The following is a 55,683-nucleotide window of genomic DNA, read 5'->3' as shown; positions in this document are numbered from 1 at the left end:
TTGACGCGAAAGGATGGCTGCAGATTGGCTTGTGTGGCCATCAGCCCAGCCTGGGCGAGCGGTACATTTCCACCGGCAGCCTCTACCTCTGCACCACGGCCTTTCTGCCCCTAGGGCTGCCCGCCACGGCGGCGTTCTGGGCCAGCCCGCCCCAGGACTGGACGGCCCGTCAGATCTGGTCGGGTCAGGATGTAAAACCCGACCACGCCCTGTAGCCAAGGGCCGCCGCCCGGCTAGCCTAGCCGAGAGCTGTTTTCTTTTGTTTGCCTATCCCTTCTTCTAAATGCACCAGCGAAATGTCTAGCGCATGTGGTTAGGGGTTGCCCTAGTTTTGAAAAGGAGTCGCGTAGTCGCTTTTTCTCCAGAGCTCCTTGCCTTCTTAAAACGCTGGCTCGCTTACGGCCGCACGTGGCCGGTGCCCCGCACTTGCCATTTGTAGGTGGTTAGCTCGCCCAAGCCCATGGGCCCCCGGGCGTGCAGCTTTTGGGTGCTGATGCCTATTTCGGCGCCCAGCCCAAACTGAGCCCCGTCGGTAAAGGCGGTGGAGGCGTTGACGTACACGGCGGCGGCATCCACGGCCTGCAAAAAGTGCTCGATAGCGGCCGGATCTTCCGACACGATGGCTTCGCTGTGCCGGGAGCCGAACGCGGCGATATGCTCCAGCGCCTGGGTTAAGCCACCCACCGTTTTGATGGCCAGCTGCAGGGAGAGAAACTCCGTCCCGAAGTGCTCGGGCTGCGCCCGCTGCAGCAGGGCGGCGGGATAAGACTGGTGCAGGGCGGCGTACGCGGGCTCATCGGCGTGGAGCAGCACGCCGGCCGCCGCCAGGGGGGCAACCAGGCTGGGTAGCTCCCGCAGGCGGGCTTCGTGGACCAGCAAGCAGTCGAGGGCATTGCACACGCTCACGCGCCGCGTCTTGGCATTGGCAATGATAGCCTGCCCTTTGGTCAGATCGGCCGTAGCGTCGAAGTAGGTATGCACAATGCCGGCCCCGGTTTCGATGACGGGAACCCGGGCGTGGTCGCGCACAAAGCTGATCAGGGTCTGACTACCGCGCGGGATGAGCACATCCACGTAGCCGACCGCCCGCAGCAAGGCGTCGGTGGCGGCCCGGTCGGGGGGCAGCAGGGTGGCCACGGCGGGATCCAGGCCCTGCCGGTCCAGGACTGCTTGGAGCACGCTGACGATGGCTTTATTCGAGTACTCCGCCTCGCTGCTGCCCTTCAGCACGCAGGCGTTCCCCGCTTTCAAACACAGCCCCACCACGTCGAAGGTGACGTTGGGACGGGCTTCGTAGATGATACCGACCACGCCCAACGGGACGCTCACCTTGCGCAGGTGTAAGCCATTGGGGAGGGTCTTGTCCGCGAGCACGGCCCCCAGCGGGGAAGGCAGGTCCGCCACAGTGCGCAGATCAGCGGCAATGCCGCGCAGGCGCTCGGTCGTGAGCAGGAGCCGGTCGTACTTGGGGTCGGTGGCGGGGAGGCGAGCGAGGTCCCGCGCGTTTTCCTGGAGCAGGAAACCAGTGTGTTGCACGGCGGCCGCCGCCAGGTCTTCCAGCACCGCGTTGATCGTCGCGACGGGTACCTGGTTGAGCTGGCGGCTGGCTTGCTGGGCGGCTTTGAAAAGAGGCGTGCAGTCCATGCTGGAGCGGAGAAAAGAGTACTAGAGTAAGCGGCCGCGAACGGGCAGGTAGGGCTAGCTGTCAGCCGACAAAAACAGGTAGTCATAGTGTACCAGGGGGCGCTGGCCCGGCTGACCCAGCCGTTCGCGGGCTTTCGAGGCGGCATACTCGGCTTTGCCCAAGCCCATAGGCTGGCCCTCTGCGGTAAGCAGGCAGATGATGTCGCCCTGGGCAAACTCTCCCTCCACGGCCACGATGCCAATGGGCAGCAAGCTAGTTGCCTTCCCCGGAGCGGTTAGCGCCGCCTGGGCGCCGGCGTTGAGCCGCACGGCCCCCTTGGCGGCCGGTTGGGCGTGCGCGAGCCACTTCTTGCGACCCGAAGCGCTGCGGCTGGGCTGAAAACGGGTATTGACGACCTGCTCGGCTAAAAGGCGGGGTAGCACGTTTTCGGTCTTGCCATTGGCGATGTGTACGGCAACCCCCAGCTGAGCTACTTTCTGGGCCATGCGGCACTTTGTAATCATGCCCCCGCGGCCGAACTGGGAACGACTTGTTCTTATAAAGCCCGCAAAGTCAAGCGGGTCGAGGCCAATTTCGCGCAGCACCGTGGTGTGCGGGTCCTTGGGGTCGCCGTTGAAGATGCCATCCACGTTGCTCAGAATCAGCAGGGCATCGGCATCGAGCATGGCGGCCAGCAGCCCCGCTAACTCGTCGTTGTCGGTGAACATAAGCTCCGTGACGGCAATCACGTCATTCTCATTCACGATGGGAATGATGTGATGCTGGAGCAAGGCCCTCAGGCAGTTTTGCATGTTGCGGTAGTGCTGCCGGTCCCGGAAGTCTTCCTTGGTCACCAGGACCTGGGCGCAGGTTAGCTGCTGGCGGGCAAACAGCTCGGCATACGTGGTCAGCAGCTTGACCTGGCCGACGGCGGCGAGCAGCTGGCGGCTGCTAACGGCGTCGGCTTTGGGGGCTATGGGTACCAGGCTGCGCCCCGCCGCCACGGCCCCCGACGAGACGACAATCACTTCCCGCCCCGCCTGCTTGAGGGCCGTGATCTGCTCCACCAAGTGAGCCATCCGGGCCAGGTCGGGGGTGCCATCGGCCAGGGTGAGGACGTTGGAGCCGATCTTGACGATCAGGCGGTGATAAGAGAGGGCCATGGAGGAGAGCTGTTGGCGCCCTTAAGATACGCACCCTTCCCCAGACGGAGAACTATGGGTCGGTCCCCGCTGGCGGGCAGGACGGCTGACCCGGGTGCGCTTTGCCGCCTCGAGAGTCACGGCACCCAACAGAAGGTAAAGGCGGGAATCCAGGAGATAGCGGGCGCAGCGGCATGGACCGGCGCCCGGGGAAAAGGTGTAGGCCGCCTTGATAAAGAATACCAAGTAGCCCCTTTGGCTAGGGCACCGGAGCCCTTAGCCGGCAAAAGGTCGGCGGCAATGACCTCCTGGGTTAAGGCGCGCACTTATAAGCTTCCCGTACGGCCCCCATCCACGGGCAGGCTGGTGCCGGTAATGTAGCCCGCCGCGGGCGAGGCGAGGAAGACTACGGCGGCGGCCAGCTCGCGGGCTTGCCCAAAGCGGCGCGCGGGAATCTGCTGCAGCAGGGCGGCCTCGACCTGCTCCTGGCTTTGACCGGTTTCCTGCATTTTCTGTGCTATGAGCGCCGCGTGGCGCTGGGTGACCGTCGCCCCGGGCAAGATATTGTTTACCGTAATGCCCTGGCCGGCCACCTCGTTCGCGAGCGTTTTGGCCCAGCTGGCCACGGCCCCCCGGATGGTGTTGCTCACCCCCAGTCCCGGCAAGGGAATCTTCACGGAGGTGCTGATGATGTTGATAATGCGCCCGTAGCCCCCCGTCGCCATGCCCGGCACCAGGGCCTGGGCCAGGAGGTGGTTGCAGAGCACGTGCTGGGCGAAGGCCGCCTCGAACGCGGCGGGCGGAGCCGCCAGCAGGGGCCCCGGCGGCGGCCCACCGGTGTTGTTGACTAGGATCTGGAAGCCGGTCGGGTGCGCGGCCAAGTAATCCGCCACGACCCGGGCCACCTGCGCCGGGTGGGCAAAGTCAGCGACCAGAAAATTGTGCTGTTGCCCGGCCGGCGTGGGCAGGGCAGCAGCCACCTCCCGCAGCTTGGCCTCGTGGCGGGCAATCAGCGTGACGGTAGCGCCGGCCTCGGCCAGCGCCTCCGCGCAGGCCCGGCCGATGCCCTGGGTGCTGCCGCCCACCAGGGCGTGGTAGGGAAGAAGAGTCATGAGCAGGCCAGGGTTAGGCATAGCCGAAGGCCTCGGTTTTTTTCACCACTTCTTTCTCCCGCTCCAGCACCACCAGCACCTGCAAGCCCGGCTTAGCCGTAGCCCCCATAACGGCCGCCGCGGCGGCCAGGTGGACGACGCGGTAGCCCTGCTGCAGGTAGGGAGTCAACAGCTCGTATTCCTCGGCGGGAACATCTTTCGCAGTTTTCGGCAGGGGGACGAAGAGGTTCAGAATTTTCTGTTCCAGCATAATAAGTGGGTTTAGTGGCCCTAAAGCTAAGTGCCAGCAATTTAGGGGAAGGCCGGGTAAGTGTACGAAACCTGTTTGCCTTTCCAAGTTTACGGAATGGCCCGCAAGGATGTCTTTTGTAGACACTAGGCTAGGCACTTTCACGGGCCTAGGTAAACAGAACTTTTAGAGGCAGGGAAAAAGGCCCTTTCTCCCTCGGCCGAGTTCGGGGGCTTTAACTTATTCACCGATCCGGGCGGCCTCATCAGACCTAAGCTTGGTGCTGATAGGTGCTCCTTTCTGTCTTCCGCCCCCGAAAATTCACCCGTAGCCCCTAGGGTCCCAGCCTGCCGCTTCCAGCCAGCGGTGAGGCTCCCCGTAGAATGCGAACAGGCTTGCGGCGGGCGCGGAACTGCCGGGAGCAACGAACGTTGCCGGTAACTATTCTCCCCCGCTTTGTTGTAGGGCTAGGTGATTGGGCGCCTACGGCCCCTGCCTAATTTACCTTTCCGCTCAGCAACCCCCGACTTATGGCCCGTATTTTCATCACCGGCTCGGCTGACGGGCTGGGCCAGTTGGCTGCCCGCCAGCTCGCCGAGCAGGGCCACCAGCTTGTGCTGCACGCCCGCAGTCCCGAACGCGCCCGCCAGGCCCGCGCCGCCGTGCCGCAGGCCGCCGCGGCCGTGTACGGGGACCTGTCCACCCTGGCCGGCATGCAGCAGGTGGCCGCCCAGGTCAATGCCCTCGGACCCGTCGAGGCCGTCATTCACAACGCGGGCGTCTACCAGGTTCCCCGCCTGGAGCGCACCGTGGACGGCCTACCCCCGGTGCTGGCCGTCAATTCCCTGGCCCCCTACGTGCTCACGTGTCTGATTGAGCGCCCCCGCCGGTTGGTGTATCTGAGTTCCAGTATGCACCGGCAAGGGGACGCCAGCCTGCGCGACCTGACGTGGCAGGCGCGGCCGTGGAACCCGACCCAAGCCTACTGCGACTCGAAGCTGCACGATTTGCTCTTGTCCAACGCCGTGGCCCGCCTCTGGCCTGCAGTGCGGGCTAATGCCGTCGACCCGGGCTGGGTACCAACCAAGATGGGCGGGGCCGGCGCGCCGGACAGCCTGGCGGAAGGCGCCCGCACCCAAGCCTGGCTGGCCGCCGGCAACGGCCCGGCGGCGCAGCTGACGGGCCAGTACCTGTACCACCAACGGTCGAGCCCGGCTCATCCCCAGGCCGCCGCTGGGGCCGTGCAGGAGCGGTGGCTGGCCGAGTGCGCCCGCCTGACGGGAATCCCCTTGCCGGCCGGAGCCTAACCGCGTGCTAAGCAGGGGGCCGCTGCCCTTGAACGGCGCAAGTGAGACTGACGGCTCGGCAGCCTTGCCCTCTGATACTCCGGCAGTCCTCCCGCAAGGGCCGGGGCAAATTATTTCGGTTATTAAGTAAGTGGTTATCAATTTAAGGTCAGCGCCCTGGTGGGTACGCAGCAAGTGCAGGGAGTAGAGAGAAGGCTCTGCGGTCCCCTGGCCCTTATAGATGGAAGACCTAGAGGGCCAGAGTTGCTCCTTCTAGGCCGCTCTGCTACCCTCCCATGCTCTTTCGAGCAAGCCGGCGCAAGCCCGTCGCCTTAGACCGCTGTCCATCCCTCGAGTGGCCTTTCTAGCGACCCATCCCGGCCGCGCTGCCCGGACCTGTTTTCGGCGTGCGGGCTTCCGGCAGCCGAACCATCCCCTCTATCGCTAGCAGGTGCCGGGCCGGCTTATTCCGGTCCGGCGGTCTCGCTGGAGATACGAGAGCTAGGTAGCAGTAGCCGCCGGGGAAAAATAATTAAGGGCTACCGCGCCTGCTTGTCCAGAGGGAGACGTTTCAGGCGTTTACGCTGTGGGCTCCGAAAGATGTAGGATCTAGAACCCTGCTCCTGCTCGGTCGCCTGCTACCAAAACACCCTCTACATATGGGTCAGCAAGTACGGGCTAGAAACAGACCGTACTTGCTGACCCACCTATAAGACAAATTAGGTTTCCTTGCTTCGCAGAAACCATCCTCCGGATTCTAAAGAGATATTGACCATTCGCCTACTGGGTAGCGTCCATAAAGTGCTTCGCGGGCTGCAAACAAGGAACCGCGCGTAATTCTCAGGGGAATAGTGCTTTTTAGCCTATCTAATTAAGGTATAAACCAAGCTATAAAAACTCCTCCAACTGGCTGCAGAAGTACATTTTAGCACAAATGCTTATATCTTTTTTATGCTAAAATGTACTCTTAAAGACGTCCCGTTTTTTGCCGACGCTGGGCAAACTTTAATTTTTTTGGCGAGTACAAGACGTTGAAAAATTATATACTAATGTATCTCTTATGCTTACTTTCTTAGCCCCTACTTAGGCTCGTATCCAGTTCCTCCTCTTACCGAGCCAATGATCAAAAGCCCGAAGTCCGGCGCTTAGCTAACCTATTCGGGTTGATTCTAGTGGCCCTTTACTTCAGGCTTTTGGTGATAGACGCTACCCCACCCATTGGCTATGGACATCTCTTAATATAGTGACTTGCTAATCAATATGTAATCACAAGTTGATCCATTAGAGTCATTACCAAAAGCACGAAGTAGGCGCCGCGTCCCCGCCGAATGACCCTTCGAGTAATGGGCTAAGCAGCAGGAGATAACTTGCTCGTTCCAAGCCAGCTACTCGAAAAATACCCCCGTCCCCTCTAAACTATCCTCTTCTATTACTTCGTATTACGGGTGGCTTAACTTACTACCTGGTAGCAGGTTAAGAGCAAAAGCTATTACCCAAAGCACATACTGCTTATTACCAGGAGGACGAAACCGCGCCGCTTGGCTATGGTAGCTGACTTCTCGCAGCGGCCCGGAGCCCCGCCCGCGGGCTTACTTAAGCGTGGGGTAAAGGCCCGGAAACTCGGTCTTGAGCAGGTTGGTGGCCACCCCGCCCAGGTTATCGAATACCTTGTTGCCGGCCTCAAAGTCGCGCAGCAGCGGGTGGCTTACTTTCATGAGCCGGGCAATGCGGGCCTCGTCGTCGCCCATGAAGTCGAGCACGTGCTGAATTTGGGCGGCCGTCATTTTCAGCTTCTGCAGGCGGGTGACAATGCGCTGCTGCAGGGTGGGCAGCTCGGCGGCCAGGGCCAGGCTCATCTGCTTTTCCGCGGGGCGGGCCTTGCTGCTGGTCCGAACGGGGGGCTCGGGCAAGCCGTCTTCCCCGAGCTGGGCCAGGGGCTTGGGGATGGTAAAGCGCACGCCCTTGACTTTCTTGCCTTCCTTGACGGGCTGGTAGCTGACTACCCAGCCCAGGGAATGGAGCTCGCGCAGGGCGGGCTCGAGCACGTAACGTTTGAAGTCGTAGAACAAGGTGTAGGTCACGTCGTTGTCATCCCCCAGCACCTGCTTGCGCAGGGTCTCGAAGTCCACCTCCCACAAACCCACGTCATCCCAGGACTTAAGCAGCCAGTACAGGCGGTGGGCGTGGGCGGACTTGAGCGTGAGCAGGGTCTCGATCTCCACGTGGGTGTACTGCTCGGCGAGCTGGAGCAGGAAGGGTTTGATCTCGGGGGCGAAGTTGCCCGTCAGAAAGCCCGTGCCCTCGTTCAGGTCAATGTAGCTGATGATGGAGTAGGCCGTAAAGCGCTTCTTGTTGCCGGTCTGGGACTCAATGCTGACCACCTTGGACATCAAACTCTTGCAGGCGTCACGGATGGTCTCGTACACGCTGCCCCCCTTCTTCTGGGTCATTACCCGGCTCAGGGGGATGGAGATGCCGGGCAGCTCGGTCTGGTCCTGGTGAATGCAGCCCAAAGCCAGGGCGAAGATGCGGGCCTCCACGTGGGTCAGCTTCAGCGGGGCCCGCACTAAGGCGTTGGCCTGGTAGGCGCGCGGGTAGAGGGCGGGGGGCGGCGGCGAAGGGGGCAGCATAGGCAAAGCGTAACAGGATGGGGCGGCGGTGAAGATAAGCGGAAAAGCGTGAAATCAAAATCAGTTCACGCAGCAGCCGCAGCCCCGGTGCCATTTTTCACGCAGATGCCACCGGCAAGCTCGACGGGTGCCATTTTTCACGCAATTGGGCCGCGGGAGCCCTGGAGTGCCGTTTTTCACGTAGATGGTGCCATTCTTCACGTAGGGGTGCCACTTTTCACGCTGCAGGGTGCCACTTTTCACGCAGATGGTGCCATTCTTCACGCTGCAGGGTGCCACTTTTCACGCTGCAGAGTGCCGTTTTTCACGTAGATATCGGGCTTTACTGTTTGACTGTCAATTAGTTATAGCGCCCTGAATATAGAATAGTAAAGAATAGCTTAAGAAGACAGAAGAGGTTCGGCTTTTTTTTTGAAAAAGTTAAGTCCGGTAAGTACTAGTCAGGCCAAGGGAATCCCGGCAAAAAAGGCTGTCAGGGCCGTTCTGGCAACCGGGGAGGAGAAACGGGCGCCCCGGGCGAACCGCCTGGCGTGGAGGGTATTATCTCCCCGAGCAATTGCGTGAAAAATGGCACTCCGCCCCCGGCCCGGCGGCCCGGCGAGGGGTAGGCCCGCATCTACGTGAAAAATGGCACCAGTCCGGGGCAAACGGGCGAGCAGCGCCCCCGGCTTCGCCACCCAGGTAATAATCAACCGGTACGGGGCGGGGCGGGACGCAGCTAGCCACGTCCCAGCCCCCGGGCCCAGCGGGAAGTAAGCCGCCCGGGTGGGCCGGTGAACGCGGGCCCGGCTGGCCTTGTGAGTGGTTTTGCTTACTTGAGCTGGATGCCTTGGGCCGCCATTTGCTTTTCCTGCTCGGCATGGTTGGCTTGGAACTGCGCGTGCTGGGCCGCCGTGCGCTCGGGGCCCAGCTCCGTCAGGAGCTGCTGCAGCTGCGCGGCGGGCAGATCGGCCCCGTAGGCCGGGGTGCCGGGCTGCTGGCGCCACGAGTCGGCCAGGCGGCCCGCGTCCACGGCGTCGAAGCCCAGCTCCTCGACCAGGGCCATCACCTGCTGCTTGGCCGCGGCCTCGTCGCCGGCGACGGGCAGGGCGATGCGGCCCGGGGTGCCGGCCGGTTGCCCCTTGCCTTCGAGGTGGGCGGCGTAGATGTTATTGAACACCTTCACCACCGGCCGGCCCAGGTGCTGCTGCACCCATTCGCTCTCGGTGAGCGCGCCGCTTTCCAGCTCGGGTAGGTGGCCATCGCGCAGCAGCGGGTAGTAGTTGCTCGTGTCAATCACGGGCACCGGGGCTGGGACGCCCTCGAACAGGTCCTTGGGCAAGTCGGGAATGTTGATGAGGGGGATGGTCACGACAATCAGCTCACCGTGGCGGGCGGCTTCCCGGGCCGTGGCGGGGGTGGCGCCGGTTTTCTGGGCCACGTCCCCGAGGGTTTCGGGCCCCCGGGAGTTAGCGATCAGCACTGAGTGGCCGAGGCGGGTAAGCCGCAGGGCGAGGGCACTGCCGATGTGGCCGGCCCCAATGATTCCAATCTTCATAGCGGATAAGCGTAGGGAGTAGGGAAGTAATCCCCTGCTTTACGCAGGGGCCCGAACGAAGACCACCCGGCCGATCAATTGTTTTCCCGCAAACCAGGGAGTGGCCTGGGCCAGCTGGCCCCGCGGGAGGTGGTAAGGAAACGCCTCCTCCCCTCCCCCACCGCCCGGGCGGCGCCCGGCGGCGACTGCTTAAGCGGTGGGGCGGGCTAGGACCAGATCAGGTGCCGCCTTAGCGCAGCTTTTTGCTGCTGCGCAGCAGCTTCTCCAGCGCCGCCGGGGGTAAGGGCTTCTCGGCGTTAGGGTAGTTTTGGAGCTCCTTGGTCAGGGCCGCCTCCGTCACTTCCTTGAACAGAAAGGCCGGCTCCCAGTATTCCGCCTGTTTGAGCTTCAGGTACGTTTCGCGGGTGACGGCCGTGGTAAAGGAGACCCAGACCGTCTCCTCCTCGACCGCGGGGGGGGCGGGCATGGGCGCTTCGGGGGCCGGGGGCTCAATGCGCTCGGTAATGGAGGCCAGGACCTTGTTGCCGAAGCGGGGCTTGCTTTTGCTGCTGTCGCTCATAGTCGGGAAAGAATTTCGCTGGTGAGAGCCTGGTAGTCCTGGGCCCCGGCCGACTGGGGCGCCCAGGCGTAAATGTTTTCCTTTTCGATCTGGGCTTCCACCAGACTCACGTTGGGCCGAATCGTGGTGTGCATGACCAGGGGGCCAAACACGGGGTGGGATTCGAGCAGGTTGACCATATCGCGCTGGGCCCGGCGTCGATCACTGCGGTTGTACTGGGTGAAAAAAAGGCCCCCCACTTTCAGGCTTTTGTTCAGGCGCTTCTGCACCTGCTGGCAGACCTCGAGCAGGCCCACCAGGCCTTCAATGCCGTAGTACTCGGGCTGGGCGGGAATGAAGACCGCGTCGGCGGCGGTAAGGGCCGCGTAGGTGAGCTTGCCCAGGCCCCCGGGCGTATCGACCAGGCAGAAGTCAATCTGCTCGACTTCTTCCAGCACCTCGCGCAGGGCGTACTCCGCGCCGGGCTTCTTGCTGATGCGTTCCTCGACCTCGGACAGGTCCGAGGAGCTTGGCACCAGGTAAAGCCCCTCCCCTACTTCCTGCACCACGTCGGATAAGCTAGCCTGGCCCAGCAGGATGGCCCCGATGGTTTTGCCCTCGGGGGCCCGGTAGGAAAAGCTCTGGGAAAGGTTGCACTGGCTGTCGCAGTCCACGAGCAGGACAGTTTTGCCCGCCTGGGTTAGGGCGTAGGCTACGTTCAGGCAGGAGGTGGTCTTGCCCGTGCCACCCTTATGGTTGGAGAATATAATTGTCTGCATGGCGGCAATGTAGACAATTGTCACCAGCAAAACAATTACGTTAATTATTTCCACGCTCACAATTGTCACTATTAATACAATTTTAATAATTGTGAGCGTAGCAGATCAGCGGACCACTTATTGACCCCGCCTACGGCGGGACGCGGCCCGCGAATAGATCGTCAGGTTGATCGATTGCTCGAGACTAAATTGCGATAATTTTTAAAATGTTAACAATAGCAAAAATTATTACAATAGGAACAATTGTTAAAATGGTAAGACCCCGGCGGGTAGGCTAGCACGTGGTGCCTGCTGCGGACCAGGCGGTGGCCGGCACCCAGAGGCGGGCACAGATATGAGCGGCCGGAGTGACTTAGTCGGGACAAATGAGAAAGTTACCCTGGGCCCGCAAGCGAGCGCTCGCTTGCGGGCCCAGGGTAGAAGCCTCCCCGCGGGGCCACGGCGTCAGGCCCCAGTATCCTCCGCCGGGCTTGGCTTAGGGAAGAGATGCCCCAGCCGCGGAGCACGCATGGGGAGCCAACCTGACACTCGGGGCTGAACCGCCGCTGGGAGCCCCGCGGAATTCGCGGCGGGGTGGCGCCCTTGCCTCGGGTCGAAGGGAGAATGAGTTAAACAAACTGTCCACGGTTGCCGAAGAAAGTAGCTTAACGCTGAAAAAAAGCTAGTATTATTGCAATAGTAAGAATAGTAAAAATAGTAAAAATAGTAAGAATAGTAAGAATAGTAAGAATAGTAAGAATAGTAAGAATAGTAAGAATAGTAAGAATAGTAAGAATAGTAAGAATAGTAAGAATAGTAAGAATAGTAAGAATAGTAAGAATAGTAAAGTTAAATGCCCAGTAGCAACGGCTTAGGTAAGCCACCGGTTTAGCGCCGGGCTACGCTAGCCCGCTTATCAAGGGGCGGCCTCCAACCGCCCAAGCCGGACCTTGCTGGCTACCCGGCCTAGGGATAGGATAGGGGAGGGGATGAGCCGGGCCCGCCGGCGGCGCCGGTCAGTGGCCCCCGTGGCAGCTAGCGCGCCGCTACGCTTGTCGTCGGGAACGGCAGTAAGGGCCGCGCCCGCAGAATAGCCTGATTCGTGATCTTCAGCGCTAAGTGACGTCAACCGCCCTTCTCAAAGACCTCCACCACTAAGACCTTATCATCAGGGTCACCTGCAGATTGAATATGGGCAATATCCTGGTTGAGCATCATGACCTGAATCTTGGCGATAATGGCCCCGAAGATGTTGGCCACCGGCAACCACAAAAACGTGTTGATGTAGCGGGAAAACCAATTGGTCAGTGTGCCCTCAAAGCCGGGCCAGATGGCGAAGCCAAAGCTAATCGGGCCGATAATCGAAAGAATAATGAGAAAGAAGGTGCGGATGGAGTTGATGACCAGCGCTGCTGATTGGTAGAGAAGTTCCAGCGCATTGCGCAGCCACTCGCGGAAATTCTGCTGCACATCGTAGGAGATGCGGTTAAAATAAAGTGCTGTCTTGCAGCTGATGTCTAGGATATCTTTGGCTCCCAGTTCTTTCTCGAAGGCCTCATCGGAGGCATACGCCGCGTTCTCGGGGCGCGCGGCCAGCAACGCTTCTTTGCGCTCCTGCAACTGGATGATGCTGTGGTTCTGCCCCCGCACGACCGCGCTGGTAGCCCCCGTAATGCCGCCCAGCACCCCGTTGAGCACAGCCGTCGCCCTGTTCAATTTTATCTACGCGTATCAGCTAGTGCAGGGCCCTTCCCTTTCAGGGGCTGTGCAGCACGACCAACTGCTGCAGTTGGTAAACGCCCGGCGCTTCGGGATGCATATCGCCTATATTATCTTCGAGCTTTACCTGCTGCTGAAGGGGGTACTGATTTACAAAGCCTCCTATATCCCGACCGTGTTGGGCGTGTTGCTCATGTAGGCCGGAGCCGCCTGGATTCTGCTGAGTGTCCAGCCCTACTTCTTTCGGGGAATTAACCTGTCTTGGCTGCTGGTTTTTTCCACGGGCGAGCTGTTTTTTGGGATCTGGCTACTGGTGAAAGGCACCAAGCTGAACGAAGCCGACGTCTACACATAACCGGCAAATTTGACCTTGAACAGCGGGAAAAGCGGGCACCCCTGCACCCGGTCCCAGACCACGACCGGTGGAGCGAATAGACAGTTGACCAGCTTAGGTATCATGATGAACAAGTATGATACCTAAAGTATCAGCAATCGAATCGGGTATGCCAGAACTCAAGTGGTCAAACAACGAAGCTTTAGTCGAGCATCATTAACTCGTACTGGAGGAGTATACTTGCCCACATCACCCGACCGATTGCCGGCTCTTGTACCTCCGCCGGAACTCGCCAACACGTGTGCTCGGGGCGGCCTACCTTCGCCCCGCTCCTTGGCTAAAATGTCGTAGGTTACCACTACTTTCTACCCTATAACGGCTCTGTATGCACCTAGGTCCCCTTTCGCTCGTCGGGCTGCTGGCCCTCACAGCTTGTACTTCTAGTAAACCTTCGCCGGAAAAGGCGGCCTGGATAAAGCTCTTCAACGGCCGGGATCTAAAGGATTGGGTGGTGAAAATCCACCACCACGAGGTCGGGGAGAATGTGGGCAACACGTTCCGGGCCGAAGAGGGGATGATCAAGGTGCGCTATGATCAGTACGGGGCGTTCAACGAGCAGTTTGGCCATTTGTATTATAAAGTGCCCTTTGCCGCATACCATCTCAAACTGGAGTATCACTTTGTGGGTGAGCAGCACCAAGGGGCCCCTAGCTACACGCTGCGCAACAGTGGGGTCATGTTTCATGCGCAGGATCCACGCACGATGCCTAAAGAACAGGACTGGCCGATCTCGGTCGAGTTTCAGTTTCTCGGTGGGCTGGGCGATGGTAAGCCCCGGCCCACGGGTAATATGTGTTCGCCCGGCACCCACGTCGTCTACCAGGGCCAGCTCGACGAGCGCCATTGCATTGAGTCTAGCTCTAAAACCTACGACGGGGACCAGTGGGTCAAAGCCGAGCTCATCGTGCGGGGCGATGCGCGCATTCTACATATCATCAATGGCGATACCGTTCTACGCTACGCCCAGCCACAGATCGGGGGAGGGGTCGTAAACCGGTTCGATCCAGCGATGAAGCAGGATGGCAAAAGGTTAACGAAGGGGTTTATTGCGCTGCAAAGCGAAGGCCAGCCGGTGGATTTTAGAAACATAGAACTGCGGGAGTTGTCCCCCCAGTAGTAGCCAGCCGAGGGCAACCGGTGGGGGCACGGAGTACGCGCTAAAGGGTACATGCTGGACTCAGCCCGGGGCAGTACTAAGCTAGAAACAGGCCTGCTGGTGCGAATAAGCGCCATTTGTGCGGCCGAAGCTGGCCAGCTGAATGAGCTCACCAAGGACTCACAAGCGAGCTGCTACGGGATCGCATGATGCCCCAAAAGGTGGTGAAGGGTGGCCTTAAGGGGCAAGTTATGATAAGTAAATGTTATTGGGACCTATGGGCTACACTGGCTGGCGTGACAGGAAGCACCGCTTTGGGCGGTGACCAGCTGGGAGCCCCAGGGTTAGGGCGTAAGGACGAAAGCTGTCAACTCGGCAAGTTTACCCTCTCGAAAATGCCAAACATCGCCATACAGATGTTCCCCTGCTTTTCCTGCTTCCGTGAGCAGGGTAATCGTGCTCAGGGCCGTCACGAACTCGTCCTCGGCGATCAAGCGCTGGACGTGAAAGGTGGGTGGGTGTACGTGGTTCGCATCCAGTGCCGCACCGCTTCCTTGCTAGGGAGCGTCAGGTCGCCTACAAAGGTCCACGGCGTGTCCTCGGTGCACCTAGAGAGAAACCACTCGTAGTCGCCGGCCCGAATAGCCGCATGGGCCTTTTCTAGAATGGTCTTGTTGGTATCAGGCCGCGCAGCATCCATAAGGCAGGGAAGTTCAGGAACTGGGTGAAAATAGGGTAACTTCTACGCTTCCCCGCCGCCGGTGCTAGCCTGGTCAGTAATTGCCCAAGAGCGGCCCTTGGTAAAGAGAAGGCCAAGGCCACGTCTTTTAAGCTCTCATTTCTAGTCTATCTCCGTGAACTAAGCCGCTGCTAGCAGGAGCAGATCCCAGGGTCTTATACTTCCAAGTATAACAAGGCAAATAGAAGAAAGACACTTAAAACGACGCCATGGGCCAGAAAATAATGCCGCAAAAACTTGAGAGCTTGCGTCATTTGAGCTTCTACCGTCTTAACGGAAATATCTAATTCCTGCGCAATCTTAGCGTTTGATAGCCCTTGTTGCCGACTCATGGCAAAGATCCGCCGTCGTTTGGCGGGCAATTGGGTAAGTGCCTGGACGTATAAGCTATTTAAATCCTCGTACTCTAGCGCGCTGGTTTGCGGTTCGTGTTCAACAATCAGGTCGTCGGAACAGTCCTCGTACACCCAATAATGCTGGTGACGCACTTGGTTCAGGATGGCGTGGTAGGCGCAGGTATAGAGATAGCCTTTAGCATCAGTTGCCGCCGCGCCAATCTCGTGGCGTTTTTCCCAAAACTTGAGAAAGCATTCCTGCACAATCTCCTGGGCCTCTATTCGCGATCGTAAATGGCGAAAAGCTAAGCGGTACAAACCAGAAGCGTGTTGCTGGAAGAGCACCACCACCTCTTGCCGTTCCGGCGGCGCGCCGGCTGAGCCTTCACCCGAATAGTTCCTGCTAAGCTTCACCGTAAGAGGACAAGTAAGGTAGCATACATCGTCTGGCGATACCTGCCAGGGTTTAAGCACCCTGGTTAGGTAAACGCCAATAGAAGTTTAACCGGAAAATCCCGCTTCACTCTCCTGTACTCTCATGACTGTCAAGGTCTCAGTGGGCCCTTACCCCGCTATGCGTAACGTACGCTCTCCTCCATCCCTCGCGACCAGCTCAGAACGCCAGTGGTTGGAACAGCAGTCCAGTATGGAACCGCGGCCGGGCTCTTATATGGCAGATCGCTAAAAATAAATTAAAGCAATAACTGCTTGTAATTCATGATGATAAAATTTATGAAGCCTGCTTATCAAAAATATTTCTCCTGCTGACTAGGGGTAAGCCTACCCTCGGGTGTCGTCTAGTATAAGGACAATACCTGGAGATGATGTTGATTTTGGTGGATTTTTACGTCTATGTACGTTACCTCGAGGGCCAGTCCTTGCCGGCGGAAACGCGGGCAGTGCGAGCTTGGCTTGCTGAGCCGGCCAATGCGCAATTGGCCCAGCAGTGGATGCAGGACTACACGCAGTTGCTAGAGCATGAACAGGACGGCGTTTCCGAGATGCCGGATTTTGAACAAGTGCAGCACTCTCTGTTGGTACGGCTAGGGTTAGAGTCGGCGCCGGTGCATACCGTTCAACCTAGCTGGCGCCGCTGGGCGGCCGCGGCCGCTATGTTGTTGGGAATAGCGGCCGGGGGGGGCTGGTTATGGCAGCGTGAAGACGCCAGCCTTCCCCTAACGCAAGTGACTACGGCTTACGGCCAGACGCGCACCGTGCACCTACCCGATGGCTCAACCGTGACGCTTAACGGCCACTCTACGCTCCGGTACGCACAGGATCTAGGCCAAGCAGACGCGCGGGAGGTATGGCTGGATGGCGAGGCCTATTTCTCCGTCAAGCATATGCCTGACCACCGACGCTTTGTCGTGCGGACCACGGCGGCTTTCAAGGTGGAGGTGCTGGGCACCACCTTCACCGTGTACCGGCGGCGCCAGCAAGCCCGCGTCGTATTGCTCTCGGGCAAAGTGCGGGCCGATTTCGATGGCCGGGCGGGGGGTAAGGACGTGATGCTCCGGCCAGGGGAACTGCTGGAAACGCGCGACACCCACCCCCAGCAAGTAGTGCACAAAGCCGTGAACGTAGGCCCCTACACGGCGTGGAAAAACCAAAGGCACGTGTTCGATGAGACCCCCCTAGCGGAGGTTATTACCCAACTCAATGACACCTACGGCACGGCCATTACCCTGGAAAATCCCGCGCTCAATCAGCGGCAGATAACCGGTTCTTTTCCCGTGGGCGACTTAGAGGTAATGCTGGAAGTGTTGGAAAAAAGCTTTCAGCTCAGGGCGCGGCGTCAGCAAAACCATATCCTTCTTTCCGAGAAACCTTCTTCCCCTGCACCATGAAACACTCTTTTACTTCCTGTTCTAGCGGCGGCTGGCTACGCGCGGCTGCTTTCACCGCCTGCCTGCTCAGCTTGCCCGCCCTGACTTTCCCGGCCAAAGCACAGTTGCTTGCCTCCGCTACCCAGAAGGTGCAAGCCACGCGGGTACCTCTCAAACAGCTGCTGGCCCAGTGGGAAGAGCAATACGGCACCTCTATCGGCTACGATAGTCGCTTGGTCACCCACAAGTACGTAGAAGCCCAGGCGGCGGAAGGTAGCCTTGAGGATAAACTCACGGCCGCCTTGGCACAGGTAGGATTACGCTTTGATAAGACACGTCCAAACATGTATGTGATCCTAACGGCCGCCTCGCCTGAGGCGACGAATGTATCCTTGAGGCCTGCATCACCCGTAATCGTTTACGCGCAAGTGGACTTCCCCGTTTCGGGCCGGGTACTACAGCCAGATGGACAGCCACTGCCCGGGGTTACCATCGTCGTGAAAGGCACCGCCGTCGGCACAAGTACGGATGCGGATGGGCGGTTTACGTTGACCGTCCCCCCGGGTACGACATTGGTTATCAGTTCCGTAGGTTTCGTGCGCCAGGAAGTGGCCGTTTCGGAGGCCAGCCCAGCCCTCACTATCACGCTGGCGGAAGACAACCAGGTCCTCAGGGAAGTGGTAGTGGTCGGCTACGGCACGCAAAGCAAGCGTACCGTTACCACGGCCATTTCCAGTGTGAAGGGGGAACAGATCGCCAACTTGCCCGTCACCAACCCCACCCAAGCCTTGGTTGGTCAGGTGTCGGGCGTGCAGCTGCAGCAAACCAGCGGCGCCCCCGGCGAGGCGCCAGCGGTGCGCATTCGAGGGGCGGGCTCTATCACCAGTGGCAATAGCCCCCTGTACGTGATTGACGGCTATCCCACCAACGATGGGACCTTATTCAATGCCTTATCACCCCAGGACATTGAAAGCATCGACATTCTCAAGGATGCCGCCTCGGCCGCCATATACGGTTCACGGGCCGGCAACGGCGTCATCATCGTAACCACGAAGCGGGGCCGGGCGGGCAAAACCACTTTTTCCCTGAACGTAACCGGCGGGGTCGAGACGGTCATGCACCGCTACGACTTGCTTAGCGGGCAGGAATTTGTCGACATGGCCAAGGAAGGGCTTACCTACCAAAACCGGCCAATCCCGGCTTTCCTGAACCAGCCCGAGCGCTGGGCCAACACCGACTGGCAGGACGTAATTTTTCGCGCCGCGCCCTTCCAGAACTATCAGCTCAGCGCCACGGGCGGCACGGATAAAGTGCGCTTCTCAGTTTCCGGCGCCTACATTGATCAGCAGGGAACCTTGAAGAATACCTTCCTCAAGCGCTATAACCTGCGAGCGAGCCTCGATGCCGACCTAACCGATAAAATTCGGGTGGGCGTAAACCTACAGCCTTCTTATAGTCAGCGCCGGGTGCAGCAGACCACCGGTGGCAACACCTCAACTGGCGTCGACGGCATCCTGGCAGAGGCGCTGACCATGCCCCCAATTCTACCCGTATGGCGGTCCAATGGGGACTACTTTGTGATTACCCAAGACCCGGAGATGAAAACCATCTTCAATGATGAGCTGTCCAACCCACTGGTGAAGCTCGACGCCAACAAGGACTTCTTCTACTCGTTTCGGCAGACGGGCAACGCCTACGTGGAGTACGAGCCCCTGCCGGGGCTTAAGCTGAACTCCCGCATGAACGTGGGGCTGGTGGCCGAGCGCGAAGAATGGTTTGTGGAGCCCTTCCTGGCTCGCGGCAACGGCAACACTGGCAACATCTCTACGCCCAATTTGGCCCAGATCCGCGCCCGCCGGACCAATATGACGAATATCAACTGGTATTTGTCGAACACGGCGACCTACGACTTTACCCTTCGCCAGGACCATAACTTCACGGCCCTGCTGGGCTACGACGTGTCGCGCCAGAACGACTTCTACGTCACGCTGGAGCCCCGCACCGACCGCGACAACCCGGTGGCCTTCGTGAATTCCAGCGTTAAGAACGTGCAGGGAGCGGTGCTGACCAAGGGCACCTCGGAGCGCCGGGAATACGTCTTTGACGCCGTGTTTGGCCGCGTAAACTACAACTACAAAAGTCGTTACCTGTTCTCGGCCTCGCTGCGGCGCGACCGGTCGAGCCGGTTCGGCCCCAGTAACCGCGCTGGTATCTTCCCATCGGTTTCGGCCGGCTGGAATGTAAGTGAGGAAAGCTTTCTGGGGGGCATTAAGTCGCTTTCCATGTTGAAAATCAGGGCCAGCTACGGCGAAACCGGCAACGACCAGCTCCCGGGTTACTACCCCTGGCTGGCTACTATGCAGCGCGAAGCCTACAACTTCGGCACGACCGACGCCCAGGTGGTGGCCTTCCGGCCCAGTGGATTTTCCAACCTCGACCTGGGCTGGGAAAAGAATAAGCAGTTTGATGTCGGGCTGGATATCGGGGTGCTGAATGACCGTATTGGGCTGGCAGTGGACTTCTACAACCGCAACAGCAACATCATCCTCGCCACCGACATCCCCAGCCTCAACGGCAAGGCTGCCACCGTGATTCAGAACGTGGGCAACGTGCGCAACCGCGGCCTGGAGCTGACCTTAAACACGGTTAACCTCGACGCCAAGCTGAAGTGGAACACCAACTTTAACATCTCCTTTAACCGCAACCAGATCATGAGCCTGGCCAGCGGGCAGACCCAGTTGGCCAACCAGGGCGTGGTCCGCAATTACGTGGGTCGCCCCATGGGCGATTTTTATCTGTACCTGGTAGAAGGCACTTTCAACAACCAGAGCGACGTCGATACCTACCCCAAGCTCGGCTCCCAGGGCATCGGGGATTTACGCTACCGCGACGTCAGCGGTCCCGACGGCGTACCCGATGGCCGCATTACGGCGGATGATCAGGTGAGGGCGGGCAACTACCAGCCTGATTTTGTGTACGGCTTCGGTAATACCTTCACCTACGGCAGCTTTGACCTGAACGTACTGCTGGACGGCTCCTACGGGGCGGAAATCTATCGCAGCCAGGAACTAGCCCTGGCCTTGGGGCGGTGGTTGGAAAACGGGTCCCAGCAGTCCCTGGAGCGGTGGCGCTCCGAGGCAGAGCCCGGCAACGGCAAGTTTCACCGGGCTGGCACCACCAACCTTTCCTCCAACATTGCTGCCAGCACCCGCTACCTCTACGACGCCAGCTTTTTACGCCTGCGCAACATCACCCTGGGCTACACCCTGCCCGCGGCCCTGTCGCAGAAGCTGCGGGTGCAGCGCCTACGCCTCTACGCCACCGGCCAGAACATTTACACCTTCACGAAGGCCGGGGGCTTCCGCAACCCGCAGGCGAACGGCGCCACCACCAACGGCGCTACCGATAACCCCACCAACAGCGGCGTGGACAATGGTACGTATCCGATTTCCCGCAACCTCTCCTTGGGCTTAAACTTAACTTTCTAAGGCAATGAAAACGGTTAACTTTTTTTCTATCCTCACGCTTGCCGTATGCCTGGCTGCCTGTAAGGATGAGTTCTTCGACCGGACTCCGCTGGATCAGCCCGCCGAGAGCACCTTTTACACCGACGAAACCAGTATCCGGCAGGTGCTGAATGATGCGTATTTCGCCCTGCGGGGTGCCTACGAGTTCAAGTTTGTCTTCGGCGACCTGGCCGCCGATGATGTCTACAACAGCAAGTTCAACAACTCTGCTAACCACATCACCATCAATGAATCCAACGTGGTGGCCGATAACGGCATTGTGAATGACATGTGGGGCCGCTCCTACGCCACCATCTCGCGCTGTAACCTGGTGCTCGACAACATCGACCGCATTCCGATGAATGACGAGACCAAGCTGCGCTACATCAACGAAGCCAAGTTTTTGCGGGCCCTGATGTACTTCAACCTCGTGCGCATCTACGGCGACGTGCCCTTGGTCGTGACCGACATTAAAACCAGTCAGGAGGCCTACAGCTACGAGCGCACGCCGATGGCGCAGGTATACGAGCAGATTATTGCCGACCTGACCGCGGCCGAGCAGCTGCCCGCCAGCTACGCGCAGAATGCGGACATTGGCCGGGCAACCCGCGGCGCGGCCAAGGGCCTGCTGGCCAAAGTGTATCTCACCCTCAGGCGCTACAGCGAGGCGAGCCCCAAGCTGCTGGACGTCATTAACTCCGGCACCTATCAATTACTCGGCAATTACGCCGACGTGTTTGACGCGGCCCGGCCCAACAACGCCGAAGTCATCTTCGCGGTGCAGTACGCCCGCGGCTTCGATCCCGTGCAGGGCAATCCCTTCGTGCAGGGGGCTTTTGCCAATGAAGACATTGGCACCGGCGTGCTGCGGCGCGGCACGGGTACCTTTCTGATCACCGACGAGCTGTATAACCTCTTCCCCGCCGCCGATACGCGGAAGGCGACTATCACGCGCCTGACGGGCTCACGCCGTACCTACAACTTCACCACCAAGTACTTCGACCGCGGCATGACCTCGACCGTGGACTCGGGCAACGACTGGATCGAGCTGCGCTACGCCGACGTGCTACTGATGCAGGCCGAAGTGCAGAATGAGCTGGGTAATACCGCTGCGGCCTTTCCCTACCTGCAACAAGTGCGCACCCGCGCCGGCCTCTCGACGGCAGAAAACCTAAGGGCCAACCAGAGCGCTATGCGCCTGGCCCTAGAAACGGAGCGCCGCCTCGAGCTCTACAACGAAGGGCACCGCTGGTTTGATCTGGCGCGCACCGGGCGGTTGCTGCCCGTCATGAATGCCCACTTCGCCAGCGGCCTGTCCAACGACGAGATCGGCAGCGGCAACTCCATTCAGCCCTACGAGCAGTTGTTTCCCGTGCCGCGCTTCCAAGTGAATTTAAACCCCGATAAGATCACCCAAAATCCGGGCTACTAAGCCGCCTTTCGATTGTCGTCCCGAGCTGACTGCAGCCAGGTAGGAAGGAGCGCTACGAGTAACCTTCTCCGGCACTTGCTGCTCGCCCAATTTACCCCCCAATGCAAAGCGTATGACTGATTTCCGTGGCGGGCTCCGGCCCACAGTGCTGGCTTGCTTGGCCCTGACGGCCCTTCCGCTACCCACTCGGGCCCAGCAGGCCCAGATTTCTCTTGAGCAAGGGTTCAAGGAGCCACCGGAGGCAGCCTGGCCCCGTACGTGGTGGCACTGGACCAAAAGTAACGTCACCAAGGAGGGCATCACCAAGGATCTGGAATGGATGAAACGGGCCGGCATTGCGGGTTTCCAGCTCGCGGATGTAGCCGCCGGAAGTGGGCAGACGGTAAGCGAACCAGTAGTGTTCGGCACGCCCGCGTGGCTGGATGCGGTAAAACACACTGCCGCCGAAGCAGAACGCTTAGGACTGGAAATGGCGATGTTCACCTCCCCCGGCTGGAGCCTCACCGGGGCGCCCTGGGTGAAGCCCGCCCAGGCCATGAAAAAGCTGGTTTGGAGTGAGGTAAGTGTGGATGGTGGTAAATCATTTAATAGTAAGCTGCCACCACCGCCCGCCAATGAAGGTGCCATCCGCAACCTGGCCCGAGGTGGACCCAAAAATGCTAGTGACACTGGTTTTTACGGGGACTGCGCCGTCATCGCTTACCGCACGCCCGCGCCGGAAGCTCGGCTGCGGCCAAGCGCCACCACCAACGCCGGCCGCCTCGACGCCCAAGCGTTGCTGGATGACGATTTGAATACGGCCTTGGTGGTGAAGCCCACCGAAAAGCGGGGACCGGCCTGGGTACAGTACAGCTTCCCGCAACCCACGAAAGTACAGGCCTTCACGGTGGCGGGTACCCGTGGTATTCCCTACGGCCGGCTGCTGGCTAGCATGGATGGTCAGCAGTTTACGACGTTGGCCGCGCTGCCCGGCAAGCAGGGCTACCGGGGCGGCACCGTGCGCACCTTCGCCGTGCCCCCGACTACGGCCCGCCATTTTCGGTTGGAGTTGACCGGGGCGCCCATGAAGCCGGCCGAGGTAATTTCGGAAGCGCCCGCGCAGCCCGACAGCAGCTACGCCCTCAACGAGTTTCAGCTGCACGCCGGTGCGCGCGTGCACCGCTGGGAAGACAAGGCGGGCTTCAACTTCTTATTTGAGTACGAATCGACCGGGACCCCGCCCGTTGCCGCCCCGGCTACCATCAGCCCGACGAACGTGGTGGTGCTGACCTCGAAGATGCAGCCCGATGGTACGCTGAACTGGCAGGTACCGCCGGGCCGGTGGACTATTCTGCGCATGGGCTACTCGCTGACCGGCGCCAAAAACCGACCCGCCGTCCCGGCCGCCTCTGGCTACGAGGTCGACAAGCTGAGCCGCCAACACACGGAGTCCTACTTGCAAGGCTACACTGGTCCCCTAGCCCAGGCTTTGGGGCCGCTTTATGGTAAAAGTTTGCGCTATATGCTGCTGGATAGTTGGGAAGCCGGCATCCAGAACTGGACCGATGAGATGCTGCCCGAGTTTCAGAAGCGCCGCGGCTACGACCTGACGCCCTTCCTGCCAGTGCTGGCCGGGCGAGTGGTGGGCAGCGCCGACATCAGCGACCGAGTACTGTGGGACTTCCGCCGCACCCTCGTGGATATGTTTGCCGAAAACCACTACGGCACCGTGACCGACTTTCTGCATAAGCAAGGCATCCAAACCTACGGCGAAGCGGGCGGGGTGTCCTTGGAAACCATAGAAGACGCCCTGCTCTTTAAGAAGTACGTGGATATTCCCATGGGCGAGTTCTGGGTAAAGGATTTACACCCTTCCTCCATGTACTACGAAGACGTGCGCGGGGCCGCCTCGGCCGGGCACGTGTACGGAAAAAACGTGGTAGCCGCGGAAGCCTTCACCGGCGGCAACTACGAGTCGGCCTACACGCTCAAGAAAATCAGCGACTACTGGTTTACGCAAGGCCTGAACCGGCTGGTGTTTCACACTTCGGCTCACCAGCCGCTGGATACCAAGCCCGGCAATACGATGGTGGGCACGCACCTGAACCGCAACATCACTTGGGCAGAGCAGGCCCGGCCCCTGATGACGTATCTGGCGCGCACTGCCTTCATGCTCCAGCAGGGCCAGTACGTGGCCGATGTGGCCTATCTGCTCAACGAAGGCGCGCCGTCTACCATGCCGTTCTGGGGAGCGGGCCTGCAGCCAGTTTTGCCCCCCGGCTACGCTTTCGATTACATTAACGCCGACGCCCTGCTGAGCCGCATGAGCGTTAATGCGAATGGACGCCTGGTGCTGCCGGACGGCATGAGCTACGCCATGCTGGTACTGCCCGAAACCAAGGACATGACGTTGCCCGTGCTGCGTAAGGTGCAGGAACTAGTGCGGGGCGGCGCTACCGTAGTCGGCCCCAAGCCGGAGCAGACGCCGAACTACACGGCTTACGTGGAAAACGGGACCCAGCTACAGGCCATAGCCAGCGAGGTGTGGGGCGACTTGGACGGCCGCAGCCGCACCCGCCGCCGCTACGGCAAAGGACAGGTAGTGTGGGGGTTGCCTCTAACACAAATAATGCCCCTGGTTGGGCTAACGCCGGACGTGGACTGCAGCCAGCCCCTGGATGGGGAGGTTCCCTGGATTCACCGCCGGGTGGGCGACGCGGACGTATACTTCGTGGTCAACCGCTCGGATAGCGCCCAGGACCTGACGGCCCGGTTCCGGGTGAGTGGCAAAGACGTGACGCTGTGGCGGGCCGCTACTGGTGAAACGGAGCTGGCCTCCTACGCCATCAGCGGGGAGCATACCACCGTGCCCCTGCGCTTGCAGGAACGCGAATCGGTGTTCGTCGTCTTCCGCCACGCGGCCCCCACTCTCACCCGGACCGTGGCCGCCGCGCGCACCACTCCCCTCCTTACGGTAGCGGGGCCGTGGCGCGTAGAATTTGCCCCCCAGCTCGGGGCCCCGCGGGAAACGACCCTGGCCCACCTCGCCTCCTGGACCGATAGCCCGGAGGAAGGCATCAAGTATTTCTCGGGCACAGCCACCTATCACCAAACGCTGCAGATCAAGAAAAGCTGGCTGAACGACCAGCACAAGCTGCTACTCGACCTAGGTCGTGTCGGCGACCTAGCTGAAGTCACCCTCAACGGCCAGAAGCTGGACTTGGTCTGGCAGGCCCCCTATCAGGCGGAGGTGACGCGCGCCCTCAAGCCCGGCAAAAACCAGCTGGAAATCCGGGTAACCAACCAGTGGACTAACCGCCTGATTGGTGATAAGCTGGCGGGTCCGGAGAAGAAAGTACTCGATACGTATATGGCCCCCTTCGGCAAGCCATACGAGCTAGGCGAGTCGGGGCTGCTGGGCCCGGTCCGACTGGTGCGGGTCGAGCCGGCGGCACACTCCAGCGGCAAACCCCAAGCCATGATCCTGCAGCCTAAACTATGAAAGCTCCCTCCTTTTTTGCCCTGTTGACTGCCGCCAGTGCGGCCTTGCTCCCGGATTTGGGGTGGGCTCAAGCCCAGGAAGCTAATAAGCCCCCCGACGTAGTGGCCGGCATTGCGGTGAACTACAACGAGGAATTGGTCGGCACCTACTCCCTGCCCAACCCGCTGGTGCTGGCCAGCGGCCAACCAGTAAAGGACGCGGCTACCTGGAATAAGCAGCGGCGACCGGAAATCAGAACTTGGTTCGAGCAACACGTGTACGGCCGGGCCCCCGAGCGGCCCCGCAAGCTGCGCTTTGAGGTGTTCGATAAAGGAACACCGGCCTTCAACGGCAAAGCCACGCGCAAGCAAATCACCGTGTATTTCTCGGAGCGCAACGACGGCCCGAAGATGGACCTGCTGGTGTATCTGCCCGCGGCGGCCACCAAACCCGTACCCCTGCTGCTCAACATCAATTTCCTGGCAAACTCCTCCTTGGTGGATGATCCGGGCGTCCGGCTCGGGCAGGTCTGGAACAAAGAGCAGCAGAAAGTGGCTGCGCCCGCCTTTAACCCCAAAGGGCCCTGGAAGCTTACCGTGGAGCCGTTTCTGGCTCAGGGCATCGCCGTGGCTTCGGTGTACTACGGCGACATTGAGCCCGATTTTGAGGGCGGCATACAGCACGGCGTGCGTAGTCTTTACCTTAAGCCCGGCCAAACCCAAGTTGGCCCGGACGAGTGGGGGGCAATTGGGGCCTGGAGCTGGGGCCTGAGCCGGGCCCTGGACTATTTTGAGCAGGATAAGGCCGTGGACAGCAGGCGGGTAGCGCTGCTGGGCGCTTCGCGGCTGGGCAAAACGGTGCTCTGGGCCGGGGCCAACGACCCCCGCTTCGCGCTGGTCATTGCCAGCGTTTCCGGCGAAGGCGGCGCGGCGCTCAGTCGGCGCAACTACGGGGAAACCATTGCGCACTTGGTGGCCCCGGCCCGCTATCCGTACCAGTTCTGCCAGAATTATCAGCAGCTCGCTAATCGGCCGGATGTCCCCATGGATGCGCACATGCTCATAGCCCTGCTGGCGCCCCGGCCCCTGCTGCTGCAAACCGGCAGCACCGACTACTGGAGCGACCCTAAGGGAGAATTCCTGGCGGCCGTGGCCGCCACCCCGGTTTACCGTCTGCTAGGCCAGCAGGGCGTAGAAACCAGCACTATGCCGGCGGCTGGGCAGAAAATAGGCGGGACCCTGAGCTACTATATGCACGAGGGTGGTCACGGCATCATCCCCGCCGATTACCCCGTATTTGTCGAATTTATGCGTTCCCACCTGCTGCCCAGCAAGTAAAGGTTGGGGCAGCGCGCGGCTGTACCTTCTCAGCACTCGACCTGCTACTTCGTAGCTGTTTTGTTAACCGATCTATCATAAGACACTTGGCTGCGCTCCTTGATCTGCAATCTAGCTTCTAGAGTGGATTTTGTACGGCTTAGTCGCCGCGAGTCGAGCGAGGTATTAGCGGTTCGAGAACTTACTGGCCGGCATCCAATAGAGATAAATCTTATCAGTTCTTAAGGCGGGTAGATAATAGGGTCCGTCTGTTGAAAGTTATCGGAACCTATCTACTAGAGTGTGTGGACAGTATGGGCAAAATTACTGTCCACACTCTAGCTAGTTAAAAAAAGCGCCAACCGGGTTTCGGATGGCGCTTTTTACTTGCTTTACCCGAGCGGGCTTATGCCGTCTGCGCCAGGCGCTCGGTGATAAAGTCCACCTCGTGCTGCCCCAGCTCCATTTCCGTCGTGCGGGCGTTCTGCACGGCCTGCTCGGCATTGCGGGCGCCGACCAGCGCCACCGATATCCCCGGCTGCGCCAGCGTCCAGCGCAAGACCAGCTGACCCAGCGTCACGTTTTTGCTGTGCGCCAGGGGCTTGATCTGGTCGAGAAACGCGTTGACGCGGGTGACGCTTTCTGGCGTGAACAAGCGGTTAGTCGCGCGCAGGTCACTTCCGTCGAAGTGCTGACCGGGCTTGATTTTGCCGGTCAGCAACCCGAGCTGCAGGGGGCTATAGGCCAAAATAGCTTTGTTGTGCACCAAGCAATACGGCACCACGTCTTGCTCAATATCGCGGCGCAACATGCTGTAGGGCACTTGGTTGGACACGATAGGCAGCGTTTGCTCGGCTTCCTGCATTTGCGCTACCGAGTAGTTGCTGACCCCGGCGGCCCGAATTTTACCCTGCTCCAGCAGCCGGGTCAGGGCTTCCATCGTTTCGCTGATAGGGGTGGTCACATCGGGCCAGTGCTGCTGGTAGAGGTCGATGTAGTCGGTGCCGAGGCGGCGCAGGCTGTCTTCGCACTCCTGGATGATGCTCTCGCGGCGGGCGTACTTGTACACGTCGATGGGCTGCCCGTCGTTGTCCTGGGTTTTCATGGCGAAATCGCCCTGAGCTACATCCCAACGCATGCCGAACTTGGTCAGAAGCTGCACTTTGTCGCGGGGCAGCGTTTTGATGGCCTCGCCCACAATTTCCTCGCTCAGCCCCATCCCGTAGATGGGAGCCGTATCGATGCTGGTCACGCCCAACTCGTAGGAGGCGTGAATGGCACCCACGGCGTCGTTCTGTTCGGTGCCGCCCCACATCCAGCCGCCGGCCGCCCAGCTGCCAAAGGTGATGCGCGACACAGTAAGGTCTGAATGTCCTAGGCTTATGTATTCCATGCGGGTGGGTACGGTGCGGTAGTGGCCGGCTTTCCTGCCGGCATTGGTTTGCCGATAGATACCCGGTTGCCCGCGCGAAGGTTGCGGGGCCGCTTGCGGCAAAGCGTACTTACAGCTGCGGGCTACTAGTGTTAGGCTGTATGGACCTGTCGCGCTTAACGGGGGACCGCCTGCTAAAACGATGCAAACGAAAAACCCTTCTTGGCATAACCGGAGCAACGGTCTTTCGTTTGCGTGAACAGCTGATGTACAAGGAGTTATTACAGCATCATGCCGCCCGTGGCCTCCAGGCGCTGGCCATTGAGCCACCGGCCGGCCTCGGTGCAAAGGAAGGCGACGATGCCCCCGATGTCGTCGGGCTCGGCCACACGGCCCAAAGCCGTAATCTGGGCCACGTAGGCGCGGATTTCCGGCGTATCCGTCATGGCGCCCCCCCCGAATACGGCCCCCGGCGCGACCACATTGGCGGCAATGCAGCGGGGGCCCAGCTCCAAGGCCAGGTAGCGCGTGAATACTTCCACCGCCCCTTTCATACTGGCGTAGGCCGAGCTCCCGGCGAACGCCACCCGCGTGGTCCCGGAGGAAATATTGATGATGCGGCCGCCGTCGCGTAGGAGCGGCAAGGCCTGTTGCGTGAGAAAGAACACGCCCTTGAAGTGAAGGTTGAGCATCTCGTCAAACTGCGTCTCGGTCAGCTCGGCAATGGGGGCGGTGAGGCTGGTGCCGGCATTGTTAATGAGGAAGTCAAACCGGCCGGTGCCGAAGGTATCGGCTAGAGCCGTGGTGACCTGGGCGAAGAAAGCAGCAAACGTGCTCAGGTCGGCCGCGTTCAGCGGCAGGGCCACGGCGCGGCGGCCAAGGGCTTCGATGTCAGCCACCACCGCGGCAGCTTCCGCCTGCTGGGTGCGGTAGGTCAGGACAACGTCGATGCCCTGCTGGGCTATCTTCAGGGCCATGTCCTTGCCCAGGCCCCGGCTGCCGCCAGTAACGAGAACGATTTTGGAAGTATTCATGCGAGGTTTAGTTGCAGTGTTAAAAGAACACGACAAAGGTCCCCTACACCGGAGCCAGCGGCGTTGTAACCACCAATCAGCTTCTTGTATAAATCAATCCGGCACCGTGTCCAGCGTGCGAAACGCGCCGGGGCTCACGGGGGCGTAGCGGCGGAAAAAGTGGGAGAAGTGGGCCACGTCCACGAAGCCGAGGCTATCGGCAATTTCCCAGAGCGTCCAGTCCGTCTGGCGCAGCAGGGCTTTGGCTTCCTGGGCCACTCGCTCGCCGATCAGGTCGGTGGTAGTGCGGCCGGTGCTATCCTTGAGCACCTTGTTAAGGTGGTTGACGTGCACGGCCAGGTGGTCGGCAAAGGCCTTGGCCGTGCGCAGCGCTACGCGCTGCTGGGGCGTGGTGAGGGGGAACTGCCGCTCCAGCAGCTCCACAAAGCGCGAGGCGAGCCGGGCGGTGGCCGAGTGGGCGGGATGCAGCGTCGTGGCGGGCTGCCGCTTTTGGCCCAGGTGCAGCAATTCCAGCACGTATGCCCTCAGTAGGTCGTACTTGTGGGCGTAATCGAAGGCCAGTTCCGCGTGCATCTGGGCGAAAATAGCCATAGCCCGCGCCGCTTCGTCGGGCGTTAGCTGAAACACGGGGTAGCCGTCGGCCCGGAACAAGGGCAACTCGTCGGGGGTCAAGCCGCCGAGGACCGGCAGCAGAAACTCGGCCGTGAAGAGGCAGAACTGCCCCCGCTGCGGCTCCTCCGGTCGCCAGTGGAACGACACCTTGGGGGTCGTAAACACCAACGCATCGGGCGCAAAGGCGATGCTGTGGTTGACAAACTCGGCCCGACTGCGGCTGCGCAAGAGGCTGATTTTGTAAAAGGAACGGCAGGGATAGGACGTGCCGGGCCGCAACCCTGTGGCCGCCGAAAGATGGTCCAGATCAAACACGTTGAAGTGGCCGACCTCGCGCTGAATGTCTCCGGGCAGCAGCGTGCTCAGCAAGTCGGTACCGGTACAGGGAGCCAGCTCCTGGTAAAGGGCCGTCAGTGCAGTCGTTGTCATGGCAGCAGGTAGCTTGTAAGATTCAAAGCTACTGAAATCGCTGCTGCCCCATGCTGGTGGTCAACCCAGCAGACAAGGAATGGGTAGCAAAAGTAAAGAAGGTAGTAGCGGAAAAGACGTCAGCCAGAGCTGATAGTTAAAGGAAGCCATAGCAATACAGTACCAAGGTAGGCCCAGTGATTATGCCGCCCGAAAACTATACCTTCCTTTATGAAAGCATTCCTCTGTCTGGCCCTGCTGAGCCTTCCCCTAACGACCGCCTTCGGACAAAGCCCACAGAAGCTGATCATTTATAAGAAGTTCGTCCCGGCGGGCACGACGATGCGCTTACTCGGGGCCTTCCGGCAGCCGAGCCAAGGAGTGGACACGACCAATACTAACAGAGCTCGCCTGATCAGTCTCCAGGAATGGGATGGGTTGTTAGCGCGGGCCCGGGTCAGGAAGCACCGCCAGATGAAGATTAGCGGGGTAGAGTGGGCCGGCGAAATGCTGGTGCAACAGCAACGCCATTTCTTCCTGGTGTGCTCACCGAATCTCATTATAGACCTCACGGCCCGCGTGAACTATTGGCTCGCCGCACCCGATCACCAGACCTTGGATGCTAGGCTATCTTTATTGACCCATCATGCCCGATAAACTATGGGCAGGCCTGCGGCAGCTCACCTAGCCCCGCAAGCACCAACAAAGGGCTTTAGTTGCCGTCTTTAGCCATGAGTGAAATTCCTTTTGTGCCCTGGATTAGAGTGGCGCCGGCGGCCCCTTATTTTCTGACGGAAGAGGGCCAGCCCTGGACGCCTATTGGGCAGAACGATGCGATCACGTGGCCGGACCTTGCGGGTTTGTTTCAACGCCGCAACCTGGCGGCCGTCGAGGGGCACTTCGCCTGGCTGGCGGCCCACGGCGTTACCTGCCTGCGCCTGATGCTGGAGTACTGCCAAACCGAGCACCGCTACCTGGAACGACCCGTCGGCCGGTTTCAGCCTCATATGGTACAGGTATGGGATGACCTGTTTGCCCTGTGCGCGAAGTATGGCTTGCGGGTGCTGCTCACGCCTTTCGACACCTATTGGATGGGGCGGCGCTGGCGCCACCATCCCTACCATCAGGCGCACGGGGGGCCGGGTACCAGCCGGACGCAGTGGCTGCGCTGCCCGCGCATGCGGGCCGCGATTAAAAACCGCCTCTCCTTCGCCGCCGAACGCTGGGGCGGCAGTGGCGTTCTCTTTGCCTGGGACCTGTGGAACGAGCTGCCGCCGGCCCGAGCCACCCACCACGCGGCCGGCTTGGCCGACTTTATTCACGAGGTGAGTCAGCACCTGCGGGCGGTGGAGACCCGCTGCTTTGGGCGGGCGCACCTGCAAACTGTTTCCGTATTCGGACCCCTGCTGGGGGCGCACCCCGGCCTGGGCGACCTCGTGTTTCGCCATCCCGACCTGGATTTTGCGACTTCCCATTTCTACGATGCGGCTACCATCAGCCGGCCCAAAAACGCGCTGGACCCCGCCCTGCGGACCGCAGCGCTCGTGCACCAGGCCCGCGCGCAGCTGCCCGCTAACCGCCCTTTCCTCGACAGCGAGCACGGGCCCCTGGACACGTTTAAAAGCGGCCGGCAGCTGCCCGAGGCCTTCGACGACGAGTATTTCCGCTGCATGCAGTGGGCCCACCTAGCGGCCGGGGGGGTAGGGGGCGGGCTGCGCTGGCCCTACCGCTCCCCGCACGTGCTCACCCATGGCATGCGGGCGGCCCAGCGGAGCCTGACCGGCTTCATCGGGCTGCTAGACTGGGCGCATTTTCAGCCAAGCCGCTTCCCCCGGGCCGTGCAGCTGTCGACCACGGCGGTCCAATGCATCGCCAGTAGTGATGCGCACCAAGCCGTGGTCTGGCTCGTGCGTCCCGAAGCCCTGACGACGCGGGCCGGCCGCCGGCGGCCGCTGGCCCCGCTGGCCCTCCAGCTTACCCTATCGGGGCTGGAGCCGGGGGCTTACCAGGTATATTGCTGGGATACCCAGGCGGGGTTTGTCAGCGGCCAGCTACTCGCGCAAGCGGATAAGCAGCAGCTAACTATCTGCTTGCCGGCGCTCCAGTCGGATGTGGCATTAGCTATTGTCCCAGCCAGGTAAGCGGAAGAGCTAGACCGAAAGACTACAACTTTCCCATTGCGTTTTCAGCGAATCTGCGTGTACCTTTTGCAAAAAGATGTTGCCTCTCCTTCTTTTCTCTATCCCAACTACTGGTGCAGCGATTTGCGCTCGGAAAGCATGACTACGTGATCAACCTAACGAAACAATACAACCACGACGACGAGGTGCAAGCGATCTTGTTGGTCGGCACCTCGGCTACGACCAACAAGCAGCTATGTAGTTCTTTTAAGCTGGCAGAGCGCGACGGCAAGGTAGTTACGCACGGGACGTATGGTATTAACCGGAGCAATCTTCAGTTCAGCGAGCATTACTTTCACCCCCGCCACGAGCAAGCCTCCAACTCGATGGTAAAGACGTTCATTCCCACGCCCAATGGCACGTTAGTGTTGCGTAAAGTCATCTCCTACAAGCAGGGACAGGCTACTACTACAACCTCTTGATACTAGGTGAGTTTTCGAGTTATGAGACGAACTTCACCGTGCTACAAAGTGAATGATAGATGGTGTAAAGCATAGCACAAACTAAGGCACCATATCGGAATTAACGCTAAACATAATGGGGCTTATCAGTAGGAGCAACCCACCTACGGTACGCTTCATTACCTTCGCTCATGTACTCCTTACTAGACATTCTACAGCTGGAAGATCAGCAGCCGCTAGAGCATGCCTTTTACGCGTACCAAGAGCTGTATGGACAGTGCCCGGACGACTACCAGGTCTGGCGACACTTCTATTTTTTCCTCTGGGTCGCGCCCGAGGAAGCTCCCGTAGAGATACTAGAGCGTCTTGGCGTGACTGCTCGCTTGCGCGTTCTGTTGACAGAAGGAGAATCGCGTTTCGCCACGCAGGCGGACTTTCACTTTCTAGCAGGCTATACCATCGCGGTTCTGCCGTACGAGTTTGGCCCGTTTGCCGAATGGGAACAGAAGGGGAATGAAATGCTGCTACAGGCCACCTTATTAGCCCCGGAAAACCCCATCTATCGACTCGCCTATTTGGGCAGCTTCCCTGATTCACCGGCTTATCGGCAAGCGATGCTGGAAGCGGCTCCCGTGGTTGTCAGTGCCTTTCAGGGCAAAGGACTACTCAACCACTACTTCCGTCACGTTTTATACCGGGTAGATGCGCTGGAAGGGAGCGGCTCCACAAGCAAATAAAGCGCTACTATCTTGTCACTTTGCTCAATAGCTCGGAGGAATGCTTATCGCAAACGCGGATCTAAGTGTTGCTCGACGAAAGCAGCCATCGATACCGGACCCTGCTCGAACCAGTCCTCGGGCAAGTAGCCCATTAGGCGCACCAGGCCCCGCTGCACGGCGCAGCCCAGGCGGTTGCCGTCGCGGCGCTGACGCTGAACAAGCGCCCGGTCCGCGACCGTCAGATAAAAGTGCTGGCGCAGTTCGGGTTCGCTAAGCTTAGCCGGCACCTGCTGGTATCCTTGGCAATCGGGCGCGGTCCAAAAAGGGGGAATCATAAAATCACCAATGGCTGCCTTTAGCCGGGAGCTTTAGGTACCCGCCACGAAATAGGTGGCCGAAAGCATCCTACCTCCAGCCGAAGGCGGCCAAAACGGTGCGTGCTTCGTTACCGATGCGAGCGAGGGAAATGACCGTCAGCGGCATTTAGCCTGAGGTTTTACGGTAGCGCCACACGGCCAGCAGGTTCACGGCGAGGGCCATGCCCAGCAGAGTGAGCACGGGCGTGAGCACGTCGCGTAGGGTGCTGCCCTTGAGCAGGATGCGCCGGGCGATGTCGATGATGTAAACCAGCGGGTTGAGGCGGTTGAAGGCGCGGGCCCAGGCCGGCATGTACTCGATGGGCGTGAACAGCCCGCACAGCAGGATGAAGATGATGAGAAAGAAAAAAGCTACGAACAAGGCCTGCTGCTGCGTCTGGCTCACCGAGGAAATGAGCAGCCCCAACCCCAGCGGCACCACCAGAAACACAGACATGATGCCGTAGAGCAGCGGCACACTCCCCACCATAGGCACGTGAAAAACGAACCGCGCCAGTAGCAGCCCGATGGTGAACTGGTAGAGACCCGCCACCCAGAAGGGCAGTAGCTTGCCCAAGATAAACTGCCACTTGCGGATGGGCGTTACGTTGAGCTGCTCGATGGTGCCGATTTCCTTTTCGCGCACGATGTTGAGCGTAGCTACCATCATTACAATCAAACTGATGATTTCCACCAGGATGCCCGGCACCATGAACGTTTTGTAGTTGAGCAGCGGGTTGTACCAGTAGGCCGGCACTACTTCCAAGCCGCGCACTTCGCTCACGGCGGCCGCTACCGTGGCCGGGCGACCCTCCCCCTCGTAAGCCTGCACGATGCTGCTGGCGTAGGAGCTGGCCAGGCCGGCCTTCACGTTGTCGAGGGCGTTGACTAGCAGCTGCACCTGCGCCCGGCCGCCGCGCACCAGGTCGCGCTCAAACCGCGGGGGAATGACCAGCACTAAGTCGGCGCGGCCATCGAGCAGGTCCTGCTCGGCGGCTCGGCTGGTGGGACGTGTCTGCACCAGGCGGAAGTAGGGCGTGTACTGAAACTGGTTGAGCAGGCGGCGGGCCGCGGGGCTGTGGTCCTGGTCTACTACGGCCAGGTTCAGGTTCTTTATCTCGTAGTTAGCCGCGAACGAGAGCAGCATCAGTTGCATGATGGGCGCCACCAGCAGCAACCCCAGCAGGGTGCGGTTGCGCCGCAGTTGCCGAACTTCTTTTTCAAGCAAAAACCAGACGGTGCGCATCTTCTTCAATTATCAATGAACAGTGAACAATGAGCAGTTCTCAATGAAGCTGAAACAGGTAAGCCCAATTGCTCATTGTTCAGTGCTCATTGATAATTGCCCCTACGCCAGTCGGTTCTTCAACGAGCCCAGCGCCAGCAGCAGCAGGCCCCCGGCCATGCCCGCGAGCACGGCCGTTTCGCGCCACAGCTCGCGCAGGCCCATGCCCTTTATCATGATGCCCTTGAGAATGACGATGTAATAGCGCGCCGGTATCAGCCGCGAAACCGTTTGCAGAGGCAACGGCATGCTCTCAATCGGAAACAGAAAGCCGCTAAGAATGAGCGTGGGCAGTAACAGACTCAGCATTGAGGTGAGCATGGCCGTTTGCTGGGAGGCCGCGCGGGTTGAAATCAGTACGCCCAGCGTGAGGGCCACCAGAATGTAGAGCAGGGTTTCGGCCAGCAGCAGGAGCAGGCTGCCCCGCTGTGGAATATCGAGCACCCACACGCCTAGCGCCAGGATAACGAGCCCATTGATGAACGAAAGCAGGAAGTAGGGCAAAATCTTGCCGACGATGATGGGCAGCTGCCGCATGGGCGAGACGAGCAGCACTTCCATGGTGCCCGTCTCCTTTTCGCGGGCAATGGTGATGCTCGTGAGCATGGCCGAGACGAGCAGCAGAATCAGGGCCATCGTACCCGGCACGAAGGTGTAGGCTGCCTTCAGGCCGGGGTTGAAGTAGAGCCGGGCGACGGCCTCCACGCGCGGGCCCGCGCCGGCCCGCCGCGGGGTGTGTTCCTGCTCGTAGGTTTTGATGATGGCCGTGGCGTAGTTCACCAGGCTAACCGCCGTGTTCTGGTCCGAGGCATCAGCCACGAGCTGCACCTGAGCGTGGCCCAGGTGGTCGAGGTCCTGGGAAAAGCCGGCCGGAAATACCACGGCCAGCTTCACGTGGCCCCGCCGGAAGGCGGCCGCTACGCCGGGGTAGCCGGTGGCGTTTTCGCGCCGGCCGAAGTAGCCCGACGAAAATAGCTGGTCCTGCACCTGCCGGGCGTGTACGCCCTTGTCGAAATCCAGCACCGCCACGTCGGCGTTCTTGATTTCGTTGGTCAGCGCGAAGCCAAACAGCGTGACTAGGGCTACTGGCATGCCGAAGAGAATGAGCAGGGTGCGCGGGTCGCGGAAGATGTGGTAAAACTCTTTCCGCACGAACATCAGAAATGCTTTCATGGCCGCTTAGTCATGGTTTTTGGCGCCCCGTGCCAGGTGCAGAAATACCTCGTCCATTGTCTCCACGCCAAACTGCCGCTTGAGGCTGGCGGGCGTATCCAGCGCTTCGATTTTACCATCGACCATGATGCTCACCCGGTCGCAGTACTCGGCTTCGTCCATGTAGTGGGTGGTAATGAAGACGGTGGTACCCCGGGCGGCGGCCTCGTAAATCAGGTCCCAGAACTGGCGCCGGGTGATGGGGTCCACTCCGCCGGTGGGCTCGTCGAGAAACACCACGGCCGGCTCGTGGAGCAGCGCCACCGAAAAGGCCAACTTCTGCTTCCAGCCCAGGGGCAGGCTGCCCACCAGCGTGTCGCGCTCAGCGGTAAGGCCCAGGCGCTGCAGCAGGGCGTCGGTTTTCAGGCGAATAACGCTGGTTTTTAAGCCGTACACGCCCCCGTAGAACCGAATATTTTCGCGCACGGTCAGGTCTTCGTAGAGCGAGAACTTCTGGCTCATGTAGCCGATGTGCTGCTTGATTAGCTCGGGCTGCTGAAACACATCGAAGCCCGCCACCGTGGCCGCCCCGTCGGTGGGCGCGAGCAGGCCGCAGAGCATGCGCATGGCCGTGGTCTTGCCGGCGCCGTTGGCCCCGAGAAAACCAAAAATCTCGCCCGGCGCCACCGCGAAGCTTATGGCATCCACGGCCGTGAACGGGCCGAAGCGCTTGGTCAGCCGCTCGCAGCGGATGACGGGGCCAGCAGTCGAAACGGGGGCGGTGCTCATGCGGTGGGGGTGGAAGGGTGGGCGTGCAGCAGGTCCATGAAGGTGTCTTCGATGGTGGCCGCCATCGGCGCCACGGCCACCTCGCGGTGGCCTTTGGCGGTCAGGTAGGCGGTGAGGTGCGCGGCGGCCTCGGCATCGGGCCGGACCAGGCTCAGGTGGGCCATTTCCCCGAAGGCGTAGCAGCTATGCGTTGCCGGGTAGGCCCGCAAATCCTGCAGCAGCGGGTGCATGCGCGCGGCCCGCACGGTGTAGAGCGGCCAGGGGTAAGCGGCCCGCAGCGCGGCGGGGGTGTCCACGCGCAGCACCCGGCCTTCTTGCAGCAGCGCCACCCGCTCGCAGCGCGCGGCCTCGTCCATATAGGGCGTGGACACGACGATGGTGATGCCCCGGGCTTTAAGCGTGCCCAGCATGTGCCAGAACTCCTGCCGCGACACGGCGTCCACGCCCGTGGTGGGCTCATCGAGCAGCAGCACTTCGGGCCGGTGAATGAGGGCGCAGCATAAGGCCAGCTTCTGCTTCATGCCCCCGGACAAGGCGCCCGCGCGCCGGTTTTTGAACGGCGCCAGCTGCTCGTAGATGTCGGCCACCAACTCGTAGTTGGCTTGCACGCTGGTGCGAAACACGGCTGCGAAGAACTCCAGGTTTTCCTGCACCGTCAGGTCGGGGTAGAGCGAGAACTTACCCGGCATGTAGCCCACCAAGTTGCGGATTGCGCGGAAGTCGCGGACCACGTCGTACCCGGCCACGGTGGCCGTACCGGCATCCGCGAGTAGCAGCGTGGCCAGGATGCGGAAGAGCGTGGTTTTGCCCGCCCCGTCCGGCCCGATGAGGCCGAACAACTCGCCGGCCCCGACGGCCAGGCTCACGTCGCCCACGGCCTGGGTGGGGCCGTAGGCTTTGCTAATGTGGTGGAGTTCAACGGCGCTGGCCATACGCTAAGGAATGAAAGGACCTTTAGAACAAGACATCGGCCGGCATCCCAATTTTGAGGCTGCCGTCGTTGGGCACGACGATTTTCAGGGCGTACACCAGGTTCACGCGGTCTTCTTTGGTTTGAATGACCTTGGGCGTAAACTCCGCCTTGGCCGAAATCCACTGCACCCGGCCGGGGTACGCGCGCTGCTGGTTGTTCGGCGCGTCCACCAGCACCTTCACCGGCTGGCGCAGCTTGACCTGGGTGAGTTGGTCGCCGGCCACGTAAGCGCGCAGAATCAGGGTTTTCGTGTTGCCGATTTTGTAGAGCGGCTGGCCGTAGTTCACGACTTCGCTGGGCTCCACATACACGGTGAGCACGGTGCCGGCCACGGGGTTCACCACCCGGCTTTGGCGGAGTTGGTCGCTTACTTGGCGCACCTGCTCCTGCAACGGGGCTGCCTGCGCGACGGTGCCGCTGGCCTGCGTGCCGAGAGCCGAGCGCTGAGCGGCCAGCTGCTGCCGAGCGGTGGCCAGTTGGTAGTCGAGGTCGTCGAGTTGCTTGGCGGGCACAGCGTCGGCGCGCACTAAGCTGACCACGCGCTGACGCTCGCGCTGCAGGTTGGCTACCTGCTGCTGCAATGCGCCGAGCTGGGCCCCGACGTTGGGCGTCTGCTGTTGCACGGCGCGGGCGCTGGCCTGCAGTTGGCGCTTGCGCAGATGGAGCTGCGTGGTGTCAATAATGCCCACCTCCCGGCCAGCGGGCAGCTCGTCGCCTTCGGCTACGGCCAGGCGCAGCAGCTGCCCCTGGGCCTGGGCGGCCACAACGGTCTCGGTGGTTTCGAAATTGCCAGAGGCGTCGAAGCGCGGCGCTTCGGCTTGGCAGGCAGCTAGCAGGGCCAAAGCCAGCAGCAAACCGGGGTTCTTACCGCCGGCAGAGCAAAGGGTAGCGTTCATGGCAAATCGGGGTTGGAGATGTCGGATTTGGTTGGGCGGGCCCGACGCTGGTCGCGGTACACCACGCAAGTAATGAGCAGGAGGGAGAAGTAGGGCAGCACGCAGCCAATGCCAAACCAGCGCCAGAAGGAGCGGCCGTGGCTGGTAGCCATGTAGCCCGTGATGGTGGGCATGAACAGAATGGGCGACAGCAGGGCAATGAGTACTTCCACGGGCAGCGAATGAGTTAGTAAGGTTGAGAAGAAGCACCCTGGATGTGCCGATAGTCGGTTTGGGCTTGAAGCAACTGCAGGCGGTGAAGCTGTTCACTGAGTTGGGCCATAGTTAGGTTGTTGGCTTCGGTGAAGTAGTCACTGAAGCCGATGATGCCGTGGTCGAGCTGCACGGCGGCCGTGGCCTGAATTTTCTGGCGTAGGTCAATCAGCTGCTTATCGGTTTCGAGCAGGGCCTGGTAGCGGTCAATCGCGGTTTGCTGGCCGGCCAGGGCCACGCGCTGGGTTTGTTCGAACGCCTCCTGCTGCACGGCTACGGCTTCCTGCCCGAGGCGGAGGGCCTCGCGGTCCTGGCGGCGGGTGTAGTAGGCGTTCAGATTCCAGTTCAGGCGCATACCGGTAATGCCGTAGCCGTGAAAATCATTGCGCAGAAAATTCAGCGTGGGCCGGCCGTAGCCCACTTGCCCGAACAGGCTCAGGCGCGGAGCCAGCCGGGCGTCGGTAAGTTTCTGCTGGCCCGTGAGCAAGGCTTTTTGTTGGGCGTACAGCAGCAGCTCCGGCCTTGCGCTGGCGGTCGGCAACGCAGCCAGGGGTTCCAGCTGGGTATCGGGGGGCAGGGGCTGGCCCAGCAACTCCCCCAGCTGACGCAACAGGCCTGCCCGCGTGGTGGCCAGCTCGCGCAACAGCTGGTCGAGGTTCAGCACTTCGGCGTCGAGGCGGGCCACGTCCTGGCCGGTGGCCACGCCGCCCACCCGGCGGGCCAGCAGGGTTTTGCGGCGCTGCAGCAAGTCGGCGCGCAGCCCCTGGCGCAAGCGGCTGTTCTCGTCGGTGAGCAGCGTGCTGAAATAGAGGCCGTTTACCTGCTCGCGAAGCCGGTACAAGCCCACGGCCACCTGTTGGTTGCTTACCCGGCTATTCAACGTTTCTACCTCCTGCTGGCGGCGGGTGACGCCGCCGTCGAACAGAGTCTGGGTGGCATCCAGCGTGAGGCGATACTGGTCTTTGGAAAGAACAGGAATGTTGATGCCGGGCACTTCTAGCGGGATGCGCGTTACCTCGCTTTGATAGGAGGCCTGGCCGTTAACGGCCAGCTGTGGCCGGTACCCCTGCGCGGCCAGCCGGGCCTGGTTGTTGGCGGCCTGGGCCTCATTCAGGGCCACCTGGCGCCGCAGCGGGGCATGAGCTTCGGCTAGGTCGTAGCACTGGTTCAGCGTCAGGGCGGCGCCAGCCGGGGGCGGCGCCGCGGGTTGCCCGAGCGCGGCCCGGCTGAGCAGTCCCAGCAGCAGCAATAGCTTTTTTTTCTTATCCATGTAATTTAACTACTTGGTTAACGAATGGGTAAAAAAATATCAGGCCTGGATTGCCCGAATCACGAATTCGGCTACCTCGGTGCGGCGGTTTTCCATCTCCCGCTTAAAGGCTTCCTCGCTCAGCCCCAGTCCGACCTGGATGATGGGCTTACCCAGAAAGGGAAAGATTACCAGCGACATGACGTTCATGAACAGCTGCGCGGAACTGATAGGATGAATGCGGCCCTGGGCCACGGCTTCTTCTACTTGCCGGCGGAATTTGTCGAGGTGCGTGCGCTCCTTTTCCACCACGGCCCGAAAGAAGAACTGGGGATTGCGGTTCACCTCGTTCACGATGAACAGCGGCAGGAAGCTGTTCCGGCTGACAAAGGTCAGGTAGTGGTCTACCACGAGGCGGATTTTGTCAAATAGCTCAAGGTCGGTATCGAGCACGGCCATTACGCGCGGCAGAATTACGCTGATGGCCCGGTCAATTATTAGGGCCGAGAGCTTCTCCTTGCTGCGGAAGTAGTAGTGCAGCAAGGCTTTGTTGATGCCGGCCCGGTCGGCAATTTCCTGCATCCGGGCCCCGGCCAGACCCTTTTCGAGGAACACAGCGTGCGCCGCTTCCAGAATCAGTTCCTCGGTCGAGCGTTTCTGCGTGTCCACTGGCAGGATAGTTTAACTAGTTGGTTAAATCTGCGCAAATATGCACTGGAATTTTCTAAACTCATCTGCCCAACCAAAATAATCTTTGTTGTTTGTTGAGGCTTTCCAAAAACAACGTAACTCCAGAAAAGCAGTCTCCGAGTATTTTATGCACATCTCCCTAAAGTATGATGCCTTGTCAGGCACTTTCAAGCAGGTTCAGAAAGCCATGGGGGCTGTTGCAGAACTCTCCGTCGCCCGTTGTCTTCGTGTTTTGCTAGCTGGCGTTTACCGCACCCCCCTTGGTTCGACGCTAAAAAGGCAGGGAATAAGGGGGTGGCGGGGGCTTGGGCAGGGCACCGGCTAAGCCTAGGCGCTGTTGGGGTGGGTACTTGAGCAGCTTTTTCAGGGTGTAGGCCAGGGCGGCCAGTAGCATCGTTTTATGCGCACTAGCCCGACCGCGCGAGTTCACCTGGCGCAGGCCGTAGTGCTGGAGCAAACTGCCAACCACGGGCTCTACCGTACTTTGGCGCAGAACCCGCATCCGGTGCCCTTGTGGGCGCTGCTGGCGGAGCAGCGCCTGTTGATAGAGCGGGTCATAGGCTGTGCGCGTAATCTGCCGCTTCTTGCTTTTGGGCGCGCAGGTGACCTTGTGCGGGCAGAGCCGACAATCGCGGTTAGCCGCCCGATAGAGCTTTTGTAGGCCGCCTTCCCGCTGCTTATCGTAGCTTTTGAAGGGTAGCAACTTGCCCGCCGGACAGGTGAAGCAGTCCGCTTGGGCATCATACGCAAATCCCTCCACGGTGGGCTTGTACTGGCCGAAGACCGGGATCCAGGGCGTGATGCCCTGCTGCTCGAGTAAGGCGTAGTTTACTCTGATCGCGTAGTTGGTGTTGGCCACGAGGTCTAGCAGGGGCAGACCCTGGGCGCGTAAGCGCTGGTGCAGGTAGGTGACGAGTGGGGGCAAGTGCACACTGTCGCGGCCACGCCGTGAGCCGTGTCGACCGACAAGCTGCAGAGGTAGTTGAGGGCGCGGGCTTTGCCGAGCTTGATGGAGATGCGCGCGTCGGAATCCGAGGGGCTATAGTGGGATCAACGTCTCGATTGGCTGCTTTTCGCAGAGGCGGTGGAGCGAGGCGTTGGCCTTCACGGGTGCTGAATCCACCGCCTGGGTATCACCAGCGACCAGTCCCTGCGTGACGCATTGGGCAAATACGTATTCGAATAAACGCTCGAAGCCTGCAGTTGGGTAGAGCTGCCGGGTGCGGCTGATAGTCGAGTGCCAGGGCAAGTCGTCGTCTACTTCGTAGCCCAAAAAGTAGAGGATGTCGAGCCGCAGGGCACAGTGCTCCACCAAGCGCCAGTCGCTGACCAGGTTCTCCAGCCGCCCCACCAGCACGAGCTTGAAGAAGATGACCGGATCGAGCGAGGGCTGACCGGTATGGCTGTAGAAGGCTTGGGTCTCCTCGTAGAGAAAGCGCCAGTCCACGAGTTCTGCTAGCCGGCGATAGAAATTGTGCGGAGGTATGCGCTCGGAGAGCCGAAAGCAGATTATCTCTGTCAGTAAAGTGTTTCTGGCCTTGGATGCGCCTGCTACGCGCCGAACGACGAACTGGGCTACGGGTTCTGCAACAGCCACTATGACTTTTTGGCCCTAGCCTGCTCTGCTTAGGCAAGCCCGAGCTGAGCAGGCTAGGGCGCTCTAAATACTATTCACCTACTATTCACCCGTCAAGTTAGTCTAGTGGGTCCTTCTATCACCTTTGTGTTATTTTACGGAAGGTAGCAGCGGGGCTCGGCTATTGAGCTTGGTATCCAGCGTTATACAGGCCCGGCCAGTGTTCCCTTAAATCTCCTCCGCCATGGTGTTCGAGTTTGTTCCCTATCCCGGCTTTGATTTTCTGAAGAGCTTCGGGGAGCAGTTTAACCTGCCGGTGGCGGGTGATACGCTGCACATTCCCCCGAAACTCGGGGAGGGCTGTATTCGCAATATTGAGATAGGCCCAGAGTTCCGGTTGTTCGTGCACCGCTACCGGCTCAAGCAAGATCTGGTGCTCAAGCGGCGGGCGGCTCCGCTGCCCAACCATGAACTCGTCAGTCTGATTTTCAACCTCAACGAAGAGCCCGTCAGCTTGGAAGCGCGTGACCAGCAGTTTCCCTTCGCCAGAAATACCGAGTACGCCGTGGAGATTTCCTCCACTGACCTGAACACGACCATTCACTTTCCGGCCCACACGGAGATCTATTTTAACGTGGTCGGGGTACTGGTGCCGGCCTTGCGTACGCTGCTTAGCGTGGCGCTCCCCAACAATGTGGTGGCTACTATCCTGAGGGGAGGTGCGGGATTTCTCTACCACGAGCGCCTGGGCGTGGACGAGCAGCGCATCCTCAAAGAGCTGGGCAACGCGAGCCCCACTGACCCGCTGAGTACGCTGTTTTACCGCATTCGGGTGCAGCAGCTCATTTATTACCTGTTTGAGAAGCTACTGCTGCGCGATTCCCAGCCCCACAGCCCCCTGAACAAAGTCGATGCGGAGAAGCTGGCCCTGGTGCAGGCGGCGGTGCTCGCCGACCTGGGTACACCGCCCCAACTGCCGCCCCTGGCCCGCATGGCCGGTATGAGCGAGTCCAAGCTAAGCGCCTTGTTCAAGCAGGTGTACGGCGACAGCATCTATAACTACTACCAGCGAGCCCGGATGGAAGAAGCCGCTTTCCTGCTCCGCCACAGCGGCTACTCAGTGTCAGAAACCGGCTTTCGGCTGGGCTTCACCAACCTGAGCCATTTCACGCGCTTGTTTGAAAAGCACCTAGGCGCCAAGCCCAAGCGTTACTCGGCTGGCGGATAGGACTATTCTTGCGGTTATTCCGGTTATTTCCCCCGGCCTGGCGCCCTCACCTTTGTGTCGTACTACTCACCGACCCAAAGATGAAAAAGATTCTCACCCCCTACCATAGTGGCGGCCTGGCCCTCAAGAACCATCTGGTGATGGCGCCGATGACGCGCAGCCGCGCCACCGGCAACCTGCCCAACGCCCTCATGGCCGAATACTACGCCCAGCGCGCCGGGGCCGGCCTGCTCATCACCGAAGGCACCGCGCCCCTGCCCAACGCCCTGGGCTACCCGCGCATCCCGGGCGTGTTTTCCCCCGAGCAAGTGGTGGCCTGGCAGCAAGTTACGGCGGCCGTGCACGCCGGCAACAGCCGCATCTTTATGCAGCTCATGCACACGGGTCGCATCGGCCACGTCGATAACCTGCCGGCCGGGGCCCAACTGGTGGGGCCGTCCGCCCTGCCGGCGGCCGGGCAGATTTTCACCGATACAGCCGGCCTGCAGGATCATTCCGCTCCCGTCGCCCTCACCGCGGAGGGTATTCAAGCGGTTATCGAAGGCCACGTCAGCGCCGCGCGCAACGCCGTCAGCGCCGGGTTCGATGGGGTGGAACTGCACGGGGCCAATGGTTACCTGATTGAGCAGTTCCTGAACCCGAACGTCAACGACCGCCCCGATGCGTACGGCGGCAGCATTGCCAACCGGGCGCGCCTGGCCCTGGACCTGGCCCGGGAAACAGCGGCCGCCATCGGGCCGAAGAAGGTCGGCATTCGCTTGTCGCCCTTCTCCAGCCTGGGCGACCTAGCGGCTTACCCCGAGCAGGAAGTGGAGGAAACCTACGCCTACCTGGCTCAGGAACTGAACCGCATCGGCGTGGCCTACGTGCACATCGCGGTGAATGCCGTCATCCCGCCGGCGTTGCTGGCGGCCATTCGCGCCGCTTACCGCGGGACCATTATCCTCTGCAACGGCCTCACGCCCGAAACGGCCGAAGCCGCCCTCAACGCGGGCTTTGCGGACTTGGTGGCCTTCGGGCGCTCCTTTTTGGCCAACCCCGACCTCGCACTGCGCATCGCCGAAGAAGCGCCGCTGAACGCGCCGGACTACACCACCCTCTACACGCCCGGCCCGGTGGGCTACACCGACTACCCGGTGCTGGCTGCCGTGCTGGCGCGCTAAGCAGCACTCGTCTTCTGTCCACTAAAATCCTGACTACGATGGCACTCACCGCAGATATTCGGCAAAATATTGCTTATGCCCAGCAAAAGGGCTACGATAAGCTGCACCTCATGCCCCCGGCCGAAACCCGGGCCCTGATGGCGTCTTTTCCCAAAAATCCCGCCCCCACTGCCGTGGGCCGGGTCCTCAACACCACGGCCGACGGCGACATCCCCGTGCGCCTCTACTTCCCGGCAGGGGAGGGACCGTTTCCGGTGGTGGCTTATTTCCACGGAGGGGGCTTCGTGCTCATGAGCCTGGACACGCACGACGAGGTATGCCGGCAGCTCTGCCGCCTCGCCGGGGCCGTGGTGATGTCAGTGGATTACCGGCTGGCGCCCGAACACCCTTTCCCTGCTGGTCCGGACAGCAGCCTGCGGGCCGTTCGCTGGCTGAGGCAACACGCCGCCGAGGTCGGGGCCGACGGCGGCCGCCTGGCCGTGGCCGGGGACAGCGCGGGCGGCTATATGGCCCTGTCCGTGGCCCAGCAGCTCGCCGCCGCAGGCATTACGCTGCAGGCCCAGGTCGCGGCCTACCCGGTTACAGACCACTACTCGGCCGGGCACGCATCCTGGGAAGAGAACGGGGAGGGCTACATCCTGACGGCGGCCATGATGCGCTGGTTCTGGGACAACTTCCTACCCGATGCCGCCCACGCCGACGAAGCCTCCCTGCTGCGCCGGGCCGACTTTTCGGGCCTGCCCCCGGCCTTGATTCTGACCGCCAACTACGACCCCCTGCGCGACGAAGGCCGGGCCTACGCCGAGAAGCTGCAAGCGGCCGGGGTGGAAACCACCTACCACAACTACGAAAACGTCCACGGCTTCTTCGGCGCCGGCCCCCTGGGTGCCGAGGCCCTGCAGCTGGCCGCGTCCTTCTTAAAAGAGAAACTCAGCGTCCCGATGTATGCATAAGCTGAGCACCGCTGAGAAAATCAGCCAGCAGCACGGCGGGTTCGGGATTGACATCCTGTTACCTGGTCAGACCCTGGGCGACGCCGACTCCGGGCTGGGCACCCTGGGACGCATCGACCACGCCCACGTGCGCCCGGGCACCTTGGTGCCCATGCACCCCCACCGCGACGACGAGATTTTAACCTACCTGCGCCGCGGCCGGGTCCAGCACCGTGATTCGGAGGGTAACTTCGAGCCCATATCGGCCAAGCGCTTCATGCTCATGAACGCCGGGTCGACCTTCCTGCACGAAGAGCAAGTGCTGGCCGAGGGCGGCGAGCTAGAAGGGATGCAAATCTTTTTGCGGCCCGAGAAAAGCGGGCTACCCCCACAGGTGCAGTTTTATGCGCCGGGCGCCACCTTCAGCCTTAACCAGTGGCGGGCCCTGGCCGGCCCCGCGGCTAGCTTCCCCCTGCACATTCGCAGCCAGACCTGGGTGTCCGACGCCCGCCTGGCCGGCGGGGCAAGCCTGGCTTTGCCGGCCCCGCCAGTAGCCGGGGCAATCAGCCTGCTCTATGTATTCGAGGGGGAAGTGAAAGTCAACGACCACCTGCACCTGACCAAGGGGGAGAGCCTGTTGCTGCAAAACGAAGCGGCTCAGCTCGTAGCGGGCCCGCCCAGTGACTTAGTGCTGCTGGTAACCGACCCGACCAGTGTCTACTATGACCAGGGCATGTACAGTGGCAACCAACTGCGAAACCAACCATGAAAAAGGTTCTTTATAACCGATTTGGTGGCGTGGAAGTGCTGGAACTGGCCGAAGTAGCCCAGCCGGCCCTGACGCCGAACGAGGTGCTGGTGCGGGTGAAGGCCGTATCCATTAATCCCCTGGATTGGAAGATTCGCCAGGGGGAAATGAAGCTCGTGGCCGGCTCGACCTTTCCCAAGGGCGTGGGCCTTGACTTCGCCGGCGTGGTGGAAGCGGTGGGCGCGGCCGTGCCCGGCTTGCACCCCGGGGATGATGTCTTCGGCCTGGTAGACGTATTGAAGGGTGGCGCCCTGGCCGAGTACGTGGCGGTTCCCGCCGCCGACCTCGCTCTCAAGCCCGCGAATCTGTCCTTTGCCCAGGCAGCCGCTTTGCCGGTGGCCGGCTCGGCGGCCTTGCAGGTGCTGCACCAGTTGGTGGCGGTGGGGCCGGGTACCGAGATCCTGATTAATGGGGCCAGCGGCGGCATCGGTATGATTGCCACGCAATTGGCTAGTCAGCGGGGCGCGGTGGTCACGGCCGTGGTGGGGCCGGCCGGCACGGAGTTGGCCCGGCAGTGGGGCAGCGCCAGCGTGTTGAACTACCGGGAGCACGACATAAAGGGCGCCGGAAAGCGCTACGACGTGGTGCTGGACTTGTCCGGGAAGCTCAGCTTTTCCGCGGCCCGCCCCCTACTCAAGCCCCGGGGGGCCTACGTGAATACGGTGCCCGGCAACAATACCGGGTGCTGCTGCTCAAGCCCACCCCGGCCTACCTTCAGGAGCTGGCCGCGCTGGCCACTGGCGGGCTGGATATCGTGGTGAGTCAGACCTACCCCCTGGCCGATTTTCAGCGCGCCTATACGGAAGTAGCGCGGGGCGGGGTGGTGGGTAAAGCCGTGCTTACCCTGCCGTAAAGCCGCCGGGGACGCGGCCTATAATTTTACTATTCACCCTTGTTTTTCTTCGCTTCTAACCCCTTACTTCATGAAAAAGACGCTGCAATCCCTCAGTCTCGTGGCCTTGGGCCTGGTTGTTTCGGGCGTGTCCCTGACCGCCGCTGCGCGAGCCAAGCGCCAGCCCGGCGGCCTGGGGCGGGCCGAATACATCGAAGTGGAGCCCCACGTTTGGCTGCACGTCACCGACCTGGGTGAAGGCCAGCCGGTGGTGCTCATCCACGGCTGGCCCCTGAGCGATGCCATGTACGAGTACCAGTACGCCCACCTAGTGGAGCAAGGTTTCCGGGTTATTGGCATCACCCTGCGCGGGTTCGGCCTTTCGGACAAGCCGGGGGGTAATTACAACTACGACGTCTTTGCCGACGACATCAAGGTAGTGCTCGACAAGCTCAACATCGTAGAGGCTACCCTGGGGGGCTTTTCTATGGGCGGCGCCACGGTGGTGCACTACGTGGCCAAGTACAAAGGCGCGCACGTGAGCCGGATGGCCTTGTTCGGGGCCGCAGCCCCGCTCTGGACCAAGCGGCCGGACTTCAGCTACGGCATCTGGACCAAGGCTGACGTGGACGGCCTGATCACCCTCAACAACACGAACCGGCCTCTGCTATTCGAGACCTTTGGCCAGATCTTTCCTGCCTCGCCCACGAGCCTCTCGCCTGGGCACGGGGCCTGGCTGGGCACCATCCAGGCGCAGGCCTCACCCTACGCCATGGCTGAATGCCTGAAGGCGTTGCGCGACACCGACCTGCGCGCGGACTTACAGCAGATTACTCTACCTACCCTCATACTTCACGGCAAGCTGGACAAAATCTGCTCCTATGAGTTGGCCGAGCAGTTGCACGCCCTCCTGCCCCAGTCCCAGCTGGTGCCCTTCGAGCAGAGCGGCCACGCCCTGTTCGTGGAAGAACGCGAGAAGTTTAATACCGAGTTGGTTAACTTTCTGACCAAAGCCTCCTAACCAGGGCCCCAAGCACCCGAGAGGAGAGGGGAGTGAGTCCCGAACTTCTGCGTTAATTTATGGGGAGATTTTTCAGGATTCACTTTCCCGTTCCTGCCTATGAACCCCCTCATCCTTATCCTGCTGCTCGTTGTGGCCGCACCCGCTGTGACCCAGAGCCCCGAAGCTAAGCTCACCCAGCTAGGTCTGACGCTGCCGGCGGTCGCCCCCGCCAGCGGCAGTTACGTGGACGTGGTGCGGGTGGGCAACCTGCTCTTTCTCTCGGGCAAGGGGCCTCGCCAGAGCAGCGGGGCTTACCTCACCGGCCGGCTGGGGGCGGAGCTGACCACGCAGCAGGGCTACGAGGCCGCCCGCCTCGTGGCCCTGCTGCAACTGGCCGTGCTGAAGAAGGAGCTCGGTGAGCTAGCTAGGGTGCGGCGCATTGTCAAAGTCAATGGCTACGTGCGCTCAGCGGACACTTTCACCGAGCAGCCCCAGGTCATCAACGGCTACTCCGACCTGCTGATTCAAGTGTTTGGGGACCGGGGCCGGCACGCGCGCACGGCCCTGGGCACCAACGCCCTGCCCCTAGGCATGGCCCTGGAGGTGGAGATGGTCGTAGAAGTGGAATAGGTAGGAGTGCCCTCTCCTCACCCAATAATGGGTGATAAACCGGGGCTTGTTATGGACGCCCGCCGAGTTGGAGGGTATTGTGCAGGCTAGGACTACGGAGCTGGCCACCGCCAACTAGCAACTGCAGGAAGTAGCCGAGCAGCTGCGCCGTCGCACTGCCGAGTTCACCACCCTGGCCAATGCCATTCCGCAGCTGGTCTGGATGGCCGAGTCCGACGGCCACATTTTCTGGGACAACCAGCGATGGTACGAGTATACCGGCACCGCCTTAGACCAGATGCAGGGCTGGGGCTGGGAGCAGGTACACCACCCCACCTACATCGGGGCGGTGGTGGAGCGCTGGCAGCACCACCTAGCGGCGCCTTCCCGCTGCGCCGGCACGACGGCGAATACCGCTGGTTTCTGTCGCGCGCGTAGCCCGTACGCGACGAGAATGGGCAGGTGACGCGCTGGTACGGCTCCAACACGGACATGCGGCAGCGGCAGGACAAAGTGCAGCGGAGCGAGCCCGAGTACCGGGTATTGATGGAAAGCATTCCCCAGTTGGTTTGGACCGCCGACGGTGATGACACTATCCGCTACTGCGACGCTCGCACGGCCGAGTACACGGGCCTCGGGGCCGCCGCCTGGCGGGGACAGTCCTGGCTCCATTTGCTGCACCCCGAGGACGAGGCAACTGCCCGAGCGAAGTGGCAGCAGGCCCTGGACGCGGGTCAGCCGTTTTTCCAGGACGAATACCGGCTGCGCCAGGACGGGGGCGCTTACCGCTGGTTTCTGGTGCTAGTGCGCTTATTAAAACTAACCGGCAGCCCCGATACGGCGCAGTGGCTTAGCACCTGCACCGATGTGCACGGGCAGTACACCCTGCGCGAAGAGTTGCAGGTGCAGAACGCGGCCCTGGCCCGCACCAACAGCGAGCTCGACACCTTCGCGTACGCGGCCTCTCACGATCTGAAGCAGCCTGTTCAGAACCTGGCGGACTCGTTTGAGGAGCTGAAAGCGACGGCCAGCTTCCACGACCGCGCAGCCGCCGATATGCTGAGCATGGTAGATGTGGCGGTGAATGGGCTGCTGACCACGGTGCACGCCCTGACCGAGGTGGTGCAGGTGCAGCGCCAGTCAGTACCCCTGCCCGCCGAGCCTATTCTGTTGCGGCCCCTGGTGGAAGAAGTCGTTCGCGCGGTGCAACACCTGGGCCCCACGGCCCCGGTCTGGGAGCTGGATTTTTCGGCCCTATCCGCGGTGGTGTTGGTGCGGGCCAACCTGCGCAGCATGCTCTACAACCTGCTCAGCAATGCCGTCAAGTATGCCGACCCCAGCCGTCCGGCCCACATTGTTGTGCGCACCAGCCTCACCAATGGAGTGCCAACGCTAACTGCTAACTGTGCATGACAATGGCTTGGGCATCGACCTAGGAAGGCACGGCTTGGAGCTGTTTCACCTGTTTCATCGCGTCCACGACCACGTGGCGGGCTCGGGCGTGGGCCTCTATTTGGTGCAGCGCCTCGTGGAACAAGTGGGCGGCCGCGGGGAGGTGGAAAGCGAAGTGGGCAAGGGCAGTACGTTCCGCGTGCTGCCCCACCCCGCCTAGGTAAAGACAACCCACGTAAGCACCGTATTCGGAGGCACCCCGAACCCGCCAAAATTTGCCCCCCCGGCCCTAACGGCAATTTTACCCCTTACGGGGATGGGTAGGGTACGCTGTGCGCCAAAGCTGGAACCAGCAGGGCAGCGCTTAGCCGCCACAGGAAACAGGACCTGGTGGGAGCAATTGATATAGCCCAAAGGTCCGGTCCGCCCCCTACTCCTAAGCGCCCCAGATATGGCCGTGGGCCACCCCGAACCTGGATGTGTTACTGCTGCCGTGCCAACGACCCCAGCTTAGGGTTCGAGGGCGAGCAGTTTTTCTCTCAACTCTTTGTCGTCCGGGTCCAGACGCAGGGCCGTTTGATACGCGGCGATGGCCCGGGGCTTGTCGCCCCGGCCCAGGTACAAGTCGCCCCAGCGGGTGTGCACAACGGCGGATTGCGGAAACTGTTCCAGAGCCAGTTCCAACAGCCCCTGGGCCGCCGCCGGGTTGCTGGGTCGGCGGTTCAGCAGTTCGTAGGCCAGGTACGTCAGCTGGTACTCGTTAAGCTTAAATTGGCGGTAGCCGGCCACAGCTTCCGGTATCCGCCCCAGGCGCAGCAATTCATCGGGCAGCAGCTGGTCGGGACGCAGGCGGGGCCAGGGCTTGTCGGCGCCCTGCATGCGGAAGCCCGTGACTTCGCCGGCCGCGTTGCGCTCGAAGCGGCCGCGCAGCGGATAGTCCGTGAACGCCACCGTGTCGCCGCTCACGGGATAGGTCAGGATGGGGTTGCCGGCATTGATGTGCTCAACCAGGTGGTCGGCTTCGCGCTGAAATGTCACCACTTCGTCGGGGCCGCGCTGGTAGCGGCCGGCCAGGGCATCGAGGGCGGCAGTAGGCACGAGCCGGGGCTGGATGGCGGGCGGCAAAAAGTCGGGCCAGCCGTACACCTTCGCCACCGCGCGGCGCAGCTCCTTGCCCAGCTCGTCGGCCCCGTTGTTGTTATTCATCATGATGACGACCCCGTTGCTGCCCGTCACCGAGCCCAGGGCGTAGGCCAGGAAGCCGGCGTTAACGCCCGTATGCTCGAAGTAGCGGCTGTTCTCGTCCACTTTATCCGCCCGCTGCAATAAAAATGCGCCCAGGCCCATTTGCTCGCGGTAGGTTCCTGTCGATACCTCGGTCTGCGGGCTCAGCATCGCCCGCGCCGCCGCCTGCGTCAGCACCCGGCCCCGGCCCCGGTAGGCTTGCTGGACTTCGATGAGGAAGCGGGCCAGGTCGGTGGGGGTGGCGTAAAGGCCGGCGGCCGCCTGTTGCGGGTACACGTAGGGCACGCCCTTAAACCAGCTGCTCACCGAGTACGCCCACGCGGCGCGGGCGGCCAGGCGCGGCGGCAGGGGCTGGGCAAACGTGGTGCTGCGCATCTTCAGGGGCCGGAACAGCAACGCCTCAGTCAGCGCCTCAAACGACTGGCCCGTGGCGTCCATCAGGGCCAACTGGGCGACCATGTAGCCCCCGCCCGAGTATTGGAAGCCCGTGCCCGGCTCCCGGGTGACGACGAAGGCCCGGCTGCCGGCCGCCGGCTGGCCGCTCACAATGTCCACCACCGAGGGCAGGGGCTTCTGGTTTGGCAAGGAGCCAACGTACGAGAGCTGGCCGGTGCCCGCCTGGTGACTAGGCAGCAGGCGCAGGGTGACGGGGCGCTGGCGGGTGAAGTCGTTGTCGGCCAGCTGCCAGGAGCGCAAGAAAGAATTGATGGGTGCATCGAGGCTCAGCTCGCCTTGCTGCACCAGCGCCAGCGCCGCCGCCCCGGTGACGAGCTTGGAGATGGAGCCCGCCGAAAACAGCGTGGCCGGCGTGGCCGGGGTCCGGGCCGTGGTGTCGGCCCAGCCGTAAGCCTTAGCCCACTCCACCCGGTAATTGCGAATGACGGCGATGCTCAGCCCCGGCACCTGGTGAAACTTCATGCGCTCGCGCAGGTTCCACCCCGGCAGGCCGCTTACGGGTACGTAAGGCAGCAGGCTGTTTTCCACCCGCTCGATGCGGGCCGCCACGGCGGGGCGGGGGGACGCAGGAATAGACTGGGGAGGGCTTTGGGCGGCAACTGGCTGCGGGCGCAGGCCCAGGAGCAGGAGCAGGAACAGGGGGAGCCGGTGCATGGGGTTGAGTGAATGAGGGGGCAATAGTACCCAAAGGGCCCGCCCTGAGTCGTCTCAAATCGTCATTTGATACCTCTTTTGGTACTCTTTGGGCGTTAACCCCACTTTTTCCTTGAACACGCGGTTGAATGTGGCCTTGGAATTAAAGCCCGCCTCCAGGGCCAGGGCCAGCAGGGTGAGCCGCTGCGCGTCGGCCGTGAGCAGGCGGCGTTTTACTTCTTCGAGCCGGTAGCCGTTCACCACCTCCGAAAAAGACTGACCCAAGCCCGTATTGATGAGTTGGGAAACCGCACTGGTCTTCAGGTTCAGGTGCCGGGCCAAGCGAGCCACGGAGAGGTCCGGGTCCTTGAACGGCTGCTCCTGCTCAAGGGCGGCTACCAGGCGGCGCAGGTCTTCAGTATCGATGGGAGCAGCCAGCTTGGGAGGGTCAATGGGGGCACTTAACTTTGCCAGCAACTCGCCCGCCGGCCGGCGCTTCAGCCAGCCCAGCAGCGCCAAGCCGTAGGCCACCACGGGCAGGGCCAGGCTGGTCAGGTAGAATTTGGGCGCGCCCGCGGGCAGATATCAGGGGTTGACCAGCGGGTCTACCGCGGCAGCCAGGTAAAAGACGCCCACGGCCTGCAGGCCGCGCTGCCACCCCGGTTCGGGCTCGGGCTGCTGGCGAAGCAGCCGCCAAGCCAGCGCCGCGTAGCCAACGACTGAAACCACGACCCCGTAGTGCTCCACGTAGCGCGTGAAGGGCTTGTGCACGTGCAGCCAGAACCAGGTTTTGGTGTCGAACGACTGCAAGCTGATTGCTACGTAAAAAGCGGCTTGCGCCAGAACCGGCACGAAGTGCCCCCAGCGCAGGGGACGCAGGCCGAAATGGGTGCGCAGGTAGCTCAGCAGCAAGGGCCCAAAGCCCCAGGAGAAAAATAGGGGCGTGAAGTAGAGCCACCGGTTGCGGAAATACGTGCCGGACCGGCCCAGAAAGTAATCCACGACCTGCAGCGTGAGGCCCAGCAGCAGCAGCCCCAGCCCCAGCCATTTGTTGGCCGGGTGACGCCGGGAGGTAACGAGCAGGTACGCCGCCGTGGTCAGCCCCTGCACGATGCAGAACAACTGGAAGGCGACCCCAAAATCAAAATGAACGAACATAAACCGAAACCCTTGGCATTGAATTACGCAAAATATCCGGGTTACACAACATTGCCCTCAACCCGCGACTAGAACCTGGAACTCCAACTTGATGCCCTCAACAAGGCTGAATGCGAGACCATCTTTCAGGAAAAAGCATCCGGGGCCACGAAGGCGCGGCCCGAACTCGACCGCATGCTGGCTAGGCTGCGCCCTGGCGACACGGTCTATATTTATAAACTTGACCGGCTGGGACGCTCCCCGAAGCACTTGCTGGCCATGGTGGTGGAGTTAGAGCTTCGGGGTGTAGGCCTGTTTCGCTCACCGATGCCATCAACGCCACCTCGGCCCAAGGCCGGCTTGTCTTCAACTTGTTTGCTTCGCTCGCGGAGTTTGAGCGCGAGCTGATTTGCGAGCGGGCCCATGCCGGGCTCGCCGCAGCTCGGGCGCGAGGTCGGGTAGGCGGCCGCCGACGGGGACTATTGGAAGAAGCGGAGCGCACAGCCATCGTCGCCGAAACGCTCTATCGCAAACAGCAGCTTGGGGTGAACGAAATCGCCCAGCGCCTGTGCATTTCCAAGTCCACGCTCTAATAAATACCTGCGCCATCGGGGCGTCGTCATCCACAGTCATCGAAAAGCCGCTGTAGATAAGTCGAACGAGTAAATTTTGTGCCACCCTTTCGGTCAAAATCCTTAACCTGCTATTTATTCCGTTTCTGAGAGGCCCCTTTTGGACCAAATACCGAAAGGCGAGGGGCTTGCAACGGAGCGTAAGTTTGGTTAACCAGCCCAAGTAAGCGACGGATCTGAAGTGGCCAAGGCTATTGGGGGCGACAAGGCCCGCTGCCGGAGTGTCAACACCGCTTATCAGGGTGACAGCAGCCCTTGCTGAGGTAGCAAGAAAGGCCGCGGAAGTGACATGAGCCGTTACCGTGGGGGCAAGTGCATGGACCAGAACGACGAGATTCACTGCGCTGGTGATAAGATAAGCCTTGCTGGCGGCCTGACCCTGCCACTAAAATCCAACGGTGTTGTTGGAAGAACACGCGTTAACTAGCTTTGCAGGGCCGCGTATTGAGGCGGGCAAGTTCTTGTTGTACAGTGGATAACAACTAGCAGTGCAGTATGGAAACAATGGAAACAAATAGCATCACGCGTCCCACCTACGACATCGCCCAAATCATGGGCGGCCTGTACGGGGACGGCATCATTGGGCTCAAAGGCGCTTTCACTCGCGAGTGGGTGCAGCAGCTTGGTGAAGACATTGCCATGCTCTACGAGACTGCTCTCCAGCGCCCCGGCGGTGCCCTGGGCCGCGGCCCCAAGCGCCACTACGTCGAGATTCACCCCGAGGACATCCGCGGCTTCGTGGAGCTGGCTACGCACCCGTGGGTGACGGCCGTGTGCGAGGCCGTGCTCGGGCCGGCGTACAAAATCGTGGAAATTGGCTTCGACGTGCCCAATCCCGGGGCTATGAATCAGCCCTGGCACCGCGACTTTCCCGCCCCCGATGACACCATCATGGGTCGCCGCCTCAACTCCCTGGCCTTCAACCTCACGACCGTGGACGTGACCGAGGACATGGGCCCCTTCGAAATTGCGCCCGGCACGCAGTGGGAC

Annotated in this window: 55 protein-coding genes and 2 pseudogenes (1 of these 57 only partly in view); 26 read left to right on the top strand and 31 right to left on the bottom strand. The window is 61.2% G+C overall.

Annotated elements, in window-relative coordinates:
- Positions 1 to 215 carry the 3' end of a DUF2264 domain-containing protein gene (locus ACW9KT_RS18890; protein ID WP_457083281.1) on the top strand. The gene continues 1,042 nt to the left of window position 1, outside the view, so 215 of the gene's 1,257 nt are visible here — the last part of the coding sequence; its start codon lies beyond the left edge, outside the window; it ends in the stop codon at positions 213 to 215.
- A 181-nt stretch (positions 216 to 396) separates the two neighbouring features.
- On the opposite strand, the gene ACW9KT_RS18885 is transcribed toward ACW9KT_RS18890, so the two are convergent.
- From ACW9KT_RS18885 to ACW9KT_RS18870, 4 genes are all read right to left on the bottom strand, one after another.
- Positions 397 to 1,644, bottom strand: a complete 1,248-nt coding sequence (locus ACW9KT_RS18885; protein ID WP_457083279.1) for a glutamate-5-semialdehyde dehydrogenase — start codon at positions 1,642 to 1,644, stop codon at positions 397 to 399.
- A 54-nt stretch (positions 1,645 to 1,698) separates the two neighbouring features.
- On the bottom strand, positions 1,699 to 2,787 hold the full coding sequence (gene proB, locus ACW9KT_RS18880; RefSeq protein WP_457083277.1) for a glutamate 5-kinase: 1,089 nt from the start codon (positions 2,785 to 2,787) through the stop codon (positions 1,699 to 1,701).
- A gap of 305 nt (positions 2,788 to 3,092) precedes the next feature.
- Positions 3,093 to 3,878, bottom strand: coding sequence for an SDR family oxidoreductase (locus ACW9KT_RS18875; protein ID WP_457083275.1), 786 nt, complete (start codon positions 3,876 to 3,878; stop codon positions 3,093 to 3,095).
- Between the two features lie 13 nt (positions 3,879 to 3,891).
- Positions 3,892 to 4,128 (bottom strand): hypothetical protein, encoded by a 237-nt coding sequence (locus ACW9KT_RS18870; RefSeq protein ID WP_457083273.1) that lies wholly within the window; start codon positions 4,126 to 4,128, stop codon positions 3,892 to 3,894.
- 509 nt (positions 4,129 to 4,637) lie between these two features.
- Here ACW9KT_RS18870 and ACW9KT_RS18865 point away from each other — a divergent pair.
- Positions 4,638 to 5,414, top strand: coding sequence for an SDR family NAD(P)-dependent oxidoreductase (locus ACW9KT_RS18865; RefSeq protein ID WP_457083271.1), 777 nt, complete (start codon positions 4,638 to 4,640; stop codon positions 5,412 to 5,414).
- 1,568 nt (positions 5,415 to 6,982) lie between these two features.
- Here the strand turns inward: ACW9KT_RS18865 and ACW9KT_RS18860 are convergent.
- The 6 genes and pseudogenes from ACW9KT_RS18860 to ACW9KT_RS18835 all read right to left on the bottom strand — a co-directional run bounded on the left by ACW9KT_RS18860 (position 6,983) and on the right by ACW9KT_RS18835 (position 12,572).
- A complete protein-coding gene (locus ACW9KT_RS18860; RefSeq protein WP_457083269.1) occupies positions 6,983 to 8,023 on the bottom strand; it encodes a RepB family plasmid replication initiator protein in 1,041 nt (346 codons plus the stop codon).
- Between the two features lie 60 nt (positions 8,024 to 8,083).
- Complete coding sequence (locus ACW9KT_RS18855; protein ID WP_457083267.1) at positions 8,084 to 8,302, bottom strand: hypothetical protein; 219 nt, start codon at positions 8,300 to 8,302, stop codon at positions 8,084 to 8,086.
- 532 nt (positions 8,303 to 8,834) lie between these two features.
- A pseudogene (locus ACW9KT_RS18850) lies at positions 8,835 to 9,563 on the bottom strand (NADPH-dependent F420 reductase); the annotation flags it as partial.
- A 226-nt stretch (positions 9,564 to 9,789) separates the two neighbouring features.
- Positions 9,790 to 10,119, bottom strand: a complete 330-nt coding sequence (locus ACW9KT_RS18845) for a hypothetical protein (protein ID WP_457083265.1) — start codon at positions 10,117 to 10,119, stop codon at positions 9,790 to 9,792.
- Positions 10,116 to 10,877, bottom strand: a complete 762-nt coding sequence (locus ACW9KT_RS18840) for a ParA family protein (RefSeq protein WP_457083263.1) — start codon at positions 10,875 to 10,877, stop codon at positions 10,116 to 10,118. The genes ACW9KT_RS18845 and ACW9KT_RS18840 overlap by 4 nt, the downstream gene beginning before the upstream one ends.
- Positions 10,878 to 11,981: 1,104 nt before the next feature.
- Positions 11,982 to 12,572: a hypothetical protein gene (locus ACW9KT_RS18835; RefSeq protein WP_457083431.1), complete on the bottom strand. Its 591-nt coding sequence runs from the start codon at positions 12,570 to 12,572 to the stop codon at positions 11,982 to 11,984.
- Here ACW9KT_RS18835 and ACW9KT_RS18830 point away from each other — a divergent pair.
- Together ACW9KT_RS18830 and ACW9KT_RS18825 are read left to right on the top strand one after the other, a co-directional pair.
- On the top strand, positions 12,481 to 12,774 hold the full coding sequence (locus tag ACW9KT_RS18830) for a DUF4386 family protein (RefSeq protein WP_457083261.1): 294 nt from the start codon (positions 12,481 to 12,483) through the stop codon (positions 12,772 to 12,774). The two genes, ACW9KT_RS18835 and ACW9KT_RS18830, sit on opposite strands and share 92 nt — an antisense overlap.
- Before the next feature lie 520 nt (positions 12,775 to 13,294).
- Positions 13,295 to 14,086 (top strand): 3-keto-disaccharide hydrolase, encoded by a 792-nt coding sequence (locus ACW9KT_RS18825; RefSeq protein WP_457083259.1) that lies wholly within the window; start codon positions 13,295 to 13,297, stop codon positions 14,084 to 14,086.
- A 323-nt stretch (positions 14,087 to 14,409) separates the two neighbouring features.
- On the opposite strand, the gene ACW9KT_RS18820 is transcribed toward ACW9KT_RS18825, so the two are convergent.
- From ACW9KT_RS18820 to ACW9KT_RS18810, 3 genes are all read right to left on the bottom strand, one after another.
- Positions 14,410 to 14,559, bottom strand: a complete 150-nt coding sequence (locus ACW9KT_RS18820; RefSeq protein ID WP_457083258.1) for a hypothetical protein — start codon at positions 14,557 to 14,559, stop codon at positions 14,410 to 14,412.
- A complete protein-coding gene (locus ACW9KT_RS18815; RefSeq protein ID WP_457083256.1) occupies positions 14,556 to 14,765 on the bottom strand; it encodes a hypothetical protein in 210 nt (69 codons plus the stop codon). The genes ACW9KT_RS18820 and ACW9KT_RS18815 overlap by 4 nt, the downstream gene beginning before the upstream one ends.
- A gap of 194 nt (positions 14,766 to 14,959) precedes the next feature.
- Positions 14,960 to 15,613: an RNA polymerase sigma-70 factor gene (locus ACW9KT_RS18810; protein WP_457083254.1), complete on the bottom strand. Its 654-nt coding sequence runs from the start codon at positions 15,611 to 15,613 to the stop codon at positions 14,960 to 14,962.
- Positions 15,614 to 15,960: 347 nt separating this feature from the next.
- On the opposite strand from ACW9KT_RS18810, the gene ACW9KT_RS18805 reads away from it, so the two are divergent.
- The 5 genes from ACW9KT_RS18805 (at position 15,961) to ACW9KT_RS18785 (ending at position 26,700) form a co-directional block, all read left to right on the top strand.
- Positions 15,961 to 16,986 carry a FecR family protein gene (locus tag ACW9KT_RS18805; protein WP_457083252.1) on the top strand — a complete coding sequence of 342 codons (1,026 nt, stop codon included), beginning with the start codon at positions 15,961 to 15,963 and terminating at the stop codon, positions 16,984 to 16,986.
- Positions 16,983 to 20,453: a SusC/RagA family TonB-linked outer membrane protein gene (locus ACW9KT_RS18800; RefSeq protein WP_457083250.1), complete on the top strand. Its 3,471-nt coding sequence runs from the start codon at positions 16,983 to 16,985 to the stop codon at positions 20,451 to 20,453. The genes ACW9KT_RS18805 and ACW9KT_RS18800 overlap by 4 nt, the downstream gene beginning before the upstream one ends.
- A 4-nt stretch (positions 20,454 to 20,457) precedes the next feature.
- Positions 20,458 to 21,903: a RagB/SusD family nutrient uptake outer membrane protein gene (locus ACW9KT_RS18795; RefSeq protein ID WP_457083248.1), complete on the top strand. Its 1,446-nt coding sequence runs from the start codon at positions 20,458 to 20,460 to the stop codon at positions 21,901 to 21,903.
- Positions 21,904 to 22,015: 112 nt separating this feature from the next.
- The gene (locus tag ACW9KT_RS18790) at positions 22,016 to 25,384 is read left to right on the top strand and encodes a glycosyl hydrolase (protein WP_457083246.1); all 3,369 of its coding nucleotides are present in this window, start codon (positions 22,016 to 22,018) and stop codon (positions 25,382 to 25,384) included.
- Positions 25,381 to 26,700, top strand: a complete 1,320-nt coding sequence (locus ACW9KT_RS18785) for a glucuronyl esterase domain-containing protein (RefSeq protein ID WP_457083244.1) — start codon at positions 25,381 to 25,383, stop codon at positions 26,698 to 26,700. The genes ACW9KT_RS18790 and ACW9KT_RS18785 overlap by 4 nt, the downstream gene beginning before the upstream one ends.
- A 385-nt stretch (positions 26,701 to 27,085) precedes the next feature.
- Here ACW9KT_RS18785 and ACW9KT_RS18780 read toward each other — a convergent pair whose 3' ends face one another.
- The 3 genes from ACW9KT_RS18780 to ACW9KT_RS18770 all read right to left on the bottom strand — a co-directional run bounded on the left by ACW9KT_RS18780 (position 27,086) and on the right by ACW9KT_RS18770 (position 30,126).
- On the bottom strand, positions 27,086 to 28,072 hold the full coding sequence (locus tag ACW9KT_RS18780; RefSeq protein ID WP_457083242.1) for an aldo/keto reductase: 987 nt from the start codon (positions 28,070 to 28,072) through the stop codon (positions 27,086 to 27,088).
- A 260-nt stretch (positions 28,073 to 28,332) separates the two neighbouring features.
- Positions 28,333 to 29,085 carry an SDR family NAD(P)-dependent oxidoreductase gene (locus tag ACW9KT_RS18775; protein ID WP_457083240.1) on the bottom strand — a complete coding sequence of 251 codons (753 nt, stop codon included), beginning with the start codon at positions 29,083 to 29,085 and terminating at the stop codon, positions 28,333 to 28,335.
- 93 nt (positions 29,086 to 29,178) lie between these two features.
- A complete protein-coding gene (locus ACW9KT_RS18770) occupies positions 29,179 to 30,126 on the bottom strand; it encodes a helix-turn-helix domain-containing protein (protein WP_457083238.1) in 948 nt (315 codons plus the stop codon).
- A 210-nt stretch (positions 30,127 to 30,336) separates the two neighbouring features.
- Here ACW9KT_RS18770 and ACW9KT_RS18765 point away from each other — a divergent pair, with 210 nt between their 5' ends.
- The 4 genes from ACW9KT_RS18765 to ACW9KT_RS18750 all read left to right on the top strand — a co-directional run bounded on the left by ACW9KT_RS18765 (position 30,337) and on the right by ACW9KT_RS18750 (position 33,423).
- Positions 30,337 to 30,762 carry a hypothetical protein gene (locus tag ACW9KT_RS18765; RefSeq protein WP_457083236.1) on the top strand — a complete coding sequence of 142 codons (426 nt, stop codon included), beginning with the start codon at positions 30,337 to 30,339 and terminating at the stop codon, positions 30,760 to 30,762.
- 74 nt (positions 30,763 to 30,836) lie between these two features.
- On the top strand, positions 30,837 to 32,246 hold the full coding sequence (locus tag ACW9KT_RS18760; protein ID WP_457083234.1) for a hypothetical protein: 1,410 nt from the start codon (positions 30,837 to 30,839) through the stop codon (positions 32,244 to 32,246).
- 113 nt (positions 32,247 to 32,359) lie between these two features.
- A complete protein-coding gene (locus tag ACW9KT_RS18755; protein ID WP_457083232.1) occupies positions 32,360 to 32,707 on the top strand; it encodes a hypothetical protein in 348 nt (115 codons plus the stop codon).
- A gap of 170 nt (positions 32,708 to 32,877) precedes the next feature.
- Positions 32,878 to 33,423, top strand: coding sequence for a hypothetical protein (locus ACW9KT_RS18750; RefSeq protein ID WP_457083230.1), 546 nt, complete (start codon positions 32,878 to 32,880; stop codon positions 33,421 to 33,423).
- Positions 33,424 to 33,467: 44 nt separating this feature from the next.
- Here ACW9KT_RS18750 and ACW9KT_RS18745 read toward each other — a convergent pair whose 3' ends face one another.
- The 11 genes from ACW9KT_RS18745 to ACW9KT_RS18695 all read right to left on the bottom strand — a co-directional run bounded on the left by ACW9KT_RS18745 (position 33,468) and on the right by ACW9KT_RS18695 (position 42,494).
- Entirely contained in the window at positions 33,468 to 33,740 is a 273-nt protein-coding gene (locus tag ACW9KT_RS18745) for a DUF4158 domain-containing protein (protein WP_457083228.1), read from the bottom strand.
- Between the two features lie 148 nt (positions 33,741 to 33,888).
- On the bottom strand, positions 33,889 to 35,007 hold the full coding sequence (locus tag ACW9KT_RS18740) for an ABC transporter permease (RefSeq protein WP_457083425.1): 1,119 nt from the start codon (positions 35,005 to 35,007) through the stop codon (positions 33,889 to 33,891).
- A gap of 102 nt (positions 35,008 to 35,109) precedes the next feature.
- On the bottom strand, positions 35,110 to 36,219 hold the full coding sequence (locus tag ACW9KT_RS18735; protein WP_457083226.1) for an ABC transporter permease: 1,110 nt from the start codon (positions 36,217 to 36,219) through the stop codon (positions 35,110 to 35,112).
- Positions 36,220 to 36,225: 6 nt separating this feature from the next.
- Complete coding sequence (locus tag ACW9KT_RS18730) at positions 36,226 to 36,987, bottom strand: ABC transporter ATP-binding protein (protein ID WP_457083224.1); 762 nt, start codon at positions 36,985 to 36,987, stop codon at positions 36,226 to 36,228.
- The gene (locus ACW9KT_RS18725) at positions 36,984 to 37,919 is read right to left on the bottom strand and encodes an ABC transporter ATP-binding protein (RefSeq protein WP_457083222.1); all 936 of its coding nucleotides are present in this window, start codon (positions 37,917 to 37,919) and stop codon (positions 36,984 to 36,986) included. Before ACW9KT_RS18725 ends, ACW9KT_RS18730 begins: the two co-directional genes overlap by 4 nt.
- Positions 37,920 to 37,941: 22 nt before the next feature.
- Positions 37,942 to 38,856 (bottom strand): HlyD family secretion protein, encoded by a 915-nt coding sequence (locus ACW9KT_RS18720; protein WP_457083220.1) that lies wholly within the window; start codon positions 38,854 to 38,856, stop codon positions 37,942 to 37,944.
- Complete coding sequence (locus ACW9KT_RS18715; RefSeq protein ID WP_457083218.1) at positions 38,853 to 39,068, bottom strand: hypothetical protein; 216 nt, start codon at positions 39,066 to 39,068, stop codon at positions 38,853 to 38,855. Before ACW9KT_RS18715 ends, ACW9KT_RS18720 begins: the two co-directional genes overlap by 4 nt.
- 14 nt (positions 39,069 to 39,082) lie before the next feature.
- Positions 39,083 to 40,378: a TolC family protein gene (locus tag ACW9KT_RS18710; RefSeq protein WP_457083216.1), complete on the bottom strand. Its 1,296-nt coding sequence runs from the start codon at positions 40,376 to 40,378 to the stop codon at positions 39,083 to 39,085.
- 39 nt (positions 40,379 to 40,417) lie between these two features.
- The gene (locus ACW9KT_RS18705) at positions 40,418 to 41,026 is read right to left on the bottom strand and encodes a TetR/AcrR family transcriptional regulator (RefSeq protein WP_457083214.1); all 609 of its coding nucleotides are present in this window, start codon (positions 41,024 to 41,026) and stop codon (positions 40,418 to 40,420) included.
- A gap of 292 nt (positions 41,027 to 41,318) precedes the next feature.
- On the bottom strand, positions 41,319 to 41,972 hold the full coding sequence (locus ACW9KT_RS18700; protein WP_457083212.1) for a transposase: 654 nt from the start codon (positions 41,970 to 41,972) through the stop codon (positions 41,319 to 41,321).
- A 114-nt stretch (positions 41,973 to 42,086) separates the two neighbouring features.
- Complete coding sequence (locus tag ACW9KT_RS18695) at positions 42,087 to 42,494, bottom strand: transposase (RefSeq protein ID WP_457083210.1); 408 nt, start codon at positions 42,492 to 42,494, stop codon at positions 42,087 to 42,089.
- Between the two features lie 373 nt (positions 42,495 to 42,867).
- On the opposite strand from ACW9KT_RS18695, the gene ACW9KT_RS18690 reads away from it, so the two are divergent.
- From ACW9KT_RS18690 to ACW9KT_RS18655, 8 genes are all read left to right on the top strand, one after another.
- Complete coding sequence (locus ACW9KT_RS18690; protein WP_457083208.1) at positions 42,868 to 43,851, top strand: helix-turn-helix transcriptional regulator; 984 nt, start codon at positions 42,868 to 42,870, stop codon at positions 43,849 to 43,851.
- 8 nt (positions 43,852 to 43,859) lie between these two features.
- Positions 43,860 to 45,014, top strand: coding sequence for an alkene reductase (locus ACW9KT_RS18685; protein ID WP_457083206.1), 1,155 nt, complete (start codon positions 43,860 to 43,862; stop codon positions 45,012 to 45,014).
- A 38-nt stretch (positions 45,015 to 45,052) separates the two neighbouring features.
- Positions 45,053 to 45,967, top strand: coding sequence for an alpha/beta hydrolase (locus ACW9KT_RS18680; protein WP_457083204.1), 915 nt, complete (start codon positions 45,053 to 45,055; stop codon positions 45,965 to 45,967).
- On the top strand, positions 45,960 to 46,715 hold the full coding sequence (locus ACW9KT_RS18675) for a pirin family protein (RefSeq protein ID WP_457083202.1): 756 nt from the start codon (positions 45,960 to 45,962) through the stop codon (positions 46,713 to 46,715). The genes ACW9KT_RS18680 and ACW9KT_RS18675 overlap by 8 nt, the downstream gene beginning before the upstream one ends.
- Positions 46,712 to 47,515 (top strand): NAD(P)-dependent alcohol dehydrogenase, encoded by an 804-nt coding sequence (locus ACW9KT_RS18670; protein ID WP_457083200.1) that lies wholly within the window; start codon positions 46,712 to 46,714, stop codon positions 47,513 to 47,515. Before ACW9KT_RS18675 ends, ACW9KT_RS18670 begins: the two co-directional genes overlap by 4 nt.
- Complete coding sequence (locus ACW9KT_RS18665; protein WP_457083198.1) at positions 47,437 to 47,607, top strand: zinc-binding dehydrogenase; 171 nt, start codon at positions 47,437 to 47,439, stop codon at positions 47,605 to 47,607. Before ACW9KT_RS18670 ends, ACW9KT_RS18665 begins: the two co-directional genes overlap by 79 nt.
- A gap of 70 nt (positions 47,608 to 47,677) precedes the next feature.
- Positions 47,678 to 48,607, top strand: a complete 930-nt coding sequence (locus tag ACW9KT_RS18660; RefSeq protein ID WP_457083197.1) for an alpha/beta fold hydrolase — start codon at positions 47,678 to 47,680, stop codon at positions 48,605 to 48,607.
- A 99-nt stretch (positions 48,608 to 48,706) separates the two neighbouring features.
- Complete coding sequence (locus ACW9KT_RS18655) at positions 48,707 to 49,219, top strand: RidA family protein (protein ID WP_457083195.1); 513 nt, start codon at positions 48,707 to 48,709, stop codon at positions 49,217 to 49,219.
- A gap of 49 nt (positions 49,220 to 49,268) precedes the next feature.
- On the opposite strand, the gene ACW9KT_RS18650 is transcribed toward ACW9KT_RS18655, so the two are convergent.
- A complete protein-coding gene (locus tag ACW9KT_RS18650) occupies positions 49,269 to 49,442 on the bottom strand; it encodes a hypothetical protein (protein ID WP_457083193.1) in 174 nt (57 codons plus the stop codon).
- 20 nt (positions 49,443 to 49,462) lie between these two features.
- Here ACW9KT_RS18650 and ACW9KT_RS18645 point away from each other — a divergent pair, with 20 nt between their 5' ends.
- Genes ACW9KT_RS18645 through ACW9KT_RS18635 form a run of 3 tightly spaced genes read left to right on the top strand, consistent with a single transcriptional unit; the run spans position 49,463 to position 50,810 of the window.
- Positions 49,463 to 49,636: a hypothetical protein gene (locus ACW9KT_RS18645; protein WP_457083191.1), complete on the top strand. Its 174-nt coding sequence runs from the start codon at positions 49,463 to 49,465 to the stop codon at positions 49,634 to 49,636.
- Positions 49,637 to 49,660: 24 nt separating this feature from the next.
- Positions 49,661 to 50,611: a PAS domain-containing protein gene (locus ACW9KT_RS18640; RefSeq protein WP_457083189.1), complete on the top strand. Its 951-nt coding sequence runs from the start codon at positions 49,661 to 49,663 to the stop codon at positions 50,609 to 50,611.
- On the top strand, positions 50,604 to 50,810 hold the full coding sequence (locus ACW9KT_RS18635; RefSeq protein ID WP_457083187.1) for an ATP-binding protein: 207 nt from the start codon (positions 50,604 to 50,606) through the stop codon (positions 50,808 to 50,810). Before ACW9KT_RS18640 ends, ACW9KT_RS18635 begins: the two co-directional genes overlap by 8 nt.
- Positions 50,811 to 51,100: 290 nt before the next feature.
- Here the strand turns inward: ACW9KT_RS18635 and ACW9KT_RS18630 are convergent, their stop codons facing one another.
- Genes ACW9KT_RS18630 through ACW9KT_RS18620 form a run of 3 tightly spaced genes read right to left on the bottom strand, consistent with a single transcriptional unit; the run spans position 51,101 to position 54,082 of the window.
- Positions 51,101 to 52,945 (bottom strand): serine hydrolase, encoded by a 1,845-nt coding sequence (locus ACW9KT_RS18630; RefSeq protein ID WP_457083185.1) that lies wholly within the window; start codon positions 52,943 to 52,945, stop codon positions 51,101 to 51,103.
- Positions 52,946 to 52,999: 54 nt separating this feature from the next.
- The gene (locus ACW9KT_RS18625) at positions 53,000 to 53,455 is read right to left on the bottom strand and encodes a helix-turn-helix domain-containing protein (RefSeq protein ID WP_457083183.1); all 456 of its coding nucleotides are present in this window, start codon (positions 53,453 to 53,455) and stop codon (positions 53,000 to 53,002) included.
- A 54-nt stretch (positions 53,456 to 53,509) separates the two neighbouring features.
- Positions 53,510 to 54,082 carry a hypothetical protein gene (locus ACW9KT_RS18620; protein ID WP_457083181.1) on the bottom strand — a complete coding sequence of 191 codons (573 nt, stop codon included), beginning with the start codon at positions 54,080 to 54,082 and terminating at the stop codon, positions 53,510 to 53,512.
- Between the two features lie 75 nt (positions 54,083 to 54,157).
- Between ACW9KT_RS18620 and ACW9KT_RS18615 the strand changes: the two are divergent.
- Together ACW9KT_RS18615 and ACW9KT_RS18610 are read left to right on the top strand one after the other, a co-directional pair.
- A pseudogene (locus ACW9KT_RS18615) lies at positions 54,158 to 54,654 on the top strand (recombinase family protein).
- 534 nt (positions 54,655 to 55,188) lie between these two features.
- A partial coding sequence (locus ACW9KT_RS18610) for a phytanoyl-CoA dioxygenase family protein (RefSeq protein ID WP_457083179.1) occupies positions 55,189 to 55,683 on the top strand: 495 nt, incomplete at its 3' end.

The organism is Hymenobacter sp. HD11105, assembly GCF_054051685.1.
This window is presented reverse-complemented; position numbering and strand designations above follow the sequence as displayed.

Excerpts from the sequence above, each read along its gene's own strand:
- ACW9KT_RS18795 (WP_457083248.1), top strand. The coding sequence starts at position 20,458 with ATGAAAACGGTTAACTTTTTTTCTATCCTCACGCTTGCCGTATGCCTG.
- ACW9KT_RS18875 (WP_457083275.1), bottom strand. The coding sequence starts at position 3,878 with ATGACTCTTCTTCCCTACCACGCCCTGGTGGGCGGCAGCACCCAGGGC.
- ACW9KT_RS18675 (WP_457083202.1), top strand. The coding sequence starts at position 45,960 with ATGCATAAGCTGAGCACCGCTGAGAAAATCAGCCAGCAGCACGGCGGG.
- ACW9KT_RS18775 (WP_457083240.1), bottom strand. The coding sequence starts at position 29,085 with ATGAATACTTCCAAAATCGTTCTCGTTACTGGCGGCAGCCGGGGCCTG.
- ACW9KT_RS18840 (WP_457083263.1), bottom strand. The coding sequence starts at position 10,877 with ATGCAGACAATTATATTCTCCAACCATAAGGGTGGCACGGGCAAGACC.
- ACW9KT_RS18745 (WP_457083228.1), bottom strand. The coding sequence starts at position 33,740 with ATGATTCCCCCTTTTTGGACCGCGCCCGATTGCCAAGGATACCAGCAG.
- ACW9KT_RS18865 (WP_457083271.1), top strand. The coding sequence starts at position 4,638 with ATGGCCCGTATTTTCATCACCGGCTCGGCTGACGGGCTGGGCCAGTTG.
- ACW9KT_RS18655 (WP_457083195.1), top strand. The coding sequence starts at position 48,707 with ATGAACCCCCTCATCCTTATCCTGCTGCTCGTTGTGGCCGCACCCGCT.
- ACW9KT_RS18785 (WP_457083244.1), top strand. The coding sequence starts at position 25,381 with ATGAAAGCTCCCTCCTTTTTTGCCCTGTTGACTGCCGCCAGTGCGGCC.
- ACW9KT_RS18765 (WP_457083236.1), top strand. The coding sequence starts at position 30,337 with ATGAAAGCATTCCTCTGTCTGGCCCTGCTGAGCCTTCCCCTAACGACC.
- ACW9KT_RS18680 (WP_457083204.1), top strand. The coding sequence starts at position 45,053 with ATGGCACTCACCGCAGATATTCGGCAAAATATTGCTTATGCCCAGCAA.
- ACW9KT_RS18845 (WP_457083265.1), bottom strand. The coding sequence starts at position 10,119 with ATGAGCGACAGCAGCAAAAGCAAGCCCCGCTTCGGCAACAAGGTCCTG.
- proB (WP_457083277.1), bottom strand. The coding sequence starts at position 2,787 with ATGGCCCTCTCTTATCACCGCCTGATCGTCAAGATCGGCTCCAACGTC.
- ACW9KT_RS18885 (WP_457083279.1), bottom strand. The coding sequence starts at position 1,644 with ATGGACTGCACGCCTCTTTTCAAAGCCGCCCAGCAAGCCAGCCGCCAG.
- ACW9KT_RS18645 (WP_457083191.1), top strand. The coding sequence starts at position 49,463 with ATGGTACGAGTATACCGGCACCGCCTTAGACCAGATGCAGGGCTGGGG.
- ACW9KT_RS18710 (WP_457083216.1), bottom strand. The coding sequence starts at position 40,378 with ATGGATAAGAAAAAAAAGCTATTGCTGCTGCTGGGACTGCTCAGCCGG.
- ACW9KT_RS18860 (WP_457083269.1), bottom strand. The coding sequence starts at position 8,023 with ATGCTGCCCCCTTCGCCGCCGCCCCCCGCCCTCTACCCGCGCGCCTAC.
- ACW9KT_RS18790 (WP_457083246.1), top strand. The coding sequence starts at position 22,016 with ATGACTGATTTCCGTGGCGGGCTCCGGCCCACAGTGCTGGCTTGCTTG.
- ACW9KT_RS18825 (WP_457083259.1), top strand. The coding sequence starts at position 13,295 with ATGCACCTAGGTCCCCTTTCGCTCGTCGGGCTGCTGGCCCTCACAGCT.
- ACW9KT_RS18770 (WP_457083238.1), bottom strand. The coding sequence starts at position 30,126 with ATGACAACGACTGCACTGACGGCCCTTTACCAGGAGCTGGCTCCCTGT.
- ACW9KT_RS18815 (WP_457083256.1), bottom strand. The coding sequence starts at position 14,765 with ATGGATGCTGCGCGGCCTGATACCAACAAGACCATTCTAGAAAAGGCC.
- ACW9KT_RS18620 (WP_457083181.1), bottom strand. The coding sequence starts at position 54,082 with ATGTTCGTTCATTTTGATTTTGGGGTCGCCTTCCAGTTGTTCTGCATC.
- ACW9KT_RS18690 (WP_457083208.1), top strand. The coding sequence starts at position 42,868 with ATGGTGTTCGAGTTTGTTCCCTATCCCGGCTTTGATTTTCTGAAGAGC.
- ACW9KT_RS18760 (WP_457083234.1), top strand. The coding sequence starts at position 30,837 with ATGAGTGAAATTCCTTTTGTGCCCTGGATTAGAGTGGCGCCGGCGGCC.
- ACW9KT_RS18800 (WP_457083250.1), top strand. The coding sequence starts at position 16,983 with ATGAAACACTCTTTTACTTCCTGTTCTAGCGGCGGCTGGCTACGCGCG.
- ACW9KT_RS18750 (WP_457083230.1), top strand. The coding sequence starts at position 32,878 with ATGTACTCCTTACTAGACATTCTACAGCTGGAAGATCAGCAGCCGCTA.
- ACW9KT_RS18730 (WP_457083224.1), bottom strand. The coding sequence starts at position 36,987 with ATGAGCACCGCCCCCGTTTCGACTGCTGGCCCCGTCATCCGCTGCGAG.
- ACW9KT_RS18670 (WP_457083200.1), top strand. The coding sequence starts at position 46,712 with ATGAAAAAGGTTCTTTATAACCGATTTGGTGGCGTGGAAGTGCTGGAA.
- ACW9KT_RS18660 (WP_457083197.1), top strand. The coding sequence starts at position 47,678 with ATGAAAAAGACGCTGCAATCCCTCAGTCTCGTGGCCTTGGGCCTGGTT.
- ACW9KT_RS18870 (WP_457083273.1), bottom strand. The coding sequence starts at position 4,128 with ATGCTGGAACAGAAAATTCTGAACCTCTTCGTCCCCCTGCCGAAAACT.
- ACW9KT_RS18725 (WP_457083222.1), bottom strand. The coding sequence starts at position 37,919 with ATGGCCAGCGCCGTTGAACTCCACCACATTAGCAAAGCCTACGGCCCC.
- ACW9KT_RS18740 (WP_457083425.1), bottom strand. The coding sequence starts at position 35,007 with ATGCGCACCGTCTGGTTTTTGCTTGAAAAAGAAGTTCGGCAACTGCGG.
- ACW9KT_RS18735 (WP_457083226.1), bottom strand. The coding sequence starts at position 36,219 with ATGAAAGCATTTCTGATGTTCGTGCGGAAAGAGTTTTACCACATCTTC.
- ACW9KT_RS18720 (WP_457083220.1), bottom strand. The coding sequence starts at position 38,856 with ATGAACGCTACCCTTTGCTCTGCCGGCGGTAAGAACCCCGGTTTGCTG.
- ACW9KT_RS18805 (WP_457083252.1), top strand. The coding sequence starts at position 15,961 with ATGATGTTGATTTTGGTGGATTTTTACGTCTATGTACGTTACCTCGAG.
- ACW9KT_RS18780 (WP_457083242.1), bottom strand. The coding sequence starts at position 28,072 with ATGGAATACATAAGCCTAGGACATTCAGACCTTACTGTGTCGCGCATC.
- ACW9KT_RS18630 (WP_457083185.1), bottom strand. The coding sequence starts at position 52,945 with ATGCACCGGCTCCCCCTGTTCCTGCTCCTGCTCCTGGGCCTGCGCCCG.
- ACW9KT_RS18830 (WP_457083261.1), top strand. The coding sequence starts at position 12,481 with ATGATGCTGTGGTTCTGCCCCCGCACGACCGCGCTGGTAGCCCCCGTA.